The sequence below is a fragment of the Janthinobacterium sp. Mn2066 genome (genome assembly GCF_049319705.1).
GTDB lineage: Bacteria > Pseudomonadota > Gammaproteobacteria > Burkholderiales > Burkholderiaceae_D > Janthinobacterium.
Genome location: NZ_JBMOUF010000020.1, coordinates 1 through 57185, shown reverse-complemented (window position 1 = coordinate 57185; position 57185 = coordinate 1). Strand labels below are relative to the sequence as shown.

Genomic DNA, 57185 nt, shown 5'->3' with positions numbered 1-57185 from the left:
CGGCGCCTGCATACACTTGCGGATTCCAGCGGTAGCTCCAGCTGTTGCCGAAGCTGCCTTGCGGGCCGCCATGCACCAGGAATGCGATCGGATATTTTTCACCGGCCTTGGCATTCCATGGCTTCATCACGTGGCCGTAGACGGTTTCGCCATCGGCGCCGGCGAACGAGAACTGCTCGTACTCGCCGAAGCGCACGTCAGCCAGTGCTGCCGCATTCTGTTTGGTCAGCTGCACCATCGGCGCCGTCTCGGTCTTGGCGTCGAGCTTGCGCGAGTACAGCTGCGCGCCGCCCGCCAGGCTGGCGTGGGTCAGCACGATGGTATTGCCGCGCACGTCGAATTCGCCGACCGCGCCCTTGCCCGTCAGGGCGGCGACCTTGCCATTGGCGGCGTCGATATGGAACAGACGGTGCTGGCCGATATCATCGGCGGCCACCAGCAAGCCCTTGCCGTCCGGCGTCCAGCGGAAGTCGGCGACCGAGCGGTCCCAGTCGTCGGCCAGCGTGCGTTTCTTGCCAGTGGCGACATCCATCAATACCAGGTGGAAGCGGTCCGCTTCGAAGCCAGGCTTGGTCATGGCCACGTAGGCCAGCGTGCGGCCGTCCGGCGAATAGGTGGCGCGCGCATCCCAGGCCGGATTTTCCGGTGTCAGGTTGCGTGGCGCCTGGCCACCGATGGCCGGCACGGTGTAGACATCGAAGTTGGTCGACCACGATTCGGTGCGGCCAGCCACGCGTACCGAGAAGGCGACCGTCTTGCCGTCCGGGCTGAAATGGTATTCGCCATTGTCGCCGAACGGTTTCGACGGCGTGTCGCCATCCAGCGTGCCGCTCAGGCTGACCGGCGTGGCGCTGACACGGCCCGTGGTGTCGATCGGCGCCGAGTACAGCACATTGCGGCGGCCATCGGCCCAGGTGTCCCAGTGGCGCACGAACAGCTGGTCGTAGACCATGCCGCTGGCCTTGTTCCTGGCCTTGTCATCGAGGCGTTTTTTGGTGCAGGCGAGGTCGGCGCAATCGAGGAAGACGCCCATGCTGAAGGCCAGGCGGTCACCCTGTGGCGACAGGCGGAAGGTGTCCACGTCCAGCGGCAGGTCGGTGACTTTCGACGCTTCGCCGCCGTTCAGGGGCAGTTGCCACACTTGCGAGGAGCCGGAGCGGCCGGACAGGAAGTAGATCACGTCGCCGTTGGGCGACCATTCAGGATCGGTGGCGCTGGACTCGCCGCGCGTCAGCTGGCGCGGCGCCGCGTTCGGCGCGCGCAGGTCGATCAGCCACAGCTGCGTGTTGCCGCGGTTTTTATCCAGGTTGGTGCTGCGCACCGTGTAGACCACGCGCGTGGCGTCCGGCGACAGGACGGGGTGGCCGACCCGTTCCATGGCGACCATGTCTTCGACGGTGAAACCGCGCGGCGCGGCCAGTGCCGGGACGGCGGCCGTGGTGGCCATGGCGGCACTGAATGCTCCCAAGAGCAGCAGACGTAAACTCATTCGAACTCCCGTTTTTATTACGACGTTATTAATTTGATATAGACGTAACCGGCTGTACCGCCGGCAGGCCAGTATCATAGCAATAAAGCGCCGCCTCCAACGGGTTTTGAATTTTGCTGGTCCTTCGATTTACCCTAACTGGTCCAGTGCCACATGACCGAGAAAGCCGCCCTGGCTGGTAGCGGGCAAGCCATGTTCGATGGCGTGGGCGAACTGCACGGCGGGTTCTTGCTGCAGTCTTGTCAGCAGGTTTGCGACCCTGGGCGTATCGCTCAGGCGGGCCAGTGCCAGCGGTTCAACCCAGCGTGCGGTGGCGGCAAAATAGGCGTCGGCGAGGCCGGTTTTATCCGTGCCAGCCAGCCAATCCCGATTCTCAAGCAGGTGTTCCAGATGGGCCAGGCTCTTGCCGACCTTGTCGATTGCCATCTCGCGCCAGACGGCAATGCGGTGATCGTCTTCCGGTGCGCGCGCTGCCTGGAAGGCCGGCATGAAAGCCGAGTGGAAGGTGGTGTGCAAAAAAGATAGCACGCTGTTCTGGCGGTCGTATGCACGCGTGCCCGGCGCAAAACCCAGCCCCGCTTGCGGTGCGCGGGCGGCGATATGCAGCAGGATGGCCATGCTTTCCAGCAGTGGCGTGCCATCGTCTTGCAGCAGCGCCGGCGTTTGTCCCAGCGGATTGATGGCGAGGAAGGCGGGATGCTGCTTGCTGGCCGGGTCGCGTGCTTCTATCCTGGCCAGGCGATAGGGCAGGGTGCTCCATTCGAGGGCGACGATGCTCGCGAACGAGCAGCCGAAGGGCACGCTGTAGATCAGCGTAGTGTCAAGATGAGATTCGAGCTTGGTTTCCATGCAGGACTCCTTGAAGTGAGTGGATGGACGCAGTCTAAGCCCGATAGTTACTATTTGGAAGAAGGCAGAATAATGTGATATAGGTACATTTTTTATACCAGGTGAGCTAAAACATGAAGGAAAATATCTCGGGTTGTGCGGTGGAAGAGGCGATGCGTTTGCTGGGCGGACGCTGGCGCATCGTGCTGCTCAGCTATCTGATGGCCGGCCCCAAACGTTTCAGTGAAATTCGCCGCGCCGTGCCGAATATTTCCCAGCGCATGCTGACCCTGGACTTGCGGGCGCTGGAAGAAGCGGGCCTGCTGACGCGCACGATTTACGCGGAAGTGCCGGTCAAGGTCGAGTATCGCTTGACGGACGAGGGACTGCGCTTGAGGGAACTGGTCGAGATGCTGCGCGCCGTAGGCCTGCGTTTGCGTGGACAAGCCGATGGCGGCGGCGCTTTCCTGGCTGCTGGCGAGTAATGCTCAATGTGTCTCTACAGAAATAGCTGTTTTTATGCAAAGTGCTAGACTGCGCGACTTTGATCACTCTCACCGATAAGCCATGCGCATCTGTACCATTGCCCTGACCACCGCCACCCTCTCTGCCTCCTTGCTGGCCCATGCTGCACCCATGCCCACGCAAGAGCAGATCAACGCTGCCGTGCAGGCCGGGGTAGCGAAGCAAAAATCGTCCGTGCCGATTCCTGTCAAGGTCACCAGCCTGCAGGGTTGCCAGCAGGCGCCAGAGCCGGAATTCAAGGGAGAAACCGTGTGCCTGGTGGGCATGAGCGCCGGCATGCGCGACGGTTTTACCGTCTTGCCGCTGCGCCAGGAGGGCGATAGCTGGGTCGGTGTCGAGCGCAAGCACGCCCAGTTTCCGGGGCCGGCGCCGGCCGAAGCGCAAGCGCTGATACGCGCCTGGGCCAAGCAGGAAGTGGCCAACAATCCCGAGCTGGCCAAGGATAGGCAGATGCAGGAAGCGCAGACCACCATGCAGGTCAAGGCCATCCATGACTGCGAAGTCAAGCGCAGCTCCGGTTATCTGCAGTGCGACACCGTCCTGAGCGTGCCTGGCCGCCCTGACGATATCAAGACGGAGCTGACATTTGCCCTCGAAGCGGGAGGCTGGCGCTACGTGCCCCGTTGAGGCGGGCGGGCTGGCGTCATGCAGAAATTGCCACCCGATCAATAATTCAATATTAGAATGAATGGTTCATTGCACATGACAGGCTGGCGCCTTGCCGGCCTGCCGCGTGCCCCTTCACCGCCGGTGCACGGGCGACAGCCGAGGAACGACCATGCGTCTCAATCTTCCCGTCAGCGATACCGAAATCAATTTGAGCGATACCGAGACCATCGTCTCGACTACCGACTTGCAAGGCAATATCACCTACGCCAATCCCTATTTCATTGCCGTCAGCGGCTATAGCGCCGAGGAATTGATCGGCGCGCCGCAAAACATCCTGCGCCATCCCGACATGCCGGTCGAAGCGTTTGCCGACTTCTGGGCCACCATCCGCTCGGGCCGTTCCTGGAGCGGCATGGTCAAGAACCGCTGCAAGAATGGCGATTATTACTGGGTGCTGGCCAATGTCACGCCCGTGGTGGAAGAGGGCGTGGCGGTCGGTTACATGTCCGTGCGCACCAAGCCGACCCGCCAGCAGGTGGCGCAAGCGTCTGCCCTGTATGCGCGCATCAAGGCAGGCAAGGCGGACGGCATCGTCATCCGCCAGGGCGCAGCCATGCGCACGGGGCCGCTGGCCAGGCTGCTGCGCCTGCGCGACATGGCGCTGGCCAGGCGCATAGCCTGGAACCTGGGTTTCCTGGGTGTCGTGCTGTTGCTGCAACTGGCCTGGAATGCAGGGGTGCTGCCGGCCGGCGCGGCTGCCTGGGTCACGGGCCTGTCCTTGCTGGCGCTGCTGGCGCTGGCCGGTTTCTGGCATGCGCTGCACAGCAATGTGCTGCGGCCCCTGCGCCAGGCGCGCAAGGCCTGCGACGTGATGGCCGGCGGCGACCTGACGCAGGAAGTGGGCACCGAACGGCGTGACGAGATGGGGCAACTGCTGCGTTCCTTGCGACAATTGCGCGTCAATCTGCACTCCATCGTCGGCGATGTGCGCGGTAACTTCCTGCAAATCAGCGTGGCCAGCCGTGAAATCGCGGCCGGCAATATGGACTTGTCGGGCCGTACGGAAGCGCAGGCGTCGGCCTTGCAGCAAACGGCGTCCAGCATGGAACAACTGGCGGCGACGGTGCAGCAAAACAGCGGCAACGCCATGCAGGCCAGCGACATGGCGGGCAAGGCGCATGGCCTGGCCGGCAAGGGCGGCGAAATCGTCGGCCAGATGGTGGCCATGATGGCCGAGATTGATGCGTCTTCCAAGAAGATCGGCGACATTACGGGCATTATCGAAGGCATCGCCTTCCAGACCAACATCCTGGCCCTGAATGCCGCCGTGGAAGCGGCGCGCGCCGGCGACCAGGGACGCGGCTTTGCCGTCGTCGCGGGCGAAGTGCGCAGCCTGGCGCAGCGCTGCTCGTCGGCCGCCAGCGAAATCAAGCAGCTGATCACGGCGTCTTTGACGCAGGTGGAAGCGGGCGCACAACTGGCGGCCCAGGCGGGCGCCAGCAGTGCGGAAATGCTGGGCGCGGTGCAGGGCGTGCACGGCATCATGGCCGAGATCGCCTCTGCCTCGCGCGAGCAAAGCAATGGCATCGGCCAGGTCAACCGGGCCGTGACGCAGATGGATGAGGTGACGCAGCAGAATGCGGCGCTGGTGGAACAGTCGGCGTCCGCCTCGGCCGAACTGCAGGCACAGACGCTGAAACTGGAACAGGCGATGGCGCTGTTCAAGCTGGAACGGCGCCACGGCGGCAATGCCTTAGAGCAGGCGCTCCGATAAGGCCTGGAAGGCGACCTGCGGCACCAGGAAGGCAAACGGCGTCGACACGGGCGGCAGTTGCGCCAGCAAGCCGCATTCGGCGCTGTGGACGGTCAAGGCCTGCACTTGCTCCAAAGCGATGGGCAAACTGATTTCACCGTATGCCAGCTTGCCATTGCGCGGCACGTGGGCGATGGCGGCTTCCTGGCAGGCCAGGAAGCTGACGGCGTCTTGCCAGTTGCCAAATATTTGCTGCCAATCGGCGTCCAGGCTCGGTTCGGCATGAATCGCGGCATGCACTTCCAGTGCCGGCGCGCTACCTGCGCCCGGCGTGATGCTGCAATACGCCTCGGTTGCCGTGACCTGATGCCGCATATTGCCGGCCAGATGCGTGGGCAAGAGGTCGCTGAACATCCGCGTGCCCAGCGCATGGGGCAGGCTATCCATGATGTTCTTCAAGAAATACACGCATGGCAGGGCGGGCGTGCCCGGTGGCGTGTGGTCGAGGTAAAGGCGCCAGTTGCTTTGCAACGGCGATGGCAACAGCTTGCGCAAAGGCCCGGACAGGGCCGGGCCGAAATGGCCGTGGCGGTACGTGAGCACGGTAAATGGCGTCTTGCCATCGCGCTGCCACAGGGTGACGCCGTCGGGCAGCAGCTGTTGTGCGGCGGCTGCATCGACCAGCCAGCTCATATACACGACATTGGATACATCGCTGTGCAAGGTCAGGAAGGGCAGGCGCGCCAGGATCGCCTGGCGGGCGTTGGCAAAATGCGTGCAGTTGGCAAGCGAGGATAGCAGGCGGCCTGCCCAGCCCGCGCGTGGGTGGTGGTAAGTGTTGTCGTGCAATTGGGGAGCTTTCGGATGCGCAGGATGCAGGCGGACTGCGCCGCCTGCGGGCAGGGATTTTATTGCATGAACCAGCCGTGGCTGACGACGATCGACTGGCCGCTCAGCGCCGTCGACGGGAAGGCCGCCAGGAATACGGCCGTTTCCGCCACGTCCTGCGTGGTGGTGAATTCGCCGTCGATGGTGTCTTTCAGCATCACTTTCTTGATCACGTCTTCTTCGCTGATCTTCAGCTGGGCTGCCTGCTCGGGGATCTGCTTGTCGACCAGCGGCGTGCGCACGAAGCCGGGGCAGATGACGTTGGCGCGGATATGGTCTTTCGCGCCTTCCTTGGCTACCACCTTGGCCAGGCCCAGCAAGCCGTGTTTGGCCGCCACATAGGCGCTCTTGAAGGGCGAGCCTTCATGCGAGTGCACCGACCCCATGTAGATGATGGCGCCGCCGCGGCCGCCCTTGATCATTTCGCGCATGCAGGCGCGGGTGGTCAGGAAGGCGCCGTCCAGGTGAATTGCCAGCATCTTTTTCCACTGTTCGAACGGGTAGTCGACCACCGGGCTGATGATCTGGATGCCCGCATTGCTGATCAGCACATCGATGCCGCCGAAGTGGGCGGCGGCGTCCGCCACGCCCTGGTCGACCTGCGCTTCGCTGGTGACATCCATGGCGACGGCAAAGGCCTGGCCGCCTGACTGTTTGATTTCATCGGCGGTCTTGTTGGCCGCGTCCAGCGCCAGGTCGGCAATCACGACCTTCGCGCCCTGTTTCGCATATTCAAGAGCGATTTCCTTGCCGATACCACTGGCGGCGCCGGTAATCAGTGCGACTTTGTCTTTGAGTTGCATATTAATCCTTTGCATTGCGGGTTGAGGTCATCGTGGGAGCTTTACCTTTGCCAGTATAGCCAGAAAAGACGCCGGCCATGGGCTGCACGCAGCCGCGATGGCAGATGTCTTGCTCCATGCCAGCTCTTTGGCGATTTCCCATGGATGCTATTGCGAATCATTCTCATCTGATATATGATGTGTAACGCATTTCACCCAGGCAACTTTACCCACGGTGCGTGCACTGCGATGCCAGTGAGCCACCGGCACGCGTCCGCGCGGGCAGAGCACCGCCGCAACGTTGCCTTCTACGCCGCCGCCTGAATAGTGCACTGCCCGTCATTCCTCTGCCCAGCGTTTTCTCCTCAGATGTATGAAGACAGGCAAGGAATGCAATGAAACACCATAAAAATATCAAGATCAAGGTAGTGATGAAACCGCTGGCCGCCGCGCTGGCGCTGATGCTGGGTACGGCGGGCGCGAATGCCTGGGCCATCGACAGCAAGGATGATGCGAGCAATGACCAGCAGATGGCGCCCATCAGCGTGTTCGGCGACGCCATCAACGCCGGCACGGCGGGCCGCTCCTACCTCAACACGGCTGACATCGAACGCCAGCAGGCCGACAACGTCGCGTCGCTGCTCGATACCTTGCCCGGCGTGGACATGTCCGGCACGGCGCGCCCCAGCGGCCAGAGCCTCAATATCTGGGGCTTCAGCAAGGTGCAGGACGTGAAAGTCATCCTCGATGGCGTGCCGAAAGGCTTCGAGAAATACCGCCAGGGTTCCATTTTCATCGAGCCGGAACTGATCAAGCAGATCGAAGTCAACAAGGGCGCGCATACCAGCCTGTATGGCAATGGCGGTTTTGGCGGCGTGATCACGGTCGAGACGAAGGACGCCAAAGACATGCTGGAAGGCGACGCCAAAGTGGGCGCCTTCGTCAAGTATGCGCGCCATAGCAACAACGCGGAAAACGACGCCACCGTGGCCGTGTATGGCCGCACGGAAGATGGCCGTTTCGACGCCATGGCCTACACCACGCAGCGCAAGTCGGACGATTTGCGCAAACCCGATGGCAAGGTGTTCCGCTTTTCCGCCATCGACGCGCCATCGAGCCTGGCCAAGCTGAACGTGCGCCTGACCAGCGAACAATTGCTGACCCTGACCGCGATGAAGAGCAGCAGCACGGGCTGGGGGCCGTTCGCCGCCATGGGCGAAGACGTGCCCACGCCGACCGAGGCGGAAATCAAGAAATATGGCCTGGAAGAGGCGTGGCAGCGCAAGGCCGTCTACCGCGACCAGCACGACGATACCTATTCCGTGAAATGGCAGTATGCGCCGCAGGACAATCCGTGGGTCAAGCTGACGGCCAGCGCCGGCTATTCGCACACCGACCAGCACGACACGCGCTTGCCATCGGCCTCGCAGGGTTCCTACCTGGGGTCCTTGGGCAACGAGAGCTGGGCCTCCTACACCGACCGCATCGCCGAAGTGCGCAATGAAAGCGTCTTCAACACGGGCGCCTGGTCGCACGTGCTGCAAACGGGCCTGCAATGGCACAGGAACGTGCGCGACACCCTGATGTATTACCCGTCGCCGTCGGCGCTGAAGGATCCGACCTATAACTACGGCTACTTCCAGCCTTACTACATGCCGGCCGGCCGCCAGGAAACCCAGGGGCTGTACCTGCAGGATGCGATGACCTATGGCGGGCTGACGGTGACGGCGGCGCTGCGCCATGACAAGGTCAGCACCGAAGGCGTGCCGAACAAGGCCTCGCGCTACAACAGCCCGCTGCCGGCCGCCGGCCACGATTTCAGCGAGAAAACGCATGACGACTGGTCGCCGCGCCTGGGCCTGTTCTGGAAGGCGACCAATACGCTGGCGCTGTTCGGCGACTTGAGCCGCACCTGGCGCGCGCCCACCATCGACGAGATGTATTCGAATGAATATTATGTGTCGGACAAGCTGGGTTCCTCGACGCCGGGCACCAGCCGCAACCTGGCGGTCGAGCGCGTGACTGCTGTGCGTGTGGGCGCCATGCTGCATCGCCAGAACCTGTTTTTGGACCGCGACGATGCGCAAGTGCGCCTGACCATTTACCGCAACCGTGTCAGCGACAATATCGGCCCGCGCCTGGGCGTGCTGTTCGAAGGCTATGTGCCCGGTTCGGGCAAGGTGCCGCCAGCGCTGTCCGATTACCGCAACCTGGCCGGCTACCGCACCGAAGGCGTGGAGCTGGAGTCGTACTACAACACGCCGCGCCTGTATGCCAGCGCCTCGCTGTCGATGCAGTATGGCACCCGCACCGGCACCCAGCGCGACCCATGGGGCCAGGACGAACCCGTATCGACCATGGCGCCGGACAAGCTGATGACAGGCCTGGGCTGGCGCTTTCCCGAGCAGGGCGCGAGCATCGGCTGGCAAGGCCGCTTCGTCGCCAAGCAGGACCGCGTCTTGCCGAAGGGCAGCTTCTACCGCCTGCCGCCATCGACCGGTTATGCCTTGCACACCTTGTTCGCCTCGTGGAACGGCACGCAAGGTTTCTGGCGCGGCACGGAAGTGCGGCTGACGGTGGATAATATTTTTAACCGCGATTACAAGCCTTACTTGAGTGAAGCGGTGACGGGCGTAGGGCGTAATGCCAAGTTGAGTTTGTCGCGGAAGTTTTGATCTGTAGAGCTTTAAAAATGGCGGGCCGGAGTCGCGGCCCTGAGAAAATGCCGAGGGCGGCGTTGCAGCTCCTTGCCGTACATGCGTACTGTCTGCGTCGCTGCGCCTTGCCCTCGGCATTTTTCAGGTCCGCTAGGCCCGAAAGCCTTTGCACAGGTCTTGGGTGCACGGCTGCTCCTGCTGCCAGTTTTGCTGTTGCTGCTCCTGCTGGGCTGTCAGCGCAGTACCAATGCCTTGACGGTTTCCCAGGCGGTGCTGCCCGAATGGGTGGCGCGGACCTGGTTGCGGCCGCCTTCCTTGGCCACGTACAGGGCGCGGTCGGCGGCCACGAACAGGGTGGCGCGGTCGTCCAGCTGGTGCGGGTGGATGGTTGCCACGCCGATGCTGACGGTGATCCATGGCGAGGTGGGCGAGCGGGGGTGGGGCAGTTGCAGGCTTTCGATATGGCCGCGTATGGCTTCGGCCAGTAGCATCGCGCCATCGGCTTCCGTCTCTGAAAACAGCATGACGAATTCCTCGCCGCCATAGCGGGCCGCCAGGTCGCCCGGGCGGCAGGCGTGCGTAGCGATGGCTTGCGCCACCTGCTGCAGGCAGGCGTCGCCGGCCGGGTGGCCCAGGCTGTCGTTATACAGCTTGAAATGGTCGACATCGAGCACCACCAGCGACAGCGCACTGCCGTTGCGCACGGCGCGCTGCCACTCTTTTTCCAGGAAAGTATCGAAATGGCGGCGGTTGGCGATCTTGGTCAGCGAATCGAGATAGGCCGCCCGCTGCAGCGCATCTTCCGACTGCTTGTGGTGGGTAATATCGTGCAGCAGCCCGATATACAGCGGCTGGCGCAGATACATGGGGGTCAGGGTCAGGTCCATGCTCAGGGTGTCGCCATTGCGGTGGCGGATCGCCACTTCGCGCGTGCCGTGCTTGTGCGCCGTTTCCGGATTGGCCGCATACATGGCGAAATAATCGAGATATTCCTGCGTCACCAGAGGGCTGAGCAGCTCGCCGATCGAATGGCCGGCCAGCTCATTTTCGCGGTAGCCCAGGTACTGGTCGCAGGCCGGATTGGTGTACTGGATGCGTCCGTCCGCCTCGATGATCAGCAAGCCCTCGGCCATGTTGTTGACGATGGTGCGCAGCCGCTCGGCCTGCTCCTGCTGGGTTTCATTGTTGCTGCGGATTTGCAGCTGGGCGCGCACGCGGGCGCACACTTCGGCCAAGCGCAGCGGCTTGGCGATATAGTCGACGGCGCCCGCATCGAAGCCGGCCACCACATCGTCCGTTTCCGTCCTGGCGCTCATGAAGATGACGGGAATGCGCTGCGTCAGCGGATGCTGCTTGAGCCGGCGGCAGGTTTCGATGCCATCCATGTCCGGCATCAGTACGTCGAGCAGGATCAGGTCGGGCTGGGCGCGCTGGGCGATGGTCAACGCCCGCTCGCCGGAGGTGGCCACATAGGTTTGATAACCCTGTTCGCTCATGGACTTGCGCAGCAGCTCAAGATTGGCTGGCGCATCATCGACGATCAATATGGCGGCATCATGCCGTTGGGAAAAATCCACACTGCCTGGTTTCATTGCTACCGGCCTCTATCTGATGAGCTGCACCAGGCCAGCATTTGCTGCACTTTCGGTATGGCCGAACCCTGGAATCGCTGCAGCCGCACATCGCATCGGGCGGGTAGGCGGTGCCAGGAGTGTTGCGTCCGGACCTGTCACGGGCCGGGCATCTGTACACGTGTAGTAAAGGCTGACTTGATTCCAATTTGAGCAGATGATACCGCTTTGCTAATTGCTTGGGTGAAAAAAATGCATCGTTTTTTATATGGCAATAAATAAAATATTGCTACTTTTGCTGTGCTATCTTGCAGAAGTTTTGTAGGAAAGTTACAAAAAGGCGGGGGCGTTTGCTGCCCGGCAAGTGTGCCGGGCAGGCGGGGGAGATTACACCTTGGCGGCGATCAGCTTGCCCAGGATGGCGACGCCTTCACGGATGCGTTCCGGTGGCACGGTGACGAAGGACAGGCGCAGGGTGTTGGTTTCCGGCTGGTTGGCGTAGAACGGCGCGCCGGGCACGAAGGCGACCTTGTGGGCGATCGCTTCATCGAGCAGCTGCATGGCGTCGATGTGCTTTGGCAGCGTGACCCAGATGAACATGCCGCCTTCCGGGCGGGTCCAGGTGACACTGGCCGGGAAGTGTTCCTTCAGTGCATCGAGCATGGCCTGGCACTGGTCGCCGTACAGCTTGCGGATGCTGGGGATATGTTGCTGCAGGAAACCATCCTTGATCACTTCATGCACCACCATCTGCGTCAGCTGCGCCGTGTGCAGGTCGGCCGCCTGCTTGGCCAGTTCCAGGCGGCGCACCAGCGGCAGCGGCGCTACCACGTAGCCGAGGCGGATGCCGGGCGTGAGCACCTTGGAAAACGAGCCCATGTAGATTACGCCGTCCGGGTTCATATTGACCATTTTCGGCGACGGCTCGCCGCTGTAGCTGAGCGCGCCGTAGGGATCGTCCTCGATCAGCGGCAAGCCGTGGCGGGCGCAGGTTTCCACCAGCTCCACGCGGCGCGCCACGGACAGGCTGCGGCCCGTCGGGTTCTGGAAGTTCGGCAGCGCGTACAGCAGGCGCGCGCCATCGGCGACCGGATTGACCGACGACGGCACCAGGCCTTCATCATCGGTATCGACGGAAACGAATTCAGGGCGGTAGACGGAAAACGCCTGCAGCGCGCCCAGATAGCTGGGGGTTTCCACCAGCACGCGGCTGCCTTCGTCGATCAGCACCTTGCCCAGCAAGTCCAGCGCCTGCTGCGAGCCGGAGGTCATCAAGACCTGTTCCGGCAGGATGCGGCTGTCATTGTTGGAGAGCGAATCGGCAATCCACTGGCGCAGTGGCGGATAACCGTCGGTGGGGCCGTATTGCAGGGCCACCTTGCCATTGTTCGACAACACTTTGTCGAAGGCGGTTTTCATTTGCTCGACGGGGAAGGTGGCGGGCGAGGGCAGGCCACCGGCAAAGGAAATGATTTCGGGACGCTGCGTGATCTTCAGGATTTCTCGGATGAAAGAGCTTTTTAATTGCTCCGCGCGTTCGGAAAAGCGCCATTGGATGGGATTTGGATTGTCAATTTTCATACGTGTCTCATGGAAGATGCCGAGCTGCGCCGGCTGGTTTTTATGGTCCGCTTATGGCGGCCGTCGATAAAGCGGCGCCGGGTAGGCGTCGCCCCACTACCGCCATATTGTACGACCAGACTGGGCTTTGGTGGAGAGTTGGCATTTCAAACGGATATCGCAAAATGGCAACACGGTCATTTCAGCTTGCGCCCGGCTGCCACCACAGCGATCACGGCGCCGGCAAACAGCAGGCTGGATACTTCCAGCGCTTCGCCCAGCAGCACGGCGGCGCCCAGCAGGGTGAGAAACGGTTGCAGCAATTGCGTCTGGCCCACGCGCGCCACGCCGCCCAGCGCCATGCCCCGATACCAGAAAAAGAAGCCGATAAACATGGAAAACACGGAGATATACGCAAAACCCAGCCAGGCGGTGGCGCCCGCTTGCAGCAGCAAGGTCCGCTGCGGCCATGTCAAATACAGTACCAGCGGCAGCACGAACGGCGCGGCCAGCACCAGCGCCCAGGAAATCACATGCTGGCCGGGCATGCTTTGCGCCAGGCGCCCGCCTTCCGCGTAACCGAGCGCGCCCAGTACGACGGCGGCAAACATCAGCACGTCAGCCAGATGAAAACTGCCGCCACCCTGGCGCAGGGCAAACAGCACCACCAGCGCCGTACCGGCCAGCGCCATCAGCCAGAATCCCAGCGATGGGCGTTCCTTGCCGCGCAGCACGGCAAACACGGCCGTGGCCAGCGGCAAGATGCCGACCAGCACGGCGCCGTGCGAGGCGGGCAGGCTGCGCATGGCGATCGAGGTCAGCCAGGGAAAGCCCACCACGCAGCCCAGCGCCACCAGGGCCAGCGGCAGCCACTGTTCGCGCCGGGGCAGGGGCGCGCGCTGATGCCACAGCCACAATGCCGCCAGGCACGCGGCCACCAGGGCACGCCCCAGGGCCACGAAGGCGGGGGCGAGCTCGGCCACGGCCAGGCGCGTAAAGGGCAGGGTCAGGCTGAACATGGCGACGGCCGTCAGGCCCAATAACAGGCCTTTGCGGTCGTCGGCCAGGCGGGAAGGGGAGGAAACAAGCTGGATGTGGGAGGTCATGGTCTGGAGAGTGCTGGAGCAAGGCGTGGATTTGTGGACGGCATGCTGCTATGCTAGGCTGCAATAGCAGTACAGTACAAATACACTTGATACTCTAATTTTCCACACTGTAATGGTCACATGAGCAATACACTGATAGCGCCGCTGAGCCTCTTGTCACGCACTTCGGGCGAAACCCTGATCGACCAGATCGTGCGCTCGGTGGTGGTGCGCATCGATGACCGCCTGCTGCGCGGCGGCGCGCGCATGCCCTCGATACGCCAGTGCGCGGCCAGCCTGGAGGTGTCGTGCGCCACGGTGGTGGCCAGTTACGACAAGCTGGTGGGACTCGATTACCTGGAGTCGCGGCGCGGCGCCGGCTTTTTCGTGCGTGAGCGCGCGCCGCTGAATATGCCGGCGCCGCAGCCGGAAGTGACCGCAGAGCCCATGGATGTGGTCTGGCTGATCCGCAATATGTTCCGCCAGAAGCCGCCTCATCATGCCCCCGGTTCCGGCATGCTGCCCAATGAGTGGCTCGATGGGGAACTGGTGGCGCGCGCGCTGCGCGACGTGGCGCGCCAGCCCGGTTCCCTGCTGCTCAGCTATGGCGCGCCGCAGGGCTTCCTGCCGCTGCGCCAGCAGCTGCAGCTGAAGCTGGCCGGTCTGGAAATTACCTGCCCTCCCGAGCAGATCGTCACCACGGTGGGCGTGATGCAGGCGCTGGACCTGGTGGCGCGCGAATTTGCCCGCCCCGGCGACACCATCTTTGTCGACGATCCTGCCTATTGGCTGATGTTTGGCGCTTTTGCCGCCATGGGCATGCGCGTGATCGGCATCCCGCGCCTGGCCGATGGCCCCGATATCGCCATGCTGGCCGAGCTGGCAGCGCTGCATCAACCGAAGCTGTATGTTATTAATTCAGTGCTGCACAATCCCAGTTCCACCTCGCTGTCGGCGGCCAAGGCTTTCCAGGTGCTGCGCCTGGCCGAACAGCACGATTTCCTGGTGGTCGAGGATGATATCTATTGCGATATGCATCCGGGCGGCGGTTTGCCGGTGACGCGGCTGGCTGCGCTGGACCAGCTGCGCCGCGTGATTTACCTGGGCGGTTTTTCCAAGAGCCTGTCAGCCAATCTGCGCGTGGGCTTTATCGCCACCTCGCCGGAACGGGCGCAGCGCCTGGCAGACCGCAAGATGCTGGCGACCCTGACCACCAGCGACATCGGCGAACGGGTGGTCTACCAGATACTGTCGCAAGGCCATTACCGCAAGCACGCGGAGCGCTTGCGCGCACGCCTCGACAAGGTGCGCGACGCCACTTACCGCCGCATCGAGCAGGCCGGCCTGCGCTTCGATCCTGCGCCGGCCGGCATGTTTGTCTGGGCCGACGCGGGCTGCGACACCAATCTGCTGGCCGAAAAAGCCCTGGCCGAGGGCCTGGTGCTGGCGCCCGGCAGCCTGTTTTCACCGCGCCAGCTGCCATCGACCCGCATGCGCCTGAACCTGGCCACGGTGCAGGATGAGCAGGTCTGGGCGTTCCTGGGGCGCGCGCTGGGCTAGCGCTGGATGGCAAACCCATAGCATACGTGACAATATGTGTATTTTTGTCGACGCTAATTTGCTATCCTTTTGCGCCGCTATCGACCAAAAAGGCCGATGGAGACGATAAGGAGAAGCAGTGAGTATTTTCAGTTGGACAAGGGCCCTGAGGGGCGCCGAAGGCGAAGCATCCTGGAGTGTGCGTAAGTTGCGCCGCACCTTGCTTACCGTAATATGTTTTTGTCCGCTTATCGCTTCTGCCGGGCTGGATGTGACGGCATATACAAGACTGGCGCCGGTCGCCTCGCCGCAGCTCGATCAGGATGGGGAACCCATCGGCGAAAAGCAGGTCATGCTCGTGCCTGTCGAGTTCGTCGAACGCTTTACCGGGCTCACGCCGAATGGCGTCTATCGCTATGAGGCGGCGTTCGAGTTCAGGGCGGGCAGTTATTCTGGCTATAACCACTGGCGTAATGAATTGGCCAGGCTGGCCGGATATGCGGCGACGCCAGATACATTGCCTGATGGGAAAATCGAAACGCGCTATGACGCTACTGTCTGGCGTCTCCAGAAAGGACCATTCTGGGAGTTGATCGACTTTTCCGATAGTGAAGGCGTGATTGGCCCAGTCGTGTGCAAGCGTGTTTATGCTGACTTTGTTCAGTATCATCATGCGGCCCTACAACATCCTGACGAGAATTTCCGTGCCGCCTACGCTGAATGGATGAAAGCATTTGCCATGTGCGCGGACGAGGGGGCGATTGTCTTTCACTAACAAGCAGTATGGCAGGCAGTGTTGCGATGGTAGGGCAAAGCAGGATGGCAAGACAATTATATAAAGACGTCTTGAAATCGCTTGTACTATCCCCAACTTCGTAAAATTCGTCCCATCCACAAGACTATGAGGTAAACATGGCTGTCTCCGAAAAGCAAACCCTGGGTTTTCAGACTGAAGTAAAGCAAATGCTGCATCTGATGATCCACTCCTTGTATTCCAACAAGGAAATCTTCTTGCGCGAATTGATTTCGAACGCGTCCGACGCGGCCGACAAGTTGCGCTTCGAAGCGATCGATAACGATGGCCTGTATGGCAACGATCACGAATTGAAGATCAAGGTCAGCTTCGACAAGGATGCGCGCACCATCACCATTTCCGACAACGGCATCGGCATGACCCGTGACGAGGCGATCTCGCACCTGGGCACCATCGCCAAATCGGGCACCAAGGAATTCTTCGGCAAGCTGTCGGGCGACCAGCAGCAGGACGCGGCCCTGATCGGCCAGTTCGGCGTAGGCTTCTACTCGGGCTTCATCGTGGCCGACAAGATCACGGTTGAAACGCGCCGCGCCGGCGCCGCCGCATCGGAAGGCGTGCGCTGGGAATCGGCCGGCGAAGGCGATTACAGCATCGAAACCATCGAAAAAACCAATCGCGGCACGGATATCATCCTGCACCTGCGCGAAGGCGAAGACGAGTTCCTGTCGAGCTGGAAGATCAAATCGACCATCCGCAAATACTCGGACCATATCTCGCTGCCTATCGTGATGCAGAAAGAAGAGTGGGACGACGAGAAGAAGGAAACCGTTCTCAAGGACGAACTGGAAACCGTCAACCAGGCCAGCGCCCTGTGGGCACGCAGCAAGTCCGAGATCACGCCGGAACAGTACGACGAATTCTACAAACACGTTTCGCACGACTTCCAGGCGCCATTGACGCACACGCATAACCGCGTCGAAGGCCGCAGCGAATACACGCAGCTGCTGTATATCCCGGCCAAGGCGCCATTCGATATGTGGGACCGCAACAAGCGCGGCGGCATCAAGCTGTACGTCAAGCGCGTCTTCATCATGGACGATGCCGAACAACTGATGCCAACCTATCTGCGCTTCGTCAAGGGCGTGATCGATTCGTCCGACCTGCCGCTGAACGTCTCGCGTGAAATCCTGCAGGAATCGCGCGACGTGAAAGTGATCCGCGAAGGCTCGACCAAGCGCGTGCTGGGCATGCTGGAAGAACTGGCGAACGCCGACGAGCAGGATAAAAAAGACAAGTACGCCACCTTCTGGAAGGAATTCGGCCAGGTGCTGAAAGAGGGTATCGGCGAAGACGCGTCCAACAAGGAGCGCCTGGCCAAGCTGCTGCGCTTTACCTCGACCGCCAACGACAGCGACGAACAGATCACTTCGTTCGCCGACTACGTGGCGCGCATGAAGGAAGGCCAGGACAAGATTTATTACGTTACGGCGGACAATTACGCTGCTGCCAAGAACAGCCCGCACCTGGAAATCTTCCGCAAAAAAGGTGTCGAAGTGCTGCTGCTGACGGACCGTGTCGATGAATGGATGCTGTCCTTCATCCAGGACTTCGAAGGCAAGGAACTGGTGTCGGTTGCCAAGGGCGGCCTGGACCTGGGCGCGCTGGAAGACGAAGCGGAAAAGAAAGAGCACGAAGAAACGGAAACCTCGTACGCCGACCTGGTGGGCAAGATGAAAACCGCCCTGGCCGACAAAGCCAAGGACGTGCGCGTGACCTTCCGCCTGACCGATTCGCCAGCCTGTCTGGTGGCTGACGAGCATGAACTGTCGGGCAATCTGCTGCGCATGCTGAAAGCGGCAGGCCAGAGCGCGCCGGAATCGAAGCCCATCCTGGAAATCAACCCGAACCACCCGCTGGTGACGCGCCTGAAATATGAAGACGCAGAAGGCAGCAAGTTCGGCGACTGGGCCAACATCCTGTTCGACCAGGCCCTGCTGGCCGAAGGCGGTTCGCTGGCCGACCCTGCCACGTTCGTCAAGCGCCTGAACGAATTGCTGCTCAATTCGGCGAAGTAAGCCCGTTTTGCAGCAGTAGACAAGCCGGCCCTTTCTGCATGAAGGGGCCGGCTTTTTTTCAAGGGACGCCATGAAAATCCGTCTGATCGCCGGTCTGGCCGTGCACGCACTGGGCTGTTTGCTATTTGTTTTCTTGAGCTGGCTGGGTTTTTATCTATACACCCAGCTGTTCGGCGCCCTCGGTTCCGTCGGTATCGCCGGCGCGAAGGCCTGGCTGCTGGTGTTGTATGCCTATGCAGGCACGAATCTGCTGCTGGCGCTGCTGCCGTCCGGCAACATCAAACCGCGGCTGTGCACCTTGCTGGGTGCGGTAGTGCTGGCCTGTCTGCTGCGCCACCATCCTTTGCGGGCGCTCTATTTCAGCCTGCTGGCGGGCGGCTTGAGCTGGCTGGCGGTCTTGCTTGGCCAGAAGCTGGCGCTACAGCTGCAGGCTTGACAGGTTGTTAATGAAGTTGGCGATGGCCGTCGCCGCCGTTTGCGGCGCAGCTTGCAGCAGCATATGGGAGGAATCAGATCATGGGCATCTATCAATAATGGCAGCAATATGCGGCTTATCATTCATTTGCCGGCGGATTAATAAATTTAAAGCGATATGTTGACGCAGTTTTCTGCTATCAGAGCATCAAAACTGATGTGGAATTACCCAGATTTTCAATTTTTCGTATAAAAGTTTCGATCATTCTGAGTGTCAAATAATTCTCAAGGAGTGCTAATAAAGACTAAGCGGGAACGGATTAATTCAATTTGTAGAAATTCACCAATTTAAAAAATCAAAGAATTGTGTGTGGTTTTAAAGAGAAATCCGAATTAATCAGCAGTTCCCTAAGTGTCTGTTGCATTAAATTAATTGAGAATCATTGATTATCTTTAATTTATATGAGGCAACGAGTCGAAATTCTACAGAGTATTATTGAGCGGCTTTTTATTGATTGGTAAATTCATAACAAACTCATTAGTTTGATACTCAAAACCAAAATTTTTCCCTTCAGATCCATCGATTGGATTGACGAAAATTGTTCCATTGTTTAATTCAATAATCCTTTTTGCTATATTCATGCCGATTCCATTGCCGGCCTTTCCTGTTGAGGTTGCAATGCTTCCTGAATAACCTTCATCAAATATTCTTTCACGTTCTTCCTTAAGAATTTTAGTGCTGCACATTCGGAATGTGATAGATAAAACAGAAGTTTCTTCTTTAATTTCGATATTAAAAAAGCTGTCAGGTATTGTATATTTTGCTGCATTATTAATTAAATGATAGAGCGCGACGTGGATGGACTCATAATCAAAGTATGCTTTGGCCTCACTACGCTGCACTACTACTTCCACAGATTTGTCGGTAAAGTCGGAAAAAAATAAATACAATATATTCATCACGACCTTATGCACTATGTGCATAGATGGCCTCAAATCTGGAGTGGTATTAAATAGTTTCTTGAAGACTGAAAATTCAGTTTTCATCGCAGCGTTGTTTTTTGCAATTTTCAAAAGAGCTTTTGCTGCATCTAATGAATTATTTTCTACAATTTTCTTTGTATATTCTAAATGCCCCTTGATTTTCCCGGATATTTCATCCTGGGGAATCAAGAGATAAATTTCTTGAATGTTATGGGCATTTAAAGATGTTAGATTGTGAATCAGTCTATTTGTTGTTTTGTTGTTTGATTCTATATTCTCGTCGATTATTTCATTAATGTATTTAAGAGATTTTAATAAAAATCGAGCAGTGCTTTTGAATTTCTGTGAGCTCTTAACAAAGTCAGTGTCGTCAGAATACGCTAGAATTTGGCCCTCGGAACTCTTGATGTTTCCTGCACGCGCCTTATTGTTTGAAACCAATATCGACTCGCTGGTGATATTAGCGAGAACTGCGGACTCTTTAGCGCTTAAAGTGTTTGATATATTTTTCCCGTCAGCTGAAATTATTGAGAAGCGCATTATTTTCCTAAATTAAAATCTGATGATAACTCTTCAACTAGTTTTTGAAATTCGTATGGGTCAGCATTCTTTGGTAAAGATGAATCTGCTTTTCTAAGTGCTGCGTGAAATCTATCCCCTTTTGTTTCTGATGAGTAAATAATAATTTTCTTTTTTGGATATTTTTCTATTAGCGCAAGTGCTAAGCCAAGTCCTTCATCTGCAAAGCCTAATGCAACTCCTACACCTTGGACATCCACAAAAAGAATATGAGCATCGAGTATGGCTGGCTCATCAAGAGTATTTGCATCTTTTATAATGGATGTATTTAACCATCCACTTTTTATAAGTATTTTAGCAACTTTGAACTTTGTGTCATCATCGATAAATAAAATCTTGGTTTTCTGTTTTCGATCAGGTAGGCTCATCGAGGTCTCCGCTATAATCGTTGGAGCCGAATTTACTTGCATGGGCAAGGTGTTGTTAATTGTAACTAATGGTGTCGGCGGTGTACTTTCAGAGGGTTTGTTTTTTTCAATGAAGAATTTCCCTAGCCATCCCAAAAAAAATATACCAATTCCGCTAAATAACCATTCTTTATTTAAGAGTATCCAATCCATTCATTTTCCTATTAATTTTAAAAGATGTTATTAAATAAATTTTAATATTTTTTATTTTTCAATAGTTTATTTTTTAAAGAAAAAATGCAAATTCTTCTTCATATGTTGTTACTTATTTGAAATAAAAATTAAACAACTGAAAGATACTCGATAGATGCGAAAAGTGCAATGCATAATTTTCGCCTATCCGATTCAAAAGTTATGATGGATTGTCGATAATTAAATGTAAGCTACTTGAGGTTTGTGCCCGCTTAGTCAATTTTTTAAATTGTTCTGCAGAGGGTTACTTTGAGGTGTGTGGCGATGTAGGTGTCGGAGTACAAGACAGGGAAGGTGGGTATTGGAACAGCAGGCCCGTGCCATCCATGCCTGGCAAGATGGAGCGAGGGCAAGTAAATACGATATTGGTAGATTTATCATTATTGAGCGCATCATAACAGTGATGGCTGGCGCCGTAGTGTCCACACACTTTGCCCGCCAGCCGTGCGGCATGGGCGCTGGCGCCGTGCTAGAATCACCGACGCGCGACGCGTGGCCGGAGCGACGGTCAAATCCCGGACAAACAGAAACATGCATATCACCTTATCAAACTACCGCACCTGGGGCATTGCCTTGCTGGCGGCCTCCTGCGTCCTTTCCCAGCCTGCCAGCGCGACGGCGGCGCCTGCCATGCTGGCGATGCCGGCGCCGAAGAACCTGGCTGCGCTGCTGACCGGTGGACCCTTGCCGCGTTTGAGCGAGGATCCGCAAGTGCGCGCGGCACTGTTTGATTTCTTCGGGTATGCGCGGGGCAGCTACACGGAAGACGATGAGCTGGTGCTGGAGCAGGCGTTTGAAGCCATCAGCGACCGGCGCGACGCCACCCGTACCGTGCTGCCTGACGGCCGCCAGTTGCTGGCGTCGATGAATGACCGCAACCAGGGCCGCGAGCGCGGCGCCATGCTGCTCGACAAGCGCGGCGAGATTATCGCCTTCGGCCTGGTCAATGGCCATTGCCACCTCGAAGGCCAGCCGCTGACCAAGGTGTGCAATGTCGATCCGAACACGGTGCTGACCGTGTTTCACCGCAAGGGCATGCTGGTCGGCGAAGCCGCACCGCTGCTGGCGTGGGCCCGGCAATTGCCGCCGATGCTGGCGCTGATTGCCTCCGACAAGGAAGTCGGCGCCGATGGGCAAAAGATCGCCAGCGTCGAATACGTGCTGGCGCAAGCACCACTGCCGGGCTGGAACCGTGCGCAATTGCCGCCCGCCTTTCCCAACGCGCTGCTGCCGCTGCTGCTGGAAAAATCCGCCGTGCTGACCTCGGCCGGCGCCGGCGTGTTTTCCTATCCGCTCACCTTGCGTGGCAAGAAGCAAAGCAATGTGCTGGACCAGGCCGAAGGCCGGCCGCCGCGCGACCTGGAAGTGGCGATGCGCAGCTATGCCAGTTTCGACAGCGTGGTGGAACGCTATCGCCAGCTGGCCAAGGGCGCCCGCTTCCAGCGCAACGAGCGCACCGCGTATATCGATGGCGAACTGGGGCAGGGCAGCTACCGCGTCTACATCCGCAATGCCGGCAATGACGGCGTGATGATCGACGTGGCGCTGTGGCAGCGCAAGCTGGCTGCCGGCCAGTGACAGGCCGGCGCTGAGTCCCCCCAGCCTGTTTTCCCCGCTATTCGCTGAAGTTGAACATTACTTTCTTGGGCGCCGGACAGCCTTCCGGACCAGGATAGGTCTGCTTGCCTGTTTCGTCGAACTGCTTGCCGCAATCGAGGGCCAGGCGCTTGCGGTAGCTGCGGATGCTGGCCATTGCGCCGTTCGGGTGATAGCAGATGCTGTCGCCGTCGCGGCTGGCCGCGCCATAGCTTTGCATGGCTGTCCCATTGACCGTGCGGTTGCCGTGGCCGCGGCGCGGTTCCGTGCATTTCAGCTGGCCGCTCTCATAATACGTGTTGTACACCGAGGTGTCGGCTGCGCGGTCGACCAGTAACTCTTCTTTTACTTTACCGTTCTTGTAGTAGGTCTTGCCTTCCTGGCGGTCGCCATACAGGAAAACATAGTCGTACTCCAGGCTGCCGTCCGGGAAGTAGGTGCGGTGGTAGTCGCACACGTCATCGCGCTCGCTGCCGTATTCGGTGAAGTAGCAGCGCTGGATATCATTGAGCAGCTTGCCGTCCGGGTAGTAGTCGCGCAGATGCGCGGCCAGCCGGCCCCGTTCGATCACGGTCAGGCGTTCCGGTCTGCCGTCCGGGTAGTAGCGCGCATCGAGTCCCTGCTTCTTGCCATTGTCCCAGAGCGTGTCGAGGCGCAGTATCCTGCCGCTGCCGCTGATATCGAATGCCTGTTCGCGCCCATCGAGCTGGCCATTGCGGAAGGTGGCCGTGTAGACCACGACTTCCTTGCCGGCGGGCCCCAGGTAGCGCGTGCGCGGACCGTCGAGCACGTCAGCCTGGTAATTATCGCGCAGGCGTAGTGCGCCCTGGGCGTCCCGGTCGATCGCTTCGCCCTGTTTTTTACCGTTGACGAAGCTGACGCTTTGCGTGGCGCCGTCTTTCAGCTTGAGTGTCCATGGCCCGTCGCGCTGGCCATCGATAAAATTGCCGCTGCCGTCGTCCGTGATCCAGATGCCCTGGTATTTGCCGTCGGCGTAGCTGCCGCGCAGGAGCAGCTTGCCACCCATGCTGCGTTCGGAAGGGCCGTTCAGCTGGTCGGCGACATAGGTGTCGTAGCCGGTTGTTTCGTCCTCGCCCGCATAGTTGACGATATTCCAGCGGCCCTCACGCTTGCCGTTGCGGTAGTTGCCATCTTCGATTTGTCTGGAGCTTTCAATATGCCACGGCCCCTCCGGCAAGCCGTCGACATAACTGCCTTTGGTTTTTCCTTCATGCAGGCCTTCGCGCACCCACAAGCCCTCGCGCTTGCCCTTGCGGAACCGGCCGCGTTCGATCGCCGAGCCATCATCCCAGGCCTGGCTGTAGATCACGGCCGGGCCGTCTTCGCTGCCCGTGTATTGCTGCGGCGCCGCTTCCCATGTGACCTGGTACAGGCGGTAGTTGGGCAGGGTGCCCGCCTCGATATCGCCATACAGGGTGTAGCTGGCGCTCAGGTACAGATCTCCCTTTTTCTGGAAGCTTTTCTTGTAGCTGACGGCATGCCTGTCGTCAGCGGCTACCTGTTTGCCTTCATCGTCGTAGTAGCCAACGATGCTGCCTTGCGTATGGTCGATGGCGTCGAACTCGGGGTTGCCGCTCTTGCCCCGCGTGACGCTGTAATCCATGGGCGCCAGCTTTGCCAGTGCAGCCTTGACCTGGCCGGCGTTGGGCGAGGCGCTTTGTGCGGCGATGCGGTCCAGCGCCGGCTGTAAATCATCGAGGCGCCGGTACTTGCCCGAGTTACGGTCAAAGCGGTAGGCGCGCAGCGCATTCCTGTCGCCCTGGCGCAGCAGCACCAGCATGGTTTGCACGCTGCGCTCCGACTCGCGGTCGAGCGGGGCGTAAAACACGGAGCGGATCACGGCCGTACCAAACTGGTCGAGCAGCATGGTTTTCGAGCCGCTGCTGCGGCACTCGCAGTAGTAGCCGTTGACGCCGTCTTTTCCCTTGATGAAGGCGATATCCGCGCCGCTGTCCTGCGATGCATCGATGGCCGGGTGGGCCAGGGTTTTGCCCTGGTAAAAAGGAGCGGCACAGGCCAGCGAGGAGCAAACGAAAAAAAGTGCGGGTAGCAGCGGTCGTATCATCGGAGGCCTGGCGCCGGGGCGCCCTTAGATAAAGGGCATGATTCTGCCTGCGATCACCGATGGGTGCAAATACGCGCCTATCGTGTGCGTCCCCGCTTCAAGCCTGGTGGGCGGCGCAAAAGTCCAGCAGCATCTGCTCGCCCTCCGGCCAGGGGCCGTAGCCGGCGTCGCCATTGATATGGCCGGCGTCGCCGATCATCGTCAGGTCGCTGCCCCAGGCTTGCGCAAAGGCGCGCGCCCGCGCGAAGCTGACATACGGGTCATCGCCGCTGGCCACCACCAGCGAGGGAAACGGCAGGGCTAACAAAGGCATCGGCGTAAAACCGGTGGTGCCGGCCGGGTAGGATGGCGCATCGACATCGCTGGGCGCGACCAGAAAGGCGCCGGCGATCCTGTGCGGCGAGCCGCTGGCAGCCCAGTGGGCGACCAGGGCGCAACCCAGGCTATGCGCGGCCAGTACGGGCGGGCGCGGGCAGGCGGCAATCGCCTGGTCCAGCGCCGCCACCCAGTCATCCTTGTCTGGCGTCTGCCACTCGCCCTGCTGCACCCGCGACCACTGCGGATGGCGCGCTTCCCAGTGGCTTTGCCAGTGCTGCGGACCGGAATTCCACAGGCCGGCCAGGGTCAGGACGAGAGGGGACATGGCGGCTCCTTTAAAGTTCGGTGCGCAAGGCGAAGAGTTCAGGGAATAACACGACGTCGAGCATCTTGCGTAAATAAGACACGCCTTCGGTGCCGCCGGTGCCGGTCTTGAAGCCGATGATGCGTTCCACCGTGGTGACGTGGCGGAAGCGCCAGAAGCGGAAGGCCGTCTCCAGGTCGACCAGCTTTTCAGCCAGTTCGTACAGGGCCCAGTATTTCGACGGGTCGCGGTAGACTGCCAGCCAGGCCGCCTTGACCGTGTCGTCCGGTCTCGTCGGCAGGGTCCAGTCTGCATTCAGGCGTTCTGGCGCGATGTGCAAGCCGCTGCGGGCCAGCAGTTTGATCGATTCATCGTAGACGGATGGCGTGCGCAGGGCCGTGTCGAGCACCGCGTAGGCGTCCGGCGCCGTGGTGTGCACGTTCAGCAGGGCGGCGTTCTTGTTGCCCAGGATGAATTCGATCTCGCGGTACTGGTAGGACTGGAAGCCGGACGAGGCGCCCAGGTAGGGACGGATGGCCGTGTATTCGGGTGGCGTCATGGTGGCCAGCACGTCCCAGGCATGCACCAGCTGGTCCATGATGCGCGCCACGCGGGCCAGCATCTTGAAGGCCGGCGACAGGTCGCCGCTTTGCAGGTTGCTGCGCACGGCGTGCATTTCGTGCAGCATCAGCTTCATCCACAGTTCGCTGGTCTGGTGCTGCACGATGAACAGCATTTCATTGTGATTCGGCGACAGCGGATGCTGTGCGGTCAGGATGCGGTCCAGCGCCAGGTAGTCGCCATAACTCATCGATTTGCTGAAATCCATTTGCGCGCCATGCCACTGCGCATCCTGCTGGCCGCCATGCATGGGGCAGCCGTTTGTCTTGTGATCGTCGGTCATTGTCGGTTTCTTCAGGTGACTGCATCGCGCTTGGCGGCGATATCGTAGGCTTGCTTGTCGAGGATGTCGCGCAGGATTTCGACCGCATCCCACACGTCCGTAAAGCTGGTGTACAGCGGCGTGAAGCCGAAGCGCATGATGGCCGGTTCGCGGTAGTCGCCGATCACGCCGCGCGCGATCAGGGCTTGCATCACGGCGTAGCCATGCGGGTGCGTAAAGCTGACCTGGCTGCCGCGCCGCGCATGTTCGCGTGGCGTGACCAGGCCCAGTGGATGGCTGGCGCAGCATTGTTCCACCAGCGCGATGAACAAATCGGTCAGGGCCAGCGACTTGCGGCGGATCGCTGCCATGCTGGTCTGCGCGAAGATATCGAGGCCGCATTCGACCAGGGCCAGCGAGACGATCGGCTGCGTGCCGCACAGGGCGCGGCCGATGCCGTCGGCCGGTGCAAAGCCGGGTTCCATGGCGAACGGCGCGGCATGGCCCCACCAGCCGGACAAAGGCTGGCGGAAGCGGGCCTGGTGTTTTTCCGGCACCCAGATGAAGGCGGGTGCGCCGGGGCCGCCGTTCAGGTATTTATAGGTGCAGCCGACGGCCAGGTCGGCGCCATCGGCGTTCAGGTCCAGCGGCACGGCGCCTGCCGAATGGGCCAGGTCCCACAGGGCCAGTGCGCCCTGCGCGTGGCAGTGGTTGCTGACGGCCGCCATATCGTGCTGGTAGCCGGTGCGGTAATTGACGTGGGTCAGCATGGCGACGGCGCAATCGGCATCGATGGCCTGTGCCAGTTCGGCCGGATCATCGACCAGGCGCAGGCTGTAGCCACGGTCCAGCCAGGCGGATAAACCCTGCGCCATATATAAGTCGGTAGGGAAGTTGCTGCGCTCGCTGACGATGACGCGGCGCGTGGCCCGTTGAGGATCGCCGGCCTGCATCTGCAGCGCGGCGGCCAGGGCCTTGAACAGATTGATGGAGGTGGTGTCGGTGATCACCACTTCGCCGCTTCCGGCGCCGATCAGCGGCGCCAGGCGGTCGCCCAGGCGTTTCGGCAAATCGAACCAGCCTGCCGTATTCCAGCTGCGGATCAGGTCCGTGCCCCATTCGGCGGCGATGACGTGCTGGGCGCGGGCCAGGGCGGCGCTGGGGCGGGCGCCCAGTGAGTTGCCGTCAAGATAGATGACGCCGGAAGGCAGGTCGAACTGGCGGCGCAAGGGCGCCAGCGGATCATCGTCGTCGCGCGCACTGCAGTCATGTCGTGAAATCATGGTGGCTTTCATGTCGATACTTGTCTGGATAGCATGATTTTGGCCTGTTTGACCCAATCATGCGGGAATGGAAGTGTAGCAAGGATGGGCCGCTCTGCCGCTTTTTTGGCGCCGTCCTGACTGAAAAAAAGCGCATTTGTGGGGCGTCAGGAAGAAATTTGCAGTTTTTTCAAAATATTTTCAAAAAACCCTCAAGTTTTCCAGGCAGGCGCCGTAACCGGTTTAGACAAGGGGAAATCCTTATTGAAATATTTTTGAAATATTTTGTAAAAAAGCCTCAAGTTCCCGTTTCAGCTGTCGTTATATGGTGTGAAGCGGCTTGATTCAGGTCAAGCTGTTGTAAAAAAGTGATGTTAAGCGCTGTCAGAAAGTCAGGAAAATTTGATTCTTTCATCGCCTCTTTTCCACGCTTTTACGGGCGTGCGACCGTGATCGAGTAGTGTTTGTCGGACAAACACCTACGATCCTATTTCCTATTCCCCGACGAAAAATACAGTGCTGCGCCTCTGTTGCATTTGATGTTGCTCCTTCAGAATGTATCTCACTGGCAACACACCACCCGCCAGCTGAATTCAACGGATTGAGGAGATGGAAATGACTGCTAACGATATGATGGCCGAGATTCGCGATGCCAACCTGAGCTATCTGATGCTGGCGCAGCAAATGATCCGTGCCGATAAGGTCACCGCCATCTTCCGCCTGGGTATCTCGACCGATATCGCCGACTTGATCGAAGGCATGAGCAATGCACAGATCCTGAAACTGGCAGGCGGCAACATGATGCTGGCCCGCTTCCGCTTCGACGACAGCGCCATCCTGTCGATGCTGACCAACTACAATAAAGACCGTTCGCTGGCCCAGTCGCACGCCGCCATCCTGATGGCAGGCCAGGGCGTCGAAGAGATTGCCTGATCGTCCCCTCGTTTTCACGTCAGACCAGTAGCGGAGCACACAGCATGGCCAAAAAAAGTGTCGTATCGGAAGCGCAGGAAATCCAGCTCGCCATCGAACTGATACAACTGGGCGCCCGTTTGCAACTGCTGGAAACCGAAGTCTCGCTGTCGCGCGAGCGCCTGCTGAACCTGTACAAGGAATTGAAGGGCGTATCACCTCCCAAGGGCATGCTGCCGTTTTCCACGGACTGGTTCCTCACCTGGCAACCGAATATCCATTCCTCGCTGTTCATCAATATCCATAAATTCCTCGTGGACCACGCCGGCGCGACCGGCATCGAGGCGGTGATGAAAGCCTATCAGCTGTATCTGGAACAAATGCCGCCCGAACCGGGCGAAGAGCCGCTGCTGTCCTTGACGCGCGCCTGGACCCTGGTGCGCTTCTTCAGCAGCAAGATGCTCGACATGGCGCCTTGCGGCAAGTGCGGCGGCAAGTTCGTCGTCAATTGCCTGGACTTGAATGCCGATTATGTCTGCGGCCTGTGCCATATGCCTTCGCGCGCCGGCAAGACCAAGAAGGCCCGCGATGAAGCGGCTGCTGCCCCGACCAGCCTGGCTGCCTGAAACTACCGAGTAGCTGTATATCAAAGCCGGAGTCGCTTGCCTGAGCGATTCCGGCTTTTTTCATTGTATTTTCGCTTACACTGACGCTTTCGGTTTTCACCTTACCTATGCTGCAACAAATCCTGCGGGCGCCCGCGCTCAAGGCATTCCTGATCCAGGTGCTGGCCTTTCCCTTGCTGCTGCTGCTCGTGTATGGCATGGCGCGTGCGGGCCTGGCCATGCCGCTGCTGGCCGTGGCCGTTCTGCAGGGCGTGATTGCCGCGCTGCTGACCTGGCGCGCAGGGCTGGCACGCTGGTGGTGCGCCATCGGCCTGCTGTTTGCTCCCGCGCTGCTGGGCGCCAGCTGGCTGGACTTGCCGCCCGTGCTGTTCCTGCTGGCCTTCATTTTTTTGCTGAGCCTGTATTGGTCGACCTTCCGCACGCAAGTGCCGTTTTATCCGTCGGGGCCAGCAGTGTGGCAGGCGCTCGCCGATCTGGTGCGCGATAGACCGGGCGTGCGCCTGGTCGATATCGGCAGCGGCCTGGGTGGCCTGGTGCTGGACTTGTCGCGCCGCCGGCCGGATGCGCAGGTGACGGGCATCGAGCTGGCGCCGCTGCCGTGGCTGCTGAGCCGGCTGCGCGCGCGCTGGTCCGGCAGCCGCGCGCATTTTGTGCGCGGCGACTACGAAGCGCTCGATTTTGCCCGCTACGATGTGGTGTTTGCCTACCTGTCGCCGGCGGCCATGGCGGCCCTGTGGGTCAAGGCTGAGAAAGAAATGTTGCCCGGAAGTATGCTTGTTAGTTACGAATTCAAGATAACGGCGCGCGCACCCGATAAGACCATAGTCACCACAGAGGGTGGTCCCTTGCTCTACATATGGTGCTTTTAAGCAATTGTCTGCGTTATTTGCTTGCTCAGAGGACAATCTCACGTTATTGTAGTTCTACACGGCATTTTTGTCGAAGTGCGTTGAAATGCAAGCCGTTTCTATCTACCTTCAGTCACATTTGCTGCCGGCCTCCGCCGCGGCATCGCCGCCAGCCACCGGGGCCCGTTTGAACATGCCGGGCGCTGGGGCCCGGCCACTATTGGGAGTCAGGGCACTTGTTAGTCATACTCGGATACATCGTCGTCTGCGCCTCGGTTTTTGGCGGTTTTGCGCTGGCAGGTGGCCACCTGGCGGCGCTGTTCCAGCCGATCGAACTGCTGATGATCGGCGGCGCGGCGCTGGGCGCCTTCCTTGTTGGTAATAATAACAAGGCCATCAAGGCCACCCTGGCCGCCTTGCCCAGCCTGTTCAAGGGCTCGCGCTACACCAAAGAACTGTATATGGAGCTGATGTCGCTGCTGTTCGAGGTGCTCAGCAAGGTGCGCAAGGAAGGCTTGATGTCGATCGAAGGCGATATCGACAAGCCCGAGGAAAGTCCGCTGTTCTCCAAGTATCCGGCCGTGCTGGCCGACCATCACGTGATCGAATTCATGACCGATTACCTGCGCCTGATGGTGTCGGGCAATATGGACGCCTTCCAGATCGAAAACCTGATGGACAATGAAATCGAAACCCACCATCACGAAGGCGCCGTGCCGGCCCACGTGATTGCCAAGGTGGGCGACGGCTTGCCCGCATTCGGTATCGTCGCCGCCGTGATGGGCGTGGTGCACACCATGGAATCGGTGGGCATCCCGCCGTCGGAGCTGGGCATGCTGATCGCGCACGCGCTGGTCGGCACCTTCCTCGGCATCTTGCTGGCGTATGGTTTTGTCGGCCCGCTGGCCGGCTTGCTGGAACAGAAACTGGAAGAGTCGAGCAAGATGTTCCAGTGCGTGAAAGTCACCTTGCTGGCCAGCCTGAACGGTTATGCCCCGGCGCTGGCCGTCGAGTTTGGCCGCAAGGTGCTGTTCTCGACCGAGCGCCCCACGTTCAATGAGCTCGAAGAGCACATCAAGAAATCGAAAACGAAGTAAGCAGTGAAAACACGTTTGGAAAACATGAGTCTATCGCGGTACAGGGAAGGGAGATGCCATGGCTGATGAAGGCATGCGCCCGATTATCGTCAAGCGCATCAAGAAGACTTCTGGCGGACATCATGGCGGGGCGTGGAAAATCGCCTACGCCGACTTTGTCACGGCCATGATGGCCTTCTTCCTGTTGATGTGGCTGCTGGGTTCCACCTCCAAGGGGGATTTGAACGGCATTTCCGAATTCTTCAAGACCCCGCTGAAGGTGGCGATGGCGGGCGGTTCCGGCAGCGGCGAAAGCAATTCCGTGATCCAGGGCGGCGGCCAGGACTTTACGCGCAAGGATGGCGAAGTGCGCAAGGGCGCGGAAAGCAACCAGCGCAAGGCCTATGACCTCGATTCGGCCAAGGCGGCGCTCGAACGCGAAGAAGGGCGCCGTTTGCAGGCGCTCAAGGCGCGCATCGAAGCGACCATCGACGCCAATCCGCTGCTGAAAAAATACAAGAACCAGCTGCTGCTCGATATCACCAGCGAAGGCTTGCGCATCCAGATCGTCGATGAGCAGAACCGCCCCATGTTTGCGCTGGCGAACGCCAACCTGCAGCCGTACACCAAGGAAATCCTGCACGCCATCGGCTCGGTCCTGAATGAAGTGCCGAACCGTATCGGCCTGTCGGGCCATACGGATTCGACACCCTATATGAGCGACGCCGGCTACAGCAACTGGGAGCTGTCGGCCGACCGCGCGAATGCCTCGCGGCGCGAACTGATTATCGGCGGCATGAATGAAGAGAAGGTGTTGCGGGTGGTAGGCCTGGGTTCGGCCGCGCACCTGGACAAGCTCGATCCTTTCAACCCCATCAACCGGCGCATCAGCATCATCGTCATGAACAAACGCACGGAAGAAAATGTCCTGCGCGATGGTTCGGCGATGGACTTGCCGGCAACCGGCGCCACGACCCCGCAGGCAGTTGCCGCCGGGGTGGCGAACGGTGCGCCGCCAGCCGCTGCGCCTTCCCCCGGCCCGGCAGCGGCAAAGAAATAAGCACGCGGCAGCGATCAGCGCTGTGCGGATTGAAACAATGAGATCTTTATGACAAGAAAGAAAGTACTGGGCTCGCAAGTGAAGCGCCTGTTGTCTGGCGTGTCGGAGCATGGCCGCAAGCATTTGACGGAGGTGGAAACCGACCTGGTGCAGACCGGCGTCTTGCTGGAAGAGGCGATCGAGAAGCTGTCCTTCAATTTCATGGCCATCCATGCGGCCGTGGCGGCGCAGCAAGACACCATCGCCTTGCTGCTCGATGGCGGTCTGCCGGCCGAACAGCAGCGCGAGAAATTACTGGCGCTGCAGGGCGAGGTGGGCGGCTATGTCAACGCCGCCATCACCAGCATGCAGTTCCAGGACATGACCAGCCAGCTGATCGACCGCACCCTGAAGCGGGTGACCGGTTTGCGCGAGTTTCTCGGCACCTTGGGTTCGCATGGCGCCGAGATGCTGCCCGAGAGCGATAACGAAGAGATCGTCGCCTTGCTGTCGAGGGTCAGCATGGCGCTGGCGATACAGAGCCTGGAATTGCGCAGCGTGCTGCGCAAGGCCGTCAGCCAGCAGCATTTGGAAAGTGGCGACATCGAGCTGTTTTAGCACAGGGTGCTGAACGCTTGCGGTTGCATGGATTAATCATAGATGGGCAAGAAGCCCGAATAAGAGTGGGAGCAAAGATGGCCAAAACAATACTTGCAGTGGACGATTCCAGCTCATTGCGCCAGATGGTGGCGTTCAGCCTGAAAGCCGCCGGTTACCAGGTGGTGGAAGCCGTTGACGGCCAGGACGGTCTGGAAAAAGCCAAGCTGCAAACGGTGGATCTGGTGCTGACGGACCAGAACATGCCGCGCATGGATGGCCTGGAACTGATCAAGCTGCTGCGTGAACTGCCGACCTATCAAAAAGTGCCCATCCTGATGCTGACGACGGAATCGTCCGATGAAATGAAGGCCAAGGGCCGCGCCGCCGGCGCCAATGGCTGGCTGGTGAAACCGTTCGATCCGCAACGCCTGATCGAGGTAGTCAAAAAGGTGATCGGCTGATGCCAGTCGCCCAGCGTAACGATGCAATGGACGGAGTCACCCTATGACCATCGATATTAGCCAGTTTTTTCAGGTCTTTTTCGATGAGGCCGAAGAACTGCTGGCTGAAAAAGAACGGCTGCTGCTGGCCGTCGATATTGCGGCGCCCGACGCCGAAGACCTGAACGCCATTTTTCGCACCGCCCATTCGATCAAGGGCGGCGCGTCGACGTTCGGCCTCTCCGACATGAGCGAAGTGACGCATATCCTGGAGTCCCTGCTCGACCGCATACGCCAGGGCCAGATGGCCCTGACGGCCGAACACGTGGACGCCTTTTTGGCGGCCAAGGATATCCTCAAGATGCAGCTCGATGGCCATCGCCTGGGCACGCCCGTCGACCAGGACGCTGTCGCCAATATCCGCATGATGCTGCAGTCGTTTTCGCAGGATGTGCCGGTGGCGGCATTGACGCCGGTTGCGCCCGCGTTTCACACGGCGGAAAAGGAAGCCGTCAGCCATGCGGGCGGTCAGCGCTACCGCCTGGAACTGCCGAAGATGGAACAGCGCGAAGTCGATGCGCTGGCCGCCGAGCTGGGCTTGCTGGGCGACGTGGCCGTGTCCACCTTGCCGGACGCGCGCAGCGTGCTCAATGTGACCACGCATGAAAGCCTGGACGATATCCTGGCCATCTGCTCGTTCGTGCTGAACCCTGATGACATGGTCATCACGCAGTCGCCGCCGCTGGCGCCTGGCGAGGCCGAGGCTGCCGATGCGGCGCGCCGGGCCCAGGAAAATGCACAGGGTTATGGCTTCTTCGATCCCTTGCCCTCTACGCCAGCCGTCAAGACCGAGGCAGAGCAGGGATATGGCTTCTTCCAGCCGCTCGAGGAAATCCGCGCCGCGGCGCAAGGTGCGCAAGAGCCGACCGATGCGCAGCGCGGTTATGGTTTTTTCCAGCCGCTGGAACAGATCCGCGCCGATGCGGCCAAGGCCAGCTCGGCGAACGCCAGTTCTGCCGCAGCCGTTGTCGTGACGGCGGCCGCCGACGCCGAGCATGAAAAGAAACCTGCCAAGAAAGACAGCGACAAGGCGGGCGCCGAATCGTCGTCGATCCGCGTCTCGATCGAAAAAGTCGACCAGCTGATCAACCTGGTGGGCGAGCTGGTGATCACGCAGGCGATGATCGAACAGCGCGCCAGCGGGCTCGATCCGATGCTGCATGAAAAGCTGCTCGACAGCGTCAGCCACCTGACGCGCAATACGCGCGACTTGCAGGAAGCTGTGATGTCGATCCGCATGATGCCGATGGATTTCGTGTTCTCGCGCTTCCCGCGCATGGTGCGCGACCTGGCCACCAAGCTCGGTAAAAAAGTCGATTTCATCACCAATGGCGCAGCCACGGAACTGGACAAGGGCCTGATCGAGCGCATCGTCGATCCGCTGACGCACCTGGTGCGCAACAGTATCGACCATGGCGTGGAAATGCCGGCTGCCCGCGTGGCCGCCGGCAAGACCGAAGCGGGCCGATTGTTCCTGTCGGCCAGCCACCAGGGCGGCAATATCATCATCGAAGTGTCCGACGATGGCGCCGGCCTGAACCGCGAACGCATCCTGGCCAAGGCGCAGCAGCAGGGCATGGACGTGTCCGAATCCATGAGCGACGCCGAAGTCTGGCAGCTGATCTTCGCGCCCGGCTTTTCCACCGCCGAAGCGGTCACCGACGTGTCGGGCCGTGGCGTGGGCATGGATGTCGTCAAGCGCAACATCAGCGCCATGGGCGGCGTGGTCGATATCCGCTCGGCCAAGGGTTTTGGCACCACGATTTCGATTTCGCTGCCGCTGACCCTGGCCATCCTCGACGGCATGTCGATCAGGGTCGGCGACGAGGTGTACATCTTGCCGCTGGGTTTTGTGATCGAGTCCCTGCAGCCCGCCGTGGAAGATATCCGCGATATCAGTGGCAAGGGGCAGGTGGTGAAAGTGCGCGGCGAATACCTGCCGTTGATACCGCTGTACCAGATGTTCGACATCACTCCGCGTTTTACGACGCCGTCCGAAGGCATCTGCGTGATCCTCGAAACCGAAGGGCGCAAGGCCGCGCTGTTTGTCGACGACCTGGTCGGCCAGCAGCAGGTGGTGGTGAAAAACCTCGAATCGAATTACCGCAAGGTGGTGGGCATTTCCGGCGCCACCATCCTGGGTGACGGCGGCGTGTCCTTGATCCTCGACGTCGCGGCCCTGATCCGTTCCTCTCGTCAGTTGGCTGACGAGTCCATTTTTTCGTAACACAGATAGCAGATAGGAAAACACCATGTCAGATATTCAACAAAACTCTGGAAGCAAATCGGGCGACGGCAAGGATATCGCCGGCCGTGAATTCCTGGCCTTCACCCTGGGCTCCGAAGAGTACGGCATCGATATCCTGAAGGTGCAGGAAATCCGCGGCTACGAAGCGGTGACCCGCATCGCCAATGCGCCTGAATTCATCAAGGGCGTGATCAACCTGCGCGGCATCATCATCCCGGTGGTCGACATGCGCATCAAGTTCAAGCTGGGCACGCCCGTGTACGACCAGTTCACGGTGGTGATCATCCTGAACATCGGCGGCCGTATCGTCGGCATGGTGGTCGATAGCGTCTCCGACGTGACCACCCTGAGCCCGGAACAAGTCAAGCCGGCGCCGGAAATGGGCACCGCGTTCTCGACCGACTACATGATCGGCCTGGGCACCATCGATGAGCGCATGCTGATCCTGGTCGATATCGACAAGCTGATGTCGAGCAGCGAGATGGGTCTGATCGATAAGCTGGCAGCTTGATAATCGGGTCAGACCCGCCGGGGTCAGACCCGCCGGGTCTGGCCTCAGTATTTGCCGGCCGGCCGCAAGGTTCATAGAAACCTGGCCACCACGCGGTACGACTATGGCGTGCCGTCATCAAACATACGGGAGACTGAAATGGTTTTGCGCGATTTCAAGATAGGCACGCGGTTGAGTATCGGTTTTGGCAGCATCCTGGTCATCCTGGTGGTGGTGATCCTGTCGGCGAATGGCCTCAATTCCCGCAACAAGGCGCAACTGCTGGCGGGGCTGGAACTGGCGGACCAAAAGAATACGCAGGCCGGGCTGATGAAAAGCACGATGCTGGAAACCGGCATCGCCATCCGCAATATCGGCTTGCAAAGCGATGTGGGCCTGATGCAGGCGGAAGAGGGCAAGGTGCAGCAGTACCGCAAGCACTATGACGGCGCACGCGACAAGCTGGCCAGCCTGGGACTGTCCGACAGCGAAAAGACGCTGATGGCGCACATCGCCACGGCCGACCGTGAAGTCGATGCGGCGTTCAAGGAAGCGATGGCGCAGGTGCTGGCATTTAACAGCGAGGGCGCCTCGAAGATCATTGCCACGCGCATCGATCCGCTGAACCAGAAGACCCTGGCCGACATCAACCAGCTGCTGGCATTGCAGCAGAAGGCGCAGCAAAGCTTCATGGACGCTTCGCTGTCGGCGGACAAGCGATTGATGCTGATGCTGTTCGCGCTGGGCGGCGTGGCGGTGGTGCTGGGCGCCTGTTGCGCCGTGTTTATCACGCGTTCGATCACGGTGCCCTTGTCGGGCGCCCTGGCGGTGGCGCAGAAGGTGGCGGCCGGCGAACTGACTTCGCACGTGGTGGTCGAAGGAAAAGATGAAACCAGCGCGCTGCAGCAGGCGCTGAAAGAAATGAACGCCAGCCTGGTGAAAACTGTCAGCGATGTACGCCAGGGTACGCAAACGATAGCGATAGCGTCCAACGAAATCGCCAGTGGTAACGCGGATTTGTCGGCGCGCACGGAGACGCAAGCCAGTTCGCTGGAAGAAACGGCATCATCGATGGAAGAATTGACATCGACCGTGAAGCAGAATGCGGACAATGCGCGCCAGGCCAATCAATTGGCCGTGTCGGCATCGTCGGTGGCGGAAAAAGGTGGCAACGTGGTGGCGCAAGTCGTCGATACCATGGGTTCGATCAAGGACAGTTCGCGCAAGATCGTCGATATTATCGGCGTCATCGACGGTATCGCGTTCCAGACCAATATTTTGGCCTTGAATGCCGCGGTGGAAGCGGCGCGGGCGGGTGAGCAGGGGCGCGGTTTTGCGGTGGTGGCGTCCGAGGTGCGCAATCTGGCACAACGATCGGCTGGCGCAGCGAAGGAAATCAAGGGCCTGATCGGCGATTCGGTCGAGAAGGTCGATGCCGGCAGCCGGCTGGTGGATGAAGCAGGGCAGACCATGGAGCTGATCGTGCAATCGATCCGCCAGGTGGCCGACATCATGGGCGAGATCACGGCGGCGACGCAGGAACAAAGCCATGGCATCGGCGAAGTGAACCAGGCCATCGCCGAGATGGACCAGATGACGCAGCAGAACGCGGCGCTGGTCGAGCAGGCGGCGGCAGCGGCCGAAAGCATGCAGGAACAGGCGCAGCGGCTGGCCGGCGCCGTCAGCATTTTCAAGCTCGGCAGCGAAGGCCAGGCTTCAGCCGCGGTAGCGGCGCCGGCAACGCGGATAGCGGCAGCGGCCAGGCCGGTGCTGAAGGTGACGGCAACCAAAACCAGGGTGGCAGGGGCGCGCAAGACGGCGCCGGCATCCGAAAAAAAGCTGGCGGCGGCCAGCGGCGACGACTGGGAAGAGTTTTAACGCGCGCTGCGACGTGCTTCCCGTCCCGTTGAGTATCATTGCAAAGGCATAGTTCAGAGTAGTCACAGAGAGGTAACAACATATGCCGCAAACGAAAACGGATACAGTCAAGGAGTTTGACTTTACGGGCAAGGACTTTGAACGGGTCCGCGCCATGATACACAAGCGGGCCGGCATTGCGCTGGCCGACAGCAAGCAGGAAATGGTCTACAGCCGCCTGGCGCGGCGTTTGCGCGCGACCGGCATTTCCTCGTTCGTCCGCTACCTGGACGACCTGGAGGCGGGCCGCATGGGCGACGAGTGGGAAGCGTTTACGAATGCGCTGACGACCAATCTGACCTCGTTCTTCCGCGAGGCGCACCATTTCCCGCTGCTGGCAGAACACGTCAAGAAATTGAGCGGGCCGATCACCATCTGGTGTTCGGCCAGTTCCACCGGCGAGGAGCCGTATTCGATCGCCATGACGGTGTGCGAAGCGTTCAACACGCTCACGCCGCCGGTGACCATCATCGCCACCGATATCGACACCAACGTGCTGGCCACGGCCGCCAATGGCGTCTACAACCTGGACCGGCTCGACAAGATGGCGCCCGACCGCGCGCGGCGCTTTTTCTTGCGCGGCAAGGGCGATCGCGAAGGGCAGGTCAGGGTGCGCCCGGAACTGCGCCAGATGATCACCTTCAAGCCGCTCAACCTGCTGGCCGACAGCTGGCCCTTGAGCGGCCAGTTCGACGTGATCTTTTGCCGTAACGTGATGATCTATTTTGACAAGGCGACGCAGCGCAAGATACTGGCCCGCTTTGTGCCTTTGATGAAACCCAATGCCCTGCTGTTTGCGGGCCATTCGGAAAATTTTCTGTACGTGTCGGAATCATTGAAGCTGCGCGGCAAGACCGTCTACGAACTTGACCAGGCTCGTGGCAGCGCACCCAAAGCATCGTTGCATCGTACATGAAAGTGAATTATGAGTCTGGAACCCAAAGAGCAATTTGCCACTAACGTCTATTACGACAGGACGTTCAATTGTGACGCAGCCAAGATCTTGCCAGGGGAGTATTACTTCACCAACAAGGACATGCTGATCGTCACCGTGCTCGGCTCCTGCGTATCGGCCTGCATCCGCGACCGCGTCACGGGCCTGGGCGGCATGAACCACTTCATGCTGCCCGATGGCGGCAGCGATACCAACAGCCCGATTTCCGCCTCCATGCGCTATGGCACCTATGCGATGGAAGTGCTGATCAACGATTTGCTGAAGGCCGGCGCGCGGCGCGAAAACATGGAGGCGAAAGTCTTCGGCGGCGGCGCCGTGCTGCGCGGCTTCACGGCGATCAACGTGGGCGAACGCAACGCAGCCTTCGTGATCAATTATCTGCGCGCCGAAAAGATGCGCGTGGTGGCCGAGGACTTGAACGACATCTACCCGCGCAAGGTGTATTTTTTCCCCCGCAGCGGCAAGGTGCTGGTGAAAAAGCTGATGCAGACGCATAACGATACGCTGGTACGCCGCGAACTCGATTACGCCAGCCGCCTGAAGGTCGCCCCTGTCGGCGGCGAGATCGAGCTGTTTTAATAAACACGAGGCCAAACCTGCTGCGCGTCGCGCTTTGCGGCCTGCGATGCTCACCGTGCTCTAGCTCGGTTGCGCTTCTTAGCCACAAATCACTGCCGCTCGCTACGGTTTGGCCAAGTGTTTTTTTGATGAAAAAAAGGCTGTATGGCCTGGAGGAGAACGATATGAAGATCAAGGTATTGATCGTGGATGATTCGGCGCTGATCCGCAGCGTCATGAGCGAGATCGTGAACAGCCAGCCCGACATGGAGGTAGTGGGTGCAGCGCCCGATCCGCTGGTGGCGCGCGAGATGATCAAGCAGACCAATCCCGACGTGCTGACCCTGGACGTCGAGATGCCGAAGATGGACGGCCTCGATTTCCTGGAAAAGCTGATGCGTTTGCGTCCGATGCCGGTATTGATGGTGTCGTCGCTGACCGAGCGCGGCTCCGAAATCACCATGCGCGCGCTGGAACTGGGCGCCGTCGATTTCGTCACCAAGCCGAAGATATCGATCCAGAGCGGCATGCGCGAATACACGGACATGATCGCCGATAAAATCCGTGCCGCCTCCAAGGCCCGCATCCGCGCGCGCAGCGTGCCATCGGCCAGCGACAAGACTGCCGCGCCGCTGCCGGCCTTGCGCAGCCCGCTGACCTCGAGTGAAAAGCTGATCATCGTCGGCGCTTCGACCGGCGGCACCGAGGCGATCCGCGAGTTCCTGATGCAGATGCCCTCGGACTGCCCCGGCATCCTGATCACGCAGCACATGCCCGAAGGTTTCACGACCTCGTTTGCGCGCCGCCTCGATTCGCTGTGCAAGATCTCGGTGCAGGAAGCGGCCGGCGGCGAACGCGTGTTGCCGGGCCACGCCTACATCGCGCCTGGCCACTCGCACCTGAGCCTGACCCGCAGCGGCGCCAACTACATGACCCGCATCGACCAGGGCGAACCGGTCAACCGCCACCGTCCTTCCGTCGACGTGCTGTTCCGCTCCGCCGCCCAGTCGGCTGGCAAGAATGCCGTCGGCGTGATCCTCACCGGCATGGGCAAGGATGGCGCCCAGGGCATGTTGGAAATGAAGGCGGCGGGCGCGTATAATTTTGCGCAGGATGAGGCCAGTTGCGTGGTGTTCGGCATGCCGCGCGAAGCGATCGCCATCGGTGCTGCGCACGAGGTTGGTCCACTGAAATCGTTGCCCGGCATGGTGCTGGGCCACCTGGCGGCGCATGGCATGCGCGCATTGCGCGTATAAGCGACTTTTTAATGTGATTCAAAGCAAGTTTGTTCGCCTAAAAGCAACGAAAATGCTATCCTACAACTTGCTGCCGTAGTGTCGACCATAATGTCGGCATTCATGTCGATATTATTAACAAACCGCTACAGAAACAACGGAGTTATTCATGGCTGATCCAAAGATGAAATTTTTAGTCGTTGACGATTTTTCGACGATGCGCCGCATTGTCCGGAATCTGTTGAAGGAACTGGGTTATGCCAACGTCGATGAAGCCGAAGACGGCGTGATGGGCCTGGCCAAGCTGCGCGCCGAGTCGTATGACTTCGTGGTGTCGGACTGGAACATGCCGAACATGGATGGCCTGACGATGCTGCAGCACATCCGTGCCGATCCTGCGCTGGCCAAGCTGCCGGTGCTGATGGTGACCGCTGAAGCGAAGAAGGAAAACATCATCGCCGCCGCCCAGGCTGGCGCCAGCGGTTACGTCGTCAAGCCATTCACGGCCGCGACCCTCGATGAAAAGCTGAACAAGATTTTCGAAAAACTGGAAAAAGGCGGCTAAGCCAGCTCCAGCTTCTAGCGAAAAAAACGCTGCCGGTGCGAACCGGCAGCGTTTTTTTTCGCCTTCGACTATTACGCTGCCGTTTGAACGGCCAGCAGGTCGTCGATGCCGATGCGCTTGGCAAAATCGATGCGTACCTTTTCAGCCACCAGCGACACTTCTTCTGCGCCATCGTTGATGAAATCGATCACGGTGCGGAACGGGCGCTGGCCGGCGGGCAGTCCCACCACGCGCACGATGTCGTCGGCCACGGCCACCGGGTCGGCATCGTCCGGCGTCAGGGCCGACAGGCGTGCGCCGACCTGGTCCATCAAGCCGTCGTAGCGGGCATAGGCGGCGCTGGTGTCCGTATCGGCCGGCTTGCCCGCGTTCGGGAAGTGCGCCGTACCGCGGGTGAAAGCGCCTGGCGTGACGATGGTCGTTTCGATGCCGAAGCGCGTCAGCTCGTACGACATGGTCACGGCGATCGAATCCATGGCCGCCTTGGCTGCCGCGTACGGTCCCATGAACGGTGGAAAGCCGCCGCGCGTGGTGGTGCTGCTGACCCACAGCAGCAAGCCGCTGCCTTGCGTGCGCAAGACGGGCAGGGCGGCCTTGTTGACGCGCTGCGCGCCGATCACATTGGTGTCGAACACGTGGTTGATTTCTTCCGGCGAGAACGCTTCCATCGGACCGGTGACGAGACCGCCCGCATTGTGCACGATCACGTCCAGCCGGCCCTGTTCGGCCACGATGGTGGCGATCGCTGCATCGCACGACGCTTGCGACAGCACGTCCAGTTCCAGGCCGCGGATATCCTGGCCACGTGCAAACGCATGGTCGCGCAATTCCAGCACGCGCGGTGCATTGCGGCCCAGGGTGTCGCGCATGCTCGCATACACTGTGTGGCCGGCGGCAGCCAGGGCGCGCGCCGTCAGGTTGCCGATACCGGTCGATGCGCCGGTAATCAAAATGACTTGTTTCATGATGGTGTCCGTTTCTGTTCGTGGTGTGCTTATACGAGGCCGCCGTTGGCGCGCAACGTTTGGCCATTGACCCAGCGGCCATCCGGGCCAGCCAGGAAAGCTACTGCGGAAGCGATATCGTCCGGGGTGCCCAGGCGTTCCAGCGGGGCCATCTTGCTCATGCGTTCGATCACTTCGTCCGACTTGCCGTTCAAGAACAGCGCAGTCGCGGTCGGGCCGGGGGCGACCGCGTTGACGGTGATGTTCTTGCCGCGCAGTTCCTTGGCGAAGATATTGGTCATGGTTTCGATGGCGGCCTTGGTGGCGCCGTAGACGGAATAGCCGGGCAGGGCGATGCCGATCACGCTGGTCGAGAAATTGACCACGCTGCCGCCGTGGCGCAGGCGCTTGGCCGCCTGGCGCATGGTGTTGAAGCTGCCCTTGACGTTGATGGCGAACAGGCTGTCGAAGGTGGCGTCGTCGGTGTCGGCCAGCATAGGCAGCACGGACGGCATGATGCCGGCGTTATTGATCAGCACATCGACGCCGCCGAAAGCCTCTTCCGCCGCATCGAACAGCGCTTGCACCTGGCCTGCATCGGCGACATTGGCTTGCACGGCGATGGCGGCACCGCCGTCGGCCACGATGGTGGCTACCAGCTTGTCTGCTTCAGCCTGGCCATTGGCATAGTTGACGACGACCTGCATGCCGTCGCGCGCCAGGCGCTGGGCGATGGCGGCGCCGATGCCGCGTGATGCGCCGGTGACGATGGCAACTTTTGGGGTGTTGGTGGTGCTCATATCTGCTCCTGTGTGGTGGTGGGGCTGCGTCGTTGCGAGCCAGTGACTGCATTGTGATCTTTATCTGTGATCGGATAAAGCCAGGTAATTTGTTCAGACTGTGCAATCGTAGATAATAATGATTGTTGGCCGGATTGGCATGGTGCAGGCAGAAAAGCCTACTTTATCGCTGCCGGCGGCAGCCCTATAGTGCCTGCCTTAAAGAGAAACACATCCAGGAGCACACCATGTCAAAAAGATTGTCGCCTTTCATCCTTGCCGCTGGCGCACTATTGATGCCGCTGGCCCAGTACGCCCATTCCTTTAGTTCCGACCGCCAGGATTCTTCCATGCAAGCCTCGACCACGTATCTGTATTTGTTGCGCAAGACGCCCTTCTTTACGCGCCTGACGACGGCGCAATTGCGCGAGGTGATCGCGCACTCCAGGGAGTGGGAAGTCAAGCCGGGCACGGCCATTGCCGCCAGCGGCGATGCGGCGCGCAGCGTGTGGATCTTGCTCGATGGGGGATGGCAGGTGGAGGCGGGCGGCAAGGTCTACCCGGCGCTGCACGATCAGCCAGGCAAGTGGTATGGCCGCGATGCCGTGTATGCCGCCACCGAACCCTCACGGCTGGTGGTGAACCAGCATAGTTATGTCATGCAGATGACGCAGGCTGATTTTGAACGTTTGCTGGCGCAAGGCCTGGATTTCCAGACCCACCTGGCGCAGGGTGAGCAATATTATGCTGAAATATTACAGGGGAAATAATTTTTAATGATGTGCAGCAACATTTGTTGTAACAAGGATTGAGTCCTGACCCGCTTTGCGCGATGATCGCTCCACTGTCCCCGACCCCGACAATAAGGAGCGCAACATGCGCCGAATAGAGACTGTAGTATTGGCAGTGAGTATGGCTTGCCTGGTGGCGTGCGGCGTCAGCGTCGAGCAGGCGCCGGTGCTGTCCATCAGCACTTCCACTGCAAGCAATGACGATCTGGCCAGCCGCTACGAACCGCTGGCAGTTGCTGAACCTCGCGTCACTTCGATACGTTTGCTGGCTGCCGACCCGGCCCAGGCGCGCGCCATGCTGCGCAGCCAGAAACTGCCTGCCAAACAGCGTAAATTATGGGAAGACGAAGAGATCGTACTGGAATTGCCGCGCCATGAAACGATCATGGCGCGGCATCGCCCGGGCTTCGCAGCCGATGGCGAAGGCCGGGTAATCGGCTTGTAGGCCAGCGCCCGGGCTGGGCCCTTAAATTTCCAGGTTGTCGATCAAGCGTGTTTGCCCCAGCTTGGCGGCGGCCAGCACCACCAGTGGCTCGCCGGCCGCCAGTTCGGTGCTGGACGGCGCTTGCAGGTTGGCGCGCTTGCGCACGGAGATGTAGTCTGATTTCCAGCCGCGGCCGTTCAACGCCTGCATCGCTGCCTGCTCCAGTTCGCCGATGGACAGGTTGCCCATGCGTACTTCCTCGGCCACGAAGTTCAGGCCCTTGTACAGTTCCGGTGCTTCGGCCCGTTCCGCTTCCGACAGATACATATTGCGTGACGACAAAGCCAGGCCATCGTCGGCGCGCCAGGTTTCGGCGGCGATGATTTCCGTCGGTAACGCGAACTGGCGGCACATATTGCGGATGATCATCAGTTGCTGGTAATCTTTCTTGCCGAACACGGCCACTCTTGGCTGCACGCAGGAAAACAGCTTGGTGACGACCGTGCACACGCCTTCGAAGAAGCCGGGGCGGAATTCGCCTTCCAGGGTATTGCCCAGGTCGTCAGGCGGACGCACGCGGTATTCCTGCGGTTCCGGATACAAATCTTTTTCCGTCGGCGCGAACAGCACGTACACGCCTTCCTTTTCCAGTTTTTCGACGTCGGCCTGGAAGGTGCGCGGGTATTTGTCGAAGTCTTCGTTCGGGCCAAACTGCAGGCGGTTCACGAAGATCGAGGCGACGACGGGGTCGCCATGCTTGCGCGCCAGGCGCATCAGCGACAGATGGCCTTCATGCAGATTGCCCATGGTGGGCACGAAGGCCGTGCGCAGCTGTCCGCTCAGTTGGTCGCGCAATTCTTCGATGTCGGAAATAATTTTCATTGATTGCTCTCGCTAAAACCCCGGTATCCGGTAGCCGGTAAGAAGGGGAGGATGATATCAGGCAGGCGAATAGGCCAGCCGGACGTAGATGGGGGCAAACGGCTCGGCTTGCGTGATCTCGATCAAGGTTTCCTTGGCCAGTTCCAGTAGGGCCACGAAATTGACCACCACGATGGGCACGCCGCCGCTGATGTCGAACAGGTCGCCGAATTCCACGAAGCGGGCGCTTTGCAGGTGGCGCAGGATGCTCGACATATGTTCGCGCACCGATAATTCCTGGCGGCTGATGCGGTGATGCTGGGTCAGCTTGGCGCGTTTCAGCACATCGAGCCACGCCTGCTGCAAATCCACCGCTTCCACATCGGGGAAAGTGGGCGTCAGGCTTTGCTCGATGAAGATCTGCGTGCGCACGAAATCGCGTTCGAATTGCGGAATCGCATTCAAATCATAAGCGGCCAGCTTGATTTGCTCGTATTCAAGCAGGCGGCGCACCAGTTCCGCGCGGGGATCGCCGCCATCTTCCTCGACATCGCTTTTGCGCGATGGCAACAGCATGCGTGACTTGATCTCGATCAGCATGGCCGCCATCAACAGATACTCGGCCGCCAGTTCCAGATTGCGCACGCGGATCTGGTCGACATATTTCAGATATTGCAGGGTGACCTGCGCCATCGGGATATCGAGAATGTTGAAGTTTTGCTTGCGGATCAGGTAGAGCAGCAAGTCCAGCGGGCCTTCGAAGGCTTCAAGGAAGATTTCCAGCGCGTCCGGCGGGATGTAGAGATCGGTTGGCATGCGCAGCAGCGGCTCGCCATACAGGCGGGCTATGCCGGCTTCGATCGCATCGGCGGCGGGCACCGCCTCTGCGACCACTGTTGCCAGCTCGTCGCCGTGAGCGGAACTGTCGCCGCTAGCGACAGCTTCGGGCGTGCTCACCGACTCTTCAGGCAGCATCGTGCCGTGTCCAGGAGTTAGATCTTGTTCTGGTAGACGTAAGCCTGTTGCTTGACGGCCGACGCCATCTGGCGGTCCTGTTCATCGAGGCTGACGGGCGGCTTGTCCCACAGCAGGGCACGGCCGGCGCGCTGGCCTTCGTCGATGGCCGGGTTCTTGGCCTTCAGTTCATTGATGAACTTGGTGTGGTCGGAAACGTAGTTCAGGTGTTTTGCAGGCAGTTTCATATTTTCTTCTGAGTAAAGTCAGCAAGCTCCATTTTACCGCGCCGCAAGGTGCGGCGGGCAGACTATCGCCTGGCTGTAGGGAAATTTCTAAAAATTATCTTAAAGGCATCAGTAACGCAGTGTACGCCGCATCATCATCGGCAGTGGTTCGGCCGGGTTGGCGTGCGAATATTCCAGTTCCTCGGCCAATTCAAAACCGTAGGCTGCATAAAAGTCGATCAGCTTGGGCTGGTCGCGGCGTATTGCCAGGCGCAATTCCTCTGCCTGGCAAGCCAGGCCATGGTGTATCACGGCTTCCAGCAACTGTTGCGAACAATGCTGGCCGCGCCAGGCAGGCACGATGCCCATGCGCGCAATTTCCCAGATGGCCGGCTCGCTGTCGAGCGGCATCCAGCGCACGGAACCGGCCGGCTGCCCATCGATCAGCAGTATAAAACCGCCACCGCTGCGCAAATCATCGGTCACGCGCTCGGTCGTTTCGCGGTGCCCGCTGGACGTGGCGGCCACTTTTCCCGCCCACGAGGCGCGGGTCAGCTCGGCTATCAATTGCGCATCCGCATCGTCCGCTTCGCGCACCACGATCTGCATCACGGGCCTCGCTTAGCGTATGCGCATGCCAGGTTCGGCGCCTGGCCACGGGTTCAGGATGTAGATGCCAGGGTTGGATTTCTCGTCAGCAGCGGAAGCGGCCATCACCATGCCTTCGGAAATGCCGAACTTCATCTTGCGCGGCGCCAGGTTGGCTACCAGCACGGTCAGCTTGCCGACCAGTTCTTCCGGCTGGTAGGCTGAGCGGATGCCCGAGAAGACATTGCGGTAACGGCCTTCGCCGGCGTCCAGGGTCAGGCGCAGCAGCTTGTCGGAACCGTCGACCAGTTCGCAATTGACGATTTTGGCGATGCGCAGGTCGACTTTCAGGAAATCGTCGATCTTGATTTCCGGCGCCAGTTCTTCGATGGCGGCAGCGGCAGGTGTTGCAATCTCAGCAACTTCTGCTGCTGGAGCTGTTACCGCTGCGGCAGCTTGCGGTGCATCAAACAGCGCTTCGATCATCTTGCTGTCCATGCGCGTCATCAAGTGGCTGTAGGCGCCGATGGTGCGGCCCAGCATGCTGTTCGACACGGCGTCGCCAAACACTTGCGTATCGGCCCAGATAAATTGCTCTTCGTTCAGGAACGAGGCCACATTCTTGGCTACGCCTGGCAGCACTGGCGACAGCAGGATGGTCAGCTGGCGGAACAGGATCAGGGCGGTGGTGCAGACATCGTGCAGTTCCGCCGTCTTGTCGGCATCCTTGGCCAGGATCCATGGTTTGTTTTCATCGACATACTGGTTGGTGATGTCGGCGATTTCCATGATTTCGCGCAAAGCCTTGCCAAATTCGCGGTTTTCAAAGTGCTGGGCGATGCTGGCCTGGCGCTCGACCACCACGCCATTGACGTCATGCGTGAGGGCGCGGCTGATCCACGCTTGCGCGCTGTCCGACAGGGTGCTGGCCAGCTTGCCATCGAAACGCTTGGCGATAAAGCCGGCGCAGCGGCTGGCGATGTTCACGTACTTGCCGATCAGGTCGCTGTTCACGCGGGCCACGAAGTCGTCGCCGTTGAAGTCCAGGTCTTCCACTTTCGAGTTCAGCTTGAAGGCGATGTAGTAGCGCAGCCATTCCGGGTTCATGCCCAGGTCCAGGTAGCGCAGCGGCGAAATGCCGGTGCCGCGCGACTTCGACATTTTTTCGTTGTTGACCGTCAGGAAGCCATGTACATTGACTTTCAGTTTTTCGATCACCGGATGGCCGGCAAACTGCAGCATGGCAGGCCAGAACAGCAGGTGGAACGAGACGATGTCCTTGCCGATAAAGTGGATTTGTTCGGTGGCCGGATCGTTCAGCAGGGCGTCGAAATCGATGCCTTTCTTGTCGCAATAATTTTTCAGGCTGGCCAGGTAGCCGACCGGCGCATCCATCCAGACATAGAAAAACTTGCCCGGTGCATCAGGAATCGGGATGCCGAAGTACGGCGCATCGCGCGAAATATCCCAGTCCGCCAGCTTTTCACCCGCTTCGCCCAGCCATTCGCTGACCTTGTTGACCATTTCAGGCTGCAGGCGGCCTGGCGTGTTCAGCCAGTTTTTCAGGAATTCGAAGCAGCGCGGGTCCGACAGCTTGAAGAAATACTGTTCCGACGGCTTCATCACGGGCGTGGCGTTGGTGAAGACCGAGAATGGATTGACCAGGTCGGTTGGCTGGTAAGCGGCGCCGCACACTTCGCAATTGTCGCCATACTGGTTCTTGGCGCCGCATTTCGGGCATTCGCCCTTGATGTTGCGGTCGGCCAGGAACATGCCTTTCACCGGATCGAAGAAACGGTCGACGGTTTTCGTGACGATCAGGCCCGTATCGCGCAGTTTGCGGTAGATCGACTGCGACAGCTCCACGTTTTCAGGCGAATCGGTCGAGTACCAGTTGTCAAAGGCGATATGGAAACCATCGAGGTACTGGGCGCGGCCGGCGGCGATATTGGCGACGAATTCCTGCGGCGTGATGCCTTCTTTTTCGGCGGCGATCATGATCGGCGTGCCGTGCGTATCGTCGGCGCCCACAAAGTGCACTTCACGGGCCGCTGCGCCATCGCGTTGCATTCGCTGGAACCGGACCCAGATATCGGCCTGGATATATTCCATGATGTGGCCAATGTGAAATGCGGCGTTTGCGTAAGGCAGGGCAGTGGTGACGAACAGCTTCCGAGTCATGATTGATGCACTTTTGGGATGGATAAACAGGCATTTTAACAGCGGAAAGCCGATATGAGCAGATGCGGAACAGATATGGCCAGCGCCGGCGCTGCTTTTGTCTCCCTCGCGACCCGCAAATTTACGCTAGACTGCGCCTATTGCATATGTAGGAACATCCCGGAGATTGTCATGAGTATCACAGTAGAAGACGTCAAAGCAGCACTGACACAGGTTATTGATCCCAATACCCATAAAGATTTCGTTTCCAGCAAGACCGTCAAGAACCTGAAGGTGGATGGCGCGGATATTTCGCTCGACATCGAGCTCGGCTATCCAGCCAGGAGCCAGATCGACCTGATCCGCAAATCCGTGCTGGCCGCCCTGCGCGTGCTGCCGGGCGTGGGCAATGTCAGCGTAGGCGTGTCGTCGAAGATCATTTCGCACACGGTGCAGCGCGGCCTGAAGCCGATGAATAATGTCAAAAACATCATCGCCGTTGCCTCGGGCAAGGGAGGCGTTGGCAAATCGACCACGGCCGTCAACCTGGCGCTGGCCCTGGCGGCCGAGGGCGCGACCGTGGGCGTGCTGGACGCGGATATCTATGGCCCGTCGCAGCCGATGATGCTGGGCATCAGCGGCCAGCCGAAGACCCTGGACGGCAAGAGCATGGAGCCGATGGAAAACCACGGCCTGCAAGTGTCGTCGATCGGTTTCATGATCGATCCGGACGAGCCGATGGTATGGCGCGGCCCGATGGTCACGCAAGCCTTGCAGCAATTGCTGGACCAGACCAACTGGCGCGATCTCGATTATCTGATCGTCGACATGCCGCCAGGCACCGGCGATATCCAGCTGACCCTGTCGCAAAAAGTGCCGGTCACGGGCGCCGTGATCGTCACCACGCCGCAAGACATTGCGCTGCTGGATGCACGCAAGGGCCTGAAAATGTTTGAAAAAGTCGGCATCCCGATCCTGGGCGTGGTGGAAAACATGAGCACGCACATCTGCTCGAACTGCGGCCACGCGGAAGAAATCTTCGGCGCCGGCGGCGGCGCCAAGATGTGCGCCGACTTTGGCGCGGAATTCCTGGGCGCCTTGCCGTTGACCATGGCGATCCGCCAGCAAACGGATTCCGGCACGCCGACCGTGGTGGCCGAGCCGGACGGCCCGGTGGCCGTGATCTACAAACAGATCGCCCGCACCATCGCCATCAAGGTAGCGGAAAAAGCCAAGGACATGACCAGCAAGTTTCCTTCGATTGTGATCAAGAACGATTGATTGTTGTTTGGTAGTCAGCGTAAAACTGGGGTCAGACCCGTCGGGTCTGACCCCGGAATTTTGCTGCGTCATGCTAGTAGCGTAATGTCATAGTGTCATTATGTTGTCATATTGTCTGTGTATCCTGCCTGCTGCCCCTACAGACACTATAGAGACGAGCCGATATGACCAAGAATTTTTCCCTTTCCCGGCAACTGGCGTATGCGCTGCTGGTTTCCAGCGTGGCGGCCAGTCACGCGTTTGCTGCTTCTGCGGCGCCTGTTGCAAAAATAGCCCAGCCGAAACTGGTGGTGGTGCTGGTGGTTGACGGCTTGCCGCAGGAACAAGTGACGCGCTATCGCGACCAGTTCGGCCAGGGCGGTTTCCGCCGTTTGCTGGAGCAGGGTGCGTGGTTCAGCGATGCGCACCAGGCGCACGGCATTACCGTCACCGCGATCGGCCACTCGGCCGTGCTGTCGGGCGCCTATCCGTATCAGCACGGCGTGATCGGCAATAACTGGATCGATCCCGTCACCAAGAAATCCGTGTATTGCACCGAAGATGGCAATTTCCATTACATCGGCGAAGAAACCAAGCCCGACGACGGCACGGCGCCGACGAAATTGCGCGTGACCACCCTGGGCGACGAGTTGCGCTACGCCACCGGCGACAAGGCCAAGGTCGTGACCGTGTCCGGCAAGGACCGCGGCGCCATTTTGCTCGCTGGCAAGACGGGCACCGCCTATATGTACATGGAAAAGACTGGCAACTTCGCCAGCAGCACATATTATATGCAGCAGCATCCGCAATGGGTGCAGGCTTACCAGGCAGCCAAGCCGCAAGACCGCTACTACGGCAAGAGCTGGACGCCGCTGCTGGCCGACAGCGCCTACGTCAACGACGCGCGCGACGATCTTGTGCCGGCCAAGCCGGGCGTCCGCAACACCTTCCCGTTTTCCTACTACAGCGACAGCGGCAACCTTGACGGCGATTACTACAACCGCCTGAAGGCCGGCCCTTTCCTTGACGAGCTGACCCTGGAATTTGCCCGCGCGGCCGTCGATGGCGAAAACCTGGGCCGTAATCCGGCCGGCGTGCCCGATATCCTGGGCGTGAGCCTGTCGGCGCACGATTATGTGAACCATGCCTACGGCCCGGAAAGCAAGATGTCGCACGACCACCTGCAGCGCCTGGACCGCATGCTGGCCAGCTTCTTTGGCGACCTCGATAAAAAAGTCGGCATGGACAACGTGATCGTGGTGCTGACGGCCGACCATGGTTTCGCCAACGTGCCCGAGTTTACGGAAGCGCGCGGCATCTCGGCCAAGCGCATCGATGGCGACAAGCTGGCGGCCGACCTGAACCAGCACCTGGCAAGTACCCTTGGCGTGGACAAGCTGGTGACGACCTGGTCGATGCCGAATATCTATCTCGATTACGCATTGGCTGAAAAAAGCGGTATCAAGCGCGCCGACCTGGAAAATGCGGCTGCCCGCTACCTGATGGAGCAAGATGGCCTGGCGCAGGTCTACACGCGCACGCAGATGGAAAGCGGCTTTGTCGCGACGCGCATGGATACCCTGATGCGCCGCGCCTGGAACCGCCAGTTGTCGGGCGACCTGATGGTGGTAACGAAACAGGCCTGGTACTTCGGCAAGGGCGTGGGCGGCACTTCGCACGGCTCGCCGTACACCTACGACACCAACGTGCCGCTGATGGTCTTCGGCCCACGCTGGATCAAGCCGGGCGCCTACGGCCAATACGCCGAGGTGGTCGACATCGCCCCCACCCTGGCCCACTTGCTGCGCGTGCGCCAGCCATCGGCGTCGGAAGGGCGGGTGCTGGTGGAGGCGGTGAAGTAAGCTAGCTTACAACAACCAGTCTATCGGCAGCACCGACAAGATAGATACGCCCAGGCGCTTCCACACGCTGGCGCCGGGTTCCGTGTCGTAGCGCGTGGTGCTGCCGTTGGCGCTGCGGGCGGTCCAGTAGAGCGAACCGTCCGGCGCCAGGTGGACCTGGTAGGCGCGCTGGGGGATGGTGCTGCGCATGGCGGCGCCCAGCTGGCTGGCCAGTTCAGGGCTGTCGATGACGAGGCCCATTTCCGTGTTCAATTCGATCGAGCGCGGGTCGAAGTTGAACGAGCCGACAAAAATACGCTGGTCGTCCACGGCAAAGGTTTTGGCGTGCAGGCTGGAAGCGGAACTGCCGAAGCGGCCCGTGTGTTCGCGCGCGTCACCTTCTTCCCAGGAGCGGCGCGATTCATACAGGGTGACGCCCGCTTCCAGCAACGGTTTGCGCCATTTGGCGTAGCCGGCATGCACGGCCGCCACGTCGGTTGCTTCCAGTGCGTTGGTCAGGATGCGCACGTTCACGCCGCTGGTCGCCATGTCGATGAAAGCCTGCGTACCCGCTTTGCCGGGCACGAAGTACGGCGAAATCAAATCCAGTTCCCTGCTTGGCACGCCCAGCAGGTTTTTCAGGTTTTCCGCCACGCCGGTGCCATGGCGCGCCTTGCCGAGCACCTTGGCCGGGTCGTCGCTGACCAGGCGCGTGGGCGCCCAGATCAGGGGCAGGCTGCGCTCCATCAACTGCTTCACAAACGGCGAGGTGCGCATCGCCTCCACGTATTCCAGCGCGGCGGCGCTGTCTTCCACTTTGCCAGCTTTGACTTCGATGGCGCTTGCATCGCTTACTGCTGGCGTTTGCAGCAGCAGCGCCGCCGGATAGGCCGACGCGCTATTCCAGTAGCGGTCGAAGTCCTGCGACACTTCGTCCACCACGGGGCCGATCGCCAGCACGTCCAGGTCGGAAAACAGCACCTCGCCGGCCGCGCCAAAATATTCATCGCCCACATTGCGCCCGCCGACGATGGTGGCCTGGTTATCGGCTGTGAACGATTTATTGTGCATGCGCCGGTTCAGGCGCGAAAAATCGCCTAAAAAGGCCAGTGCGCGCGGTTTGCGCAGCTGGAAGGGATTGAATAAACGGATTTCCAGATTGGCTTGCTGGCCCAGTTGCGCCAGGGTGGCGTCCATCCCTGCCGTGTTGTTATCGTCGAGCAGCAGGCGCACGCGCACGCCCCGTTCGGCCGCCTGGCGCAGCGCGTCGAACAGCAGGGTGCCGGTGATGTCTTCATGCCAGATGTAGTACTGCACGTCCAGGCTGCGCTGGGCGGCAGCGGCCAGCAGGGCGCGCGCGGCAAACGCATCGCGCCCATCGGCCAGCGGATAGATGCCCGATACGCCCGGATGCTGCGCGGCCATGGGCGCGATGGCCAGTCCCAGCTGCGTATCGCTGGTCGCGGTGATGCGGCTTGAGGCCGTCCTGCCGTCCAGCGAGGGCAGGGGCGCGCAGCCGGCCAGCAGGCTGGCTGCCAATAACAGGGTGGAGAAGTGCAAGGAACGGGTGGGCATGGCTGGCTTTCATCGGAGTTGCCCGATGTTATCAGATGCGCATGCCCACACTGCTGAGTGAACTGTTTAGAACTGCTCCAGCGCGATCAGTTCAGCCACCGTCTGGCGGCGGCGGATCACGCGCGACTGGTCTGCATCGACCAGGTATTCCGCCGCATGCGGGCGGCTATTGTAGTTCGACGACATCGATGCGCCATACGCGCCCGCGCCTTCAAACACCACGTAGTCGCCCACTTGCGCGCTAGGTAGCAGCCGCGTTTCGACCACGCCGCCATCGCGCTGGGTGAATACGTCGCCCGATTCGCACAGGGGGCCGCCGACCACGGTGGCGTGCTGTGCATCGAGTGCACGGCCATCGTGGGCGATCACGCTCATGGCGTGGTAGCTGCCGTACATGGCGGGGCGCATCAGTTCATTGAAGCCCGTGTCGAGCAGGGTGAAATGGTTGCCGCCCATTTGCTTGGTGGCGCGCACTTCGGCCACCAGCAAGCCGGCATCGGCCACCAGGAAGCGGCCCGGTTCGATTTCCAGGTGCACCGGGTGGCCCAGGTGCGCTTCGATCTGCTTGCGCGCCGCATCCCACAGCTGGAAATAGTGGTTGGTGTCGACCGGCTGTTCGCCATCGCGGTAAGGCACGGACAGGCCGCCGCCGGTGGAAATGGCGTCGATGTCGTGGCCCATGTTCTTGACCAGGTCGACCATGGTGCCACAGACGGTTTCCAGGTGGCTGTAATCGACGCCCGAGCCGATATGCATGTGCAGGCCCACCAGGTGCAGGCCGTGCTCGCGGATAATCGCCAGCGCTTCTGGCAGTTGTTCGTGCCAGATGCCGTGCTTGCTGTTTTCGCCGCCCGTATTGGTCTTGTTGCTGTGGCCATGGCCAAAGCCCGGATTGATGCGCAGCCAGACACGGTGGCCGGGCGACACGGGGCCCAGCTGGCGCAGCATGTCGATCGAGCCGCAATTGACTTCGATCTTTGCTGCCACCACGCGCGCCAGGGTGGCGCGGTCGAACAGGTCGCAGGTAAATACCAGGCCGGCCGCGCCATTGGTTTGCGCCGGCGTAAAGCCTGCCTGCAGCGCGCGCTCGATTTCGCCCAGCGAGACGGCGTCCACGTGCACGCCCGCCTCGCGCATCAGGGTCAGCAGATGGATATTCGAGTTGGCCTTTTGCGCAAAGCGCACCGTGTCGAACTGCGCCAGCTGCCTGATGCGCGCGCGGATGGTGGCGGCGTCGTAGACCCACAGCGGCGTGCCATGTTCCTGGGCGAGTTGGGCGAGGGTCTGGTCCGTAACGGGCTTCATCGTGTGCTTTCGTGGGAGGGTGGGAATGTGATCATGATCGGTGTTTATGCTTCAAACATAAAATATCTATTTAAGCCTATCTTATTCATTTATGATATGGCTATGTCCATCACCCTACGCCATATCGAGGTTTTCCGCGCCATCATGACGACCGGCAGCGTCACGGGCGCCGCGACCATGCTGCATACCTCGCAGCCCACTGTCAGCCGCGAACTGGCGCGCCTGGAATACCTGACGGAGCTGACCCTGTTCGAGCGCGAGCGGGGCCGGCTGCGCCCCACGGCCCAGGCGCTGCAGCTGTTCGAGGAAGTGCAGCGCGCCTATTTTGGCCTGGAGCGCATCGTCAGCACGGCGACCGCCTTGCGCCAGTTCGACCAGGGCCAGTTGTCGATCGCCTGCCTGCCCGTGTTTTCGCAATCGCTGCTGCCGCAGGCCTGCAGGCAGTTCGTGGCAGATTTCCCCGATGTGAGCATCAGCATCACGCCGCAGGAATCGCCCCTGCTCGAAGAGTGGCTGTCGGCGCAGCGCCATGATATCGGCCTGACGGAAGTGGGCAGCGCGCCGCCGGGCACCGCGTTTGACGTCTTGATGTCGGTCGACGAAGTATGCGTGCTGCCAGACGGCCACCGGCTGGCCGCCAAAGCGGTGCTGGCGCCGCAGGATTTTGCCGGCTTGCCCTTCATCAGCCTGGCCGCCGTCGACCCGTACCGGCAGCAGATCGATGCCATTTTCCGTGAGGCCGGGGTGGAGCGGCGCATGGCGCTCGACACGCACAGCGCCGTTTCCGTTTGCGCCATGGTGCGCGAAGGCGTGGGCCTGGCCATCGTCAATCCGCTCACGGCGCTCGACTATGCGGGGCAGGGCTTGCAGATCCGCCGCTTTGCCGTCTCCCTGCCGTTCACCGTGAATATCGTCAAGCCGCTGCACCGGCCGCCGTCGCAGCTGGTGGCCCTGTTCGAGCACGCGCTGCATGCGCAGGCCGATGTAGTGAAGCGGCGCTTGCTGGCATTGTAAAAGCAAGCCCGCAAAGGGCTGGGGTTGGACCATCAGGGGCCGACCCCGGGGTTTGCCTTTGGGTTTGCCTTAGGTAGTAAAATGGCGTTTTATTTATTTAAGCCTGATTACTTCGATGACCACAGCTTCCGCCCTTCCTGTTCATACCCATGTCCGTACCCGTTTCGCTCCCAGCCCGACCGGCTATCTTCACCTGGGCGGCGCCCGCACTGCTTTATATAGCTGGGCCTACGCGCGCCACTTCGGCGGCACCTTCGTGCTGCGCATCGAAGACACGGACCTGGAGCGCTCCACGCCGGAAGCCGTGCAAGCCATCATCGAAGGCATGAAGTGGCTGGGCCTGGACCACGACGAAGGCCCGTTCTACCAGATGCAGCGCATGGACCGCTACCGCGAAGTGGTGGCGCAGATGCTGGAGCAGGGCACGGCCTATCTGTGCTACTCCTCGCCGGAAGAAGTCGAAGCGATGCGCGAGCGCATGCGCGCCGCCGGCGAAAAGCCGCGTTACGACGGCACCTGGCGCCCGGAAGCTGGCAAGACCTTGCCTGCCGTGCCGGCTGATCGCAAGCCTGTCGTGCGCTTCAAGAATCCGCTCGATGGCGACGTGACCTGGGACGACGTCGTCAAAGGCACCATCACGATTTCCAACCGCGAGCTGGACGACCTGGTGATCGCCCGCCCGGACGGCACGCCGACCTATAACTTCTGCGTGGCCGTCGATGACTGGGACATGCAGATCACCCACGTGATCCGCGGCGACGACCATGTCAACAACACCCCGCGCCAGATCAACATCCTGCGCGCCATCGGTGCACCGCTGCCCCTGTATGGCCACCTGCCGATGATCCTCGGCGCCGATGGCGAAAAACTGTCGAAGCGCCATGGCGCCGTCAGCGTGATGGATTACCCGGCGCAGGGCTTCTTGCCGGAAGCGATGCTGAACTACCTGGCGCGCCTGGGCTGGAGCCACGGCGACGACGAAGTGTTTTCGACCGCGCAGTTCTGCGAGTGGTTTAACCTGAACCATCTGTCGAAATCGGCGGCCCAGTTCAACAATGAAAAACTGGCCTGGCTGAACAACCACTATATCAAGCAGGCCGACAACAGCCGTCTGGCCGAGCTGGCCCGCCCGCAGATGCTGGACGCTGGCGCCGTGTTTGAAGGTGCGCCGGACCTGGCGCTGGTGCTGGGCATGATGAAAGAGCGCGCCAACACCGTCAACGAACTGGCGGCCGCCTCGCTGCTGTTCTTCCGCGAACCGCAGCCCGAAGCCGCACTGGTCGAGCAGCACATCACCGTGACCATCAAGCCGGTGCTGGCGCAGTTTGCCGAGCGTATCGCCACGGTAGAGTGGAGCAAGGAAGCCGTGGCTGCCATGATCAAGGAAGTGCTGGCTGCCAACACCATCAAGATGCCGCTGCTGGCCATGCCTTTGCGTTTGATTTTGACGGGTCAGTTGCAGACGCCAGCCATCGACCAGGTAGTGGTGCTGTTCGGCCGCGAGACGGTGTTGTCGCGCCTGGCGAAGTGGCTGTAATGAAAGGCTGGGGCTGATTGTTAAATCAGCCTGTTTGCGAGGTGCGGAAACTAGCCCTATGAAATGTTACGTATAGGCGTAAAAAGGGTATTTGCAGAGTGAAACTTCTTTGCTATACTCTTGTTTCTGCACCAACGGGGGTATAGCTCAGCTGGGAGAGCGCTTGCATGGCATGCAAGAGGTCAGCGGTTCGATCCCGCTTACCTCCACCAA

51 protein-coding genes and 1 tRNA gene (1 of these 52 running past the window's edge) are annotated in these 57185 nt (G+C 60.1%); 30 read left to right on the top strand and 22 right to left on the bottom strand.

From position 1 onward, the window contains the following. Both ACL9RI_RS27010 and ACL9RI_RS27005 read right to left on the bottom strand, forming a co-directional pair. Window positions 1-1489, bottom strand: partial view of a prolyl oligopeptidase family serine peptidase gene (locus ACL9RI_RS27010; protein WP_422729540.1) — the 5' portion only. The gene continues 596 nt to the left of window position 1, outside the view; only the first 1489 of its 2085 coding nucleotides appear in the window; it begins with the start codon at window positions 1487-1489; its stop codon lies beyond the left edge, outside the window. Window positions 1490-1618: 129 nt separating this feature from the next. Beyond that, a complete protein-coding gene (locus tag ACL9RI_RS27005) occupies window positions 1619-2338 on the bottom strand; it encodes a glutathione S-transferase family protein (RefSeq protein WP_422729539.1) in 720 nt (239 codons plus the stop codon). Between the two features lie 113 nt (window positions 2339-2451). Between ACL9RI_RS27005 and ACL9RI_RS27000 the strand changes: the two genes are divergently transcribed. The 3 genes from ACL9RI_RS27000 to ACL9RI_RS26990 all read left to right on the top strand — a co-directional run bounded on the left by ACL9RI_RS27000 (window position 2452) and on the right by ACL9RI_RS26990 (window position 5225). Further along, window positions 2452-2802, top strand: coding sequence for a winged helix-turn-helix transcriptional regulator (locus tag ACL9RI_RS27000; RefSeq protein ID WP_422729538.1), 351 nt, complete (start codon window positions 2452-2454; stop codon window positions 2800-2802). An 82-nt stretch (window positions 2803-2884) separates the two neighbouring features. Next, entirely contained in the window at window positions 2885-3469 is a 585-nt protein-coding gene (locus ACL9RI_RS26995; protein ID WP_422729537.1) for a hypothetical protein, read from the top strand. Between the two features lie 151 nt (window positions 3470-3620). Next, on the top strand, window positions 3621-5225 hold the full coding sequence (locus tag ACL9RI_RS26990) for a methyl-accepting chemotaxis protein (RefSeq protein ID WP_422729536.1): 1605 nt from the start codon (window positions 3621-3623) through the stop codon (window positions 5223-5225). Here the strand turns inward: ACL9RI_RS26990 and ACL9RI_RS26985 are convergent. Both ACL9RI_RS26985 and ACL9RI_RS26980 read right to left on the bottom strand, forming a co-directional pair. Further along, window positions 5205-6053 (bottom strand): DUF2071 domain-containing protein, encoded by an 849-nt coding sequence (locus ACL9RI_RS26985; protein WP_422729535.1) that lies wholly within the window; start codon window positions 6051-6053, stop codon window positions 5205-5207. The two genes, ACL9RI_RS26990 and ACL9RI_RS26985, sit on opposite strands and share 21 nt — an antisense overlap. A gap of 59 nt (window positions 6054-6112) precedes the next feature. Beyond that, window positions 6113-6895 (bottom strand): 3-hydroxybutyrate dehydrogenase, encoded by a 783-nt coding sequence (locus tag ACL9RI_RS26980; protein ID WP_183676971.1) that lies wholly within the window; start codon window positions 6893-6895, stop codon window positions 6113-6115. 374 nt (window positions 6896-7269) lie between these two features. On the opposite strand from ACL9RI_RS26980, the gene ACL9RI_RS26975 reads away from it, so the two are divergent. Beyond that, a complete protein-coding gene (locus ACL9RI_RS26975) occupies window positions 7270-9549 on the top strand; it encodes a TonB-dependent hemoglobin/transferrin/lactoferrin family receptor (RefSeq protein WP_422729534.1) in 2280 nt (759 codons plus the stop codon). 215 nt (window positions 9550-9764) lie between these two features. On the opposite strand, the gene ACL9RI_RS26970 is transcribed toward ACL9RI_RS26975, so the two are convergent. From ACL9RI_RS26970 to ACL9RI_RS26960, 3 genes are all read right to left on the bottom strand, one after another. Then, the gene (locus ACL9RI_RS26970; RefSeq protein ID WP_422729533.1) at window positions 9765-11123 is read right to left on the bottom strand and encodes a diguanylate cyclase domain-containing protein; all 1359 of its coding nucleotides are present in this window, start codon (window positions 11121-11123) and stop codon (window positions 9765-9767) included. Between the two features lie 366 nt (window positions 11124-11489). Then, complete coding sequence (locus ACL9RI_RS26965; protein ID WP_422729532.1) at window positions 11490-12683, bottom strand: PLP-dependent aminotransferase family protein; 1194 nt, start codon at window positions 12681-12683, stop codon at window positions 11490-11492. Between the two features lie 176 nt (window positions 12684-12859). Further along, window positions 12860-13768: a DMT family transporter gene (locus ACL9RI_RS26960; RefSeq protein ID WP_422729531.1), complete on the bottom strand. Its 909-nt coding sequence runs from the start codon at window positions 13766-13768 to the stop codon at window positions 12860-12862. Between the two features lie 120 nt (window positions 13769-13888). Between ACL9RI_RS26960 and ACL9RI_RS26955 the strand changes: the two genes are divergently transcribed. The 4 genes from ACL9RI_RS26955 (at window position 13889) to ACL9RI_RS26940 (ending at window position 18554) form a co-directional block, all read left to right on the top strand. Beyond that, the gene (locus ACL9RI_RS26955) at window positions 13889-15307 is read left to right on the top strand and encodes a PLP-dependent aminotransferase family protein (protein WP_422729530.1); all 1419 of its coding nucleotides are present in this window, start codon (window positions 13889-13891) and stop codon (window positions 15305-15307) included. A 118-nt stretch (window positions 15308-15425) separates the two neighbouring features. Continuing rightward, window positions 15426-16061 (top strand): hypothetical protein, encoded by a 636-nt coding sequence (locus ACL9RI_RS26950; RefSeq protein ID WP_422729529.1) that lies wholly within the window; start codon window positions 15426-15428, stop codon window positions 16059-16061. Window positions 16062-16198: 137 nt separating this feature from the next. Then, a complete protein-coding gene (gene htpG / locus ACL9RI_RS26945) occupies window positions 16199-18118 on the top strand; it encodes a molecular chaperone HtpG (protein WP_422729528.1) in 1920 nt (639 codons plus the stop codon). 70 nt (window positions 18119-18188) lie between these two features. Beyond that, window positions 18189-18554, top strand: coding sequence for a hypothetical protein (locus ACL9RI_RS26940; RefSeq protein ID WP_422729527.1), 366 nt, complete (start codon window positions 18189-18191; stop codon window positions 18552-18554). A gap of 461 nt (window positions 18555-19015) precedes the next feature. Here the strand turns inward: ACL9RI_RS26940 and ACL9RI_RS26935 are convergent, their stop codons facing one another. Together ACL9RI_RS26935 and ACL9RI_RS26930 are read right to left on the bottom strand one after the other, a co-directional pair. Further along, window positions 19016-20056, bottom strand: coding sequence for a sensor histidine kinase (locus ACL9RI_RS26935; protein WP_422729526.1), 1041 nt, complete (start codon window positions 20054-20056; stop codon window positions 19016-19018). After that, entirely contained in the window at window positions 20056-20655 is a 600-nt protein-coding gene (locus tag ACL9RI_RS26930; protein WP_422729525.1) for a hypothetical protein, read from the bottom strand. Before ACL9RI_RS26930 ends, ACL9RI_RS26935 begins: the two co-directional genes overlap by 1 nt. Window positions 20656-21225: 570 nt before the next feature. Here ACL9RI_RS26930 and ACL9RI_RS26925 point away from each other — a divergent pair. Then, a complete protein-coding gene (locus ACL9RI_RS26925; RefSeq protein ID WP_422729524.1) occupies window positions 21226-22272 on the top strand; it encodes a hypothetical protein in 1047 nt (348 codons plus the stop codon). Between the two features lie 37 nt (window positions 22273-22309). Here the strand turns inward: ACL9RI_RS26925 and ACL9RI_RS26920 are convergent, their stop codons facing one another. The 4 genes from ACL9RI_RS26920 to kynU all read right to left on the bottom strand — a co-directional run bounded on the left by ACL9RI_RS26920 (window position 22310) and on the right by kynU (window position 27164). After that, window positions 22310-24376, bottom strand: a complete 2067-nt coding sequence (locus ACL9RI_RS26920; protein ID WP_422729523.1) for a hypothetical protein — start codon at window positions 24374-24376, stop codon at window positions 22310-22312. Between the two features lie 97 nt (window positions 24377-24473). Continuing rightward, a complete protein-coding gene (locus ACL9RI_RS26915) occupies window positions 24474-25019 on the bottom strand; it encodes an RBBP9/YdeN family alpha/beta hydrolase (protein WP_422729522.1) in 546 nt (181 codons plus the stop codon). Between the two features lie 10 nt (window positions 25020-25029). Further along, complete coding sequence (kynA, locus tag ACL9RI_RS26910; RefSeq protein WP_422729521.1) at window positions 25030-25902, bottom strand: tryptophan 2,3-dioxygenase; 873 nt, start codon at window positions 25900-25902, stop codon at window positions 25030-25032. Between the two features lie 11 nt (window positions 25903-25913). Continuing rightward, window positions 25914-27164 (bottom strand): kynureninase, encoded by a 1251-nt coding sequence (gene kynU, locus ACL9RI_RS26905; protein WP_422729520.1) that lies wholly within the window; start codon window positions 27162-27164, stop codon window positions 25914-25916. Window positions 27165-27758: 594 nt separating this feature from the next. Here kynU and flhD point away from each other — a divergent pair. The 14 genes from flhD to cheY all read left to right on the top strand — a co-directional run bounded on the left by flhD (window position 27759) and on the right by cheY (window position 40712). Further along, window positions 27759-28076 carry a flagellar transcriptional regulator FlhD gene (flhD, locus tag ACL9RI_RS26900; protein ID WP_422729519.1) on the top strand — a complete coding sequence of 106 codons (318 nt, stop codon included), beginning with the start codon at window positions 27759-27761 and terminating at the stop codon, window positions 28074-28076. Window positions 28077-28120: 44 nt separating this feature from the next. Next, entirely contained in the window at window positions 28121-28681 is a 561-nt protein-coding gene (gene flhC / locus ACL9RI_RS26895) for a flagellar transcriptional regulator FlhC (protein ID WP_422729518.1), read from the top strand. A gap of 107 nt (window positions 28682-28788) precedes the next feature. Then, window positions 28789-29550: a class I SAM-dependent methyltransferase gene (locus ACL9RI_RS26890; RefSeq protein ID WP_422729517.1), complete on the top strand. Its 762-nt coding sequence runs from the start codon at window positions 28789-28791 to the stop codon at window positions 29548-29550. 215 nt (window positions 29551-29765) lie between these two features. Continuing rightward, window positions 29766-30626, top strand: coding sequence for a flagellar motor stator protein MotA (gene motA, locus ACL9RI_RS26885; RefSeq protein ID WP_183676987.1), 861 nt, complete (start codon window positions 29766-29768; stop codon window positions 30624-30626). Between the two features lie 58 nt (window positions 30627-30684). Then, window positions 30685-31665 carry a flagellar motor protein MotB gene (motB, locus tag ACL9RI_RS26880; protein WP_422729516.1) on the top strand — a complete coding sequence of 327 codons (981 nt, stop codon included), beginning with the start codon at window positions 30685-30687 and terminating at the stop codon, window positions 31663-31665. Between the two features lie 48 nt (window positions 31666-31713). Further along, a complete protein-coding gene (locus ACL9RI_RS26875) occupies window positions 31714-32262 on the top strand; it encodes a chemotaxis protein (protein ID WP_422729515.1) in 549 nt (182 codons plus the stop codon). A gap of 77 nt (window positions 32263-32339) precedes the next feature. Continuing rightward, a complete protein-coding gene (locus ACL9RI_RS26870; RefSeq protein WP_183676990.1) occupies window positions 32340-32705 on the top strand; it encodes a response regulator in 366 nt (121 codons plus the stop codon). A 43-nt stretch (window positions 32706-32748) separates the two neighbouring features. After that, window positions 32749-34971 (top strand): chemotaxis protein CheA, encoded by a 2223-nt coding sequence (gene cheA / locus ACL9RI_RS26865; RefSeq protein ID WP_422729514.1) that lies wholly within the window; start codon window positions 32749-32751, stop codon window positions 34969-34971. 25 nt (window positions 34972-34996) lie between these two features. Beyond that, window positions 34997-35503: a chemotaxis protein CheW gene (locus ACL9RI_RS26860; protein WP_422729513.1), complete on the top strand. Its 507-nt coding sequence runs from the start codon at window positions 34997-34999 to the stop codon at window positions 35501-35503. 138 nt (window positions 35504-35641) lie between these two features. Further along, a complete protein-coding gene (locus ACL9RI_RS26855; protein WP_422729512.1) occupies window positions 35642-37360 on the top strand; it encodes a methyl-accepting chemotaxis protein in 1719 nt (572 codons plus the stop codon). Window positions 37361-37442: 82 nt separating this feature from the next. Continuing rightward, window positions 37443-38315 (top strand): CheR family methyltransferase, encoded by an 873-nt coding sequence (locus ACL9RI_RS26850; RefSeq protein ID WP_422729511.1) that lies wholly within the window; start codon window positions 37443-37445, stop codon window positions 38313-38315. Between the two features lie 9 nt (window positions 38316-38324). Then, window positions 38325-38933 carry a chemoreceptor glutamine deamidase CheD gene (gene cheD, locus ACL9RI_RS26845; RefSeq protein WP_183676995.1) on the top strand — a complete coding sequence of 203 codons (609 nt, stop codon included), beginning with the start codon at window positions 38325-38327 and terminating at the stop codon, window positions 38931-38933. 164 nt (window positions 38934-39097) lie between these two features. Next, window positions 39098-40168, top strand: coding sequence for a protein-glutamate methylesterase/protein-glutamine glutaminase (locus ACL9RI_RS26840; RefSeq protein ID WP_422729510.1), 1071 nt, complete (start codon window positions 39098-39100; stop codon window positions 40166-40168). 148 nt (window positions 40169-40316) lie between these two features. Next, the gene (gene cheY, locus ACL9RI_RS26835) at window positions 40317-40712 is read left to right on the top strand and encodes a chemotaxis response regulator CheY (protein ID WP_183676997.1); all 396 of its coding nucleotides are present in this window, start codon (window positions 40317-40319) and stop codon (window positions 40710-40712) included. A gap of 71 nt (window positions 40713-40783) precedes the next feature. Here the strand turns inward: cheY and ACL9RI_RS26830 are convergent, their stop codons facing one another. Together ACL9RI_RS26830 and ACL9RI_RS26825 are read right to left on the bottom strand one after the other, a co-directional pair. After that, window positions 40784-41677, bottom strand: a complete 894-nt coding sequence (locus ACL9RI_RS26830; RefSeq protein ID WP_422729509.1) for an SDR family oxidoreductase — start codon at window positions 41675-41677, stop codon at window positions 40784-40786. 29 nt (window positions 41678-41706) lie between these two features. Next, window positions 41707-42456 (bottom strand): SDR family oxidoreductase, encoded by a 750-nt coding sequence (locus tag ACL9RI_RS26825; RefSeq protein WP_422729508.1) that lies wholly within the window; start codon window positions 42454-42456, stop codon window positions 41707-41709. Between the two features lie 227 nt (window positions 42457-42683). Here ACL9RI_RS26825 and ACL9RI_RS26820 point away from each other — a divergent pair, with 227 nt between their 5' ends. Together ACL9RI_RS26820 and ACL9RI_RS26815 are read left to right on the top strand one after the other, a co-directional pair. Next, complete coding sequence (locus tag ACL9RI_RS26820) at window positions 42684-43205, top strand: cyclic nucleotide-binding domain-containing protein (protein WP_422729507.1); 522 nt, start codon at window positions 42684-42686, stop codon at window positions 43203-43205. 106 nt (window positions 43206-43311) lie between these two features. After that, on the top strand, window positions 43312-43671 hold the full coding sequence (locus ACL9RI_RS26815) for a hypothetical protein (protein WP_422729506.1): 360 nt from the start codon (window positions 43312-43314) through the stop codon (window positions 43669-43671). A gap of 21 nt (window positions 43672-43692) precedes the next feature. Here ACL9RI_RS26815 and panC read toward each other — a convergent pair whose 3' ends face one another. From panC to metG, 5 genes are all read right to left on the bottom strand, one after another. Next, on the bottom strand, window positions 43693-44532 hold the full coding sequence (gene panC / locus ACL9RI_RS26810) for a pantoate--beta-alanine ligase (protein ID WP_422729505.1): 840 nt from the start codon (window positions 44530-44532) through the stop codon (window positions 43693-43695). A 57-nt stretch (window positions 44533-44589) separates the two neighbouring features. Then, window positions 44590-45486 carry a segregation and condensation protein A gene (locus tag ACL9RI_RS26805; RefSeq protein WP_422729504.1) on the bottom strand — a complete coding sequence of 299 codons (897 nt, stop codon included), beginning with the start codon at window positions 45484-45486 and terminating at the stop codon, window positions 44590-44592. A 17-nt stretch (window positions 45487-45503) separates the two neighbouring features. Beyond that, window positions 45504-45713 (bottom strand): DUF3460 family protein, encoded by a 210-nt coding sequence (locus ACL9RI_RS26800; RefSeq protein ID WP_183677003.1) that lies wholly within the window; start codon window positions 45711-45713, stop codon window positions 45504-45506. A gap of 108 nt (window positions 45714-45821) precedes the next feature. Continuing rightward, a complete protein-coding gene (locus tag ACL9RI_RS26795) occupies window positions 45822-46301 on the bottom strand; it encodes a GNAT family N-acetyltransferase (RefSeq protein ID WP_422729548.1) in 480 nt (159 codons plus the stop codon). A 12-nt stretch (window positions 46302-46313) separates the two neighbouring features. Then, window positions 46314-48461 carry a methionine--tRNA ligase gene (metG, locus tag ACL9RI_RS26790; RefSeq protein ID WP_422729503.1) on the bottom strand — a complete coding sequence of 716 codons (2148 nt, stop codon included), beginning with the start codon at window positions 48459-48461 and terminating at the stop codon, window positions 46314-46316. Between the two features lie 171 nt (window positions 48462-48632). Here metG and apbC point away from each other — a divergent pair, with 171 nt between their 5' ends. Next, the gene (apbC, locus tag ACL9RI_RS26785; protein WP_422729502.1) at window positions 48633-49721 is read left to right on the top strand and encodes an iron-sulfur cluster carrier protein ApbC; all 1089 of its coding nucleotides are present in this window, start codon (window positions 48633-48635) and stop codon (window positions 49719-49721) included. 164 nt (window positions 49722-49885) lie between these two features. Next, window positions 49886-51562: an alkaline phosphatase family protein gene (locus tag ACL9RI_RS26780; protein WP_422729501.1), complete on the top strand. Its 1677-nt coding sequence runs from the start codon at window positions 49886-49888 to the stop codon at window positions 51560-51562. Window positions 51563-51568: 6 nt separating this feature from the next. Here the strand turns inward: ACL9RI_RS26780 and ACL9RI_RS26775 are convergent, their stop codons facing one another. Both ACL9RI_RS26775 and lysA read right to left on the bottom strand, forming a co-directional pair. Beyond that, window positions 51569-53116 carry a phospholipase D family protein gene (locus tag ACL9RI_RS26775; protein ID WP_422729500.1) on the bottom strand — a complete coding sequence of 516 codons (1548 nt, stop codon included), beginning with the start codon at window positions 53114-53116 and terminating at the stop codon, window positions 51569-51571. Between the two features lie 66 nt (window positions 53117-53182). Next, on the bottom strand, window positions 53183-54421 hold the full coding sequence (gene lysA, locus ACL9RI_RS26770) for a diaminopimelate decarboxylase (protein ID WP_422729499.1): 1239 nt from the start codon (window positions 54419-54421) through the stop codon (window positions 53183-53185). Window positions 54422-54523: 102 nt separating this feature from the next. On the opposite strand from lysA, the gene ACL9RI_RS26765 reads away from it, so the two are divergent. The 3 genes from ACL9RI_RS26765 (at window position 54524) to ACL9RI_RS26755 (ending at window position 57184) form a co-directional block, all read left to right on the top strand. After that, window positions 54524-55435, top strand: a complete 912-nt coding sequence (locus tag ACL9RI_RS26765) for a LysR family transcriptional regulator (protein WP_422729498.1) — start codon at window positions 54524-54526, stop codon at window positions 55433-55435. 115 nt (window positions 55436-55550) lie between these two features. Then, window positions 55551-56972, top strand: coding sequence for a glutamate--tRNA ligase (gene gltX / locus ACL9RI_RS26760; RefSeq protein ID WP_422729497.1), 1422 nt, complete (start codon window positions 55551-55553; stop codon window positions 56970-56972). 136 nt (window positions 56973-57108) lie between these two features. Further along, window positions 57109-57184: transfer RNA gene (locus ACL9RI_RS26755), tRNA-Ala, on the top strand. The last annotated feature ends 1 nt before the right edge of the window (window position 57185 follow it).

Coding starts and splice junctions, on each gene's coding strand:
- ACL9RI_RS27000 (WP_422729538.1), top strand. CDS start 2,452: ATGAAGGAAAATATCTCGGGTTGTGCGGTGGAAGAGGCGATGCGTTTG.
- lysA (WP_422729499.1), bottom strand. CDS start 54,421: ATGAAGCCCGTTACGGACCAGACCCTCGCCCAACTCGCCCAGGAACAT.
- kynU (WP_422729520.1), bottom strand. CDS start 27,164: ATGATTTCACGACATGACTGCAGTGCGCGCGACGACGATGATCCGCTG.
- ACL9RI_RS26765 (WP_422729498.1), top strand. CDS start 54,524: ATGTCCATCACCCTACGCCATATCGAGGTTTTCCGCGCCATCATGACG.
- kynA (WP_422729521.1), bottom strand. CDS start 25,902: ATGACCGACGATCACAAGACAAACGGCTGCCCCATGCATGGCGGCCAG.
- htpG (WP_422729528.1), top strand. CDS start 16,199: ATGGCTGTCTCCGAAAAGCAAACCCTGGGTTTTCAGACTGAAGTAAAG.
- ACL9RI_RS26930 (WP_422729525.1), bottom strand. CDS start 20,655: ATGGATTGGATACTCTTAAATAAAGAATGGTTATTTAGCGGAATTGGT.
- cheY (WP_183676997.1), top strand. CDS start 40,317: ATGGCTGATCCAAAGATGAAATTTTTAGTCGTTGACGATTTTTCGACG.
- ACL9RI_RS26800 (WP_183677003.1), bottom strand. CDS start 45,713: ATGAAACTGCCTGCAAAACACCTGAACTACGTTTCCGACCACACCAAG.
- ACL9RI_RS26825 (WP_422729508.1), bottom strand. CDS start 42,456: ATGAGCACCACCAACACCCCAAAAGTTGCCATCGTCACCGGCGCATCA.
- ACL9RI_RS26990 (WP_422729536.1), top strand. CDS start 3,621: ATGCGTCTCAATCTTCCCGTCAGCGATACCGAAATCAATTTGAGCGAT.
- ACL9RI_RS26840 (WP_422729510.1), top strand. CDS start 39,098: ATGAAGATCAAGGTATTGATCGTGGATGATTCGGCGCTGATCCGCAGC.
- ACL9RI_RS26795 (WP_422729548.1), bottom strand. CDS start 46,301: ATGCAGATCGTGGTGCGCGAAGCGGACGATGCGGATGCGCAATTGATA.
- ACL9RI_RS26915 (WP_422729522.1), bottom strand. CDS start 25,019: ATGTCCCCTCTCGTCCTGACCCTGGCCGGCCTGTGGAATTCCGGTCCG.
- flhD (WP_422729519.1), top strand. CDS start 27,759: ATGACTGCTAACGATATGATGGCCGAGATTCGCGATGCCAACCTGAGC.
- ACL9RI_RS26875 (WP_422729515.1), top strand. CDS start 31,714: ATGACAAGAAAGAAAGTACTGGGCTCGCAAGTGAAGCGCCTGTTGTCT.
- ACL9RI_RS26940 (WP_422729527.1), top strand. CDS start 18,189: ATGAAAATCCGTCTGATCGCCGGTCTGGCCGTGCACGCACTGGGCTGT.
- cheD (WP_183676995.1), top strand. CDS start 38,325: ATGAGTCTGGAACCCAAAGAGCAATTTGCCACTAACGTCTATTACGAC.
- ACL9RI_RS26860 (WP_422729513.1), top strand. CDS start 34,997: ATGTCAGATATTCAACAAAACTCTGGAAGCAAATCGGGCGACGGCAAG.
- cheA (WP_422729514.1), top strand. CDS start 32,749: ATGACCATCGATATTAGCCAGTTTTTTCAGGTCTTTTTCGATGAGGCC.
- ACL9RI_RS26805 (WP_422729504.1), bottom strand. CDS start 45,486: ATGCTGCCTGAAGAGTCGGTGAGCACGCCCGAAGCTGTCGCTAGCGGC.
- flhC (WP_422729518.1), top strand. CDS start 28,121: ATGGCCAAAAAAAGTGTCGTATCGGAAGCGCAGGAAATCCAGCTCGCC.
- ACL9RI_RS26830 (WP_422729509.1), bottom strand. CDS start 41,677: ATGAAACAAGTCATTTTGATTACCGGCGCATCGACCGGTATCGGCAAC.
- ACL9RI_RS27005 (WP_422729539.1), bottom strand. CDS start 2,338: ATGGAAACCAAGCTCGAATCTCATCTTGACACTACGCTGATCTACAGC.
- ACL9RI_RS26780 (WP_422729501.1), top strand. CDS start 49,886: ATGACCAAGAATTTTTCCCTTTCCCGGCAACTGGCGTATGCGCTGCTG.
- panC (WP_422729505.1), bottom strand. CDS start 44,532: ATGAAAATTATTTCCGACATCGAAGAATTGCGCGACCAACTGAGCGGA.
- apbC (WP_422729502.1), top strand. CDS start 48,633: ATGAGTATCACAGTAGAAGACGTCAAAGCAGCACTGACACAGGTTATT.
- ACL9RI_RS26935 (WP_422729526.1), bottom strand. CDS start 20,056: ATGCGCTTCTCAATAATTTCAGCTGACGGGAAAAATATATCAAACACT.
- ACL9RI_RS26850 (WP_422729511.1), top strand. CDS start 37,443: ATGCCGCAAACGAAAACGGATACAGTCAAGGAGTTTGACTTTACGGGC.
- ACL9RI_RS26975 (WP_422729534.1), top strand. CDS start 7,270: ATGAAACACCATAAAAATATCAAGATCAAGGTAGTGATGAAACCGCTG.
- ACL9RI_RS26890 (WP_422729517.1), top strand. CDS start 28,789: ATGCTGCAACAAATCCTGCGGGCGCCCGCGCTCAAGGCATTCCTGATC.
- ACL9RI_RS26955 (WP_422729530.1), top strand. CDS start 13,889: ATGAGCAATACACTGATAGCGCCGCTGAGCCTCTTGTCACGCACTTCG.
- ACL9RI_RS26870 (WP_183676990.1), top strand. CDS start 32,340: ATGGCCAAAACAATACTTGCAGTGGACGATTCCAGCTCATTGCGCCAG.
- ACL9RI_RS26980 (WP_183676971.1), bottom strand. CDS start 6,895: ATGCAACTCAAAGACAAAGTCGCACTGATTACCGGCGCCGCCAGTGGT.
- ACL9RI_RS26820 (WP_422729507.1), top strand. CDS start 42,684: ATGTCAAAAAGATTGTCGCCTTTCATCCTTGCCGCTGGCGCACTATTG.
- ACL9RI_RS26775 (WP_422729500.1), bottom strand. CDS start 53,116: ATGCCCACCCGTTCCTTGCACTTCTCCACCCTGTTATTGGCAGCCAGC.
- ACL9RI_RS26970 (WP_422729533.1), bottom strand. CDS start 11,123: ATGAAACCAGGCAGTGTGGATTTTTCCCAACGGCATGATGCCGCCATA.
- ACL9RI_RS26960 (WP_422729531.1), bottom strand. CDS start 13,768: ATGACCTCCCACATCCAGCTTGTTTCCTCCCCTTCCCGCCTGGCCGAC.
- metG (WP_422729503.1), bottom strand. CDS start 48,461: ATGACTCGGAAGCTGTTCGTCACCACTGCCCTGCCTTACGCAAACGCC.
- ACL9RI_RS26965 (WP_422729532.1), bottom strand. CDS start 12,683: ATGAAAATTGACAATCCAAATCCCATCCAATGGCGCTTTTCCGAACGC.
- gltX (WP_422729497.1), top strand. CDS start 55,551: ATGACCACAGCTTCCGCCCTTCCTGTTCATACCCATGTCCGTACCCGT.
- ACL9RI_RS26815 (WP_422729506.1), top strand. CDS start 43,312: ATGCGCCGAATAGAGACTGTAGTATTGGCAGTGAGTATGGCTTGCCTG.
- ACL9RI_RS26995 (WP_422729537.1), top strand. CDS start 2,885: ATGCGCATCTGTACCATTGCCCTGACCACCGCCACCCTCTCTGCCTCC.
- ACL9RI_RS26920 (WP_422729523.1), bottom strand. CDS start 24,376: ATGATACGACCGCTGCTACCCGCACTTTTTTTCGTTTGCTCCTCGCTG.
- motB (WP_422729516.1), top strand. CDS start 30,685: ATGGCTGATGAAGGCATGCGCCCGATTATCGTCAAGCGCATCAAGAAG.
- ACL9RI_RS26855 (WP_422729512.1), top strand. CDS start 35,642: ATGGTTTTGCGCGATTTCAAGATAGGCACGCGGTTGAGTATCGGTTTT.
- ACL9RI_RS26925 (WP_422729524.1), top strand. CDS start 21,226: ATGCATATCACCTTATCAAACTACCGCACCTGGGGCATTGCCTTGCTG.